Genomic DNA, 57,161 nt, shown 5'->3' with positions numbered 1-57,161 from the left:
CGCACCAGCGCATTGATGCTTTCCACCGCCGCGCCTTCGCGCTGGGAGATCTCCGCGGCATGGATGAAGGCCGCCCGCGCCAGGCCGATGTCGACGAAGGCGGCCTGCATGCCCGGCAGTACCCGTACCACCCGGCCGCGATAGATGTTGCCGACGATGCCGCGCCTCAGGGTGCGCTCGACGTGCACCTCCTGCAGTACACCGTTTTCCACGACCGCGACACGGGACTCCATGGGAGTGATGTTGATGAGGATCTCTTCGCTCATGGAGGACTCTTGGACGACGTGGAAGGGCAGCAGAACGGCCGCGGAGCCGAATGCCTCAGGGTTGCGCAGTCGGCAGTCCAACGGACCGCCAACAAGGGATGGCGAAAGCGCTCAGCAGTTCCGCGGTTTCGCACAGCGGCAGCCCTACGACAGCACTGTAGCTCCCCTGCAAGCCACGGACGAAGACCGCCCCGGCACCCTGGATCGCATAGCTGCCGGCCTTGTCCGCCGGCTCGCCGGTATCCCAGTAGCGCTCGGCCTCCCCGGGCGTCAAGGGACGGAACTCCACCTCCGCCGCCACCACGCGACTCAGGCACCGCTCGCCGTCGGCGATGGCGACCCCAGTCACCACCCGATGGCGCCGGCCGCTGAGCGCGGCGAGCATGGCCAGGGCCGCGGCCCGGTCCCGGGGTTTGCCGAGTAGTTGGTCATCGAGCACCACACAGGTATCGGCGCCCAGCACGCAACCGTCCGCGCTGCCGGCCAGCACCTGCCGGCCCATGGCCGCCTTGGCCCGCGCCAGCCGCTCGACATAGGCATCCGCCGCCTCACCGGGATGAGGGGTTTCATCCACCGTGGCGGCGACTTTCTGGAAGGCGACGCCGATCTGTTCGAGCAGTTCGGCACGCCGGGGCGAGGCGGAAGCAAGGTAGAGCTGGGGCATCGACAACAACCAGACGGCGGAGAGATGAGGGGAGCATGCCAGCCTGGCGCAGGTGAAACCAGCTCAGACAAGCCTTAGTTGACCCCGAATCTGCGGCGGAGCCCACGAAGCAGCAGGTAGATCCACGGCCAGAGCAAGGCGCTGACCAGGGAGGGGGTGAGGAAGACCAGGGTCGGCGGCCGGCTGCCGGCCAGGGCGTTGAGCCACAGCGCCAGCAACTGGGCGATGCCGTAGACCACCAGCAGCACGAAGCTCTGCTGCCAGATCGGGAAGGCGCGCAGACGCTGCGCCAGGGAGCGGACCAGGAACACCACCAGACTCAGGACCAGCGCCGTCTGCCCCAGCAGATTGCCGTAGAGGACGTCTTCGGCAATCCCCATGATCCAGGCGGTGAACAGGCCGACGCGGTGCGGCAGGGTCAGGGTCCAGAAGGTCAGCAGCATCGCTAGCCAAAGCGGGCGACCGATCTCCATGAATTCCGGCATGGGTACCACGGACAGCAGCAGCCCGACCAACAGGGTGAGCCAGATCACCCACCCGTTGTGGCCGATGCGCAGCGCCATCAACGATCACCCTCGTCGGGCAATTCCGGAGCCGGCTGCTGGCTCGCGGCGGGCAGCGGCGGCACCCGCTTCTGCGGCTGGGCGGGGGTGGCTGCCGACTGGCCGGTCGCCGGTGCGGCGCCATGGGCCGGCGGCTTGGCCGGGGTACTTGGATGGGCGGCCGTACCCGTGGCGTTCGCCGGGGGCTTGGTCGGTGTCGCCTGGCGGCCATGGGCGGTAGCGCCCGGCGTCGCGGCGGGGGCACTTGCGGCCGGTGCACTGGCCGCCGGCGGCTGTGCGGCCGCGGCGCCCGCCGCTGGCGGATTGGCTGCCGCGGCCGGACGCTGGGCGGCATGGCGGTCGGCGGCTTCCTGGGCCTCGGCGGCATCGTTGGCGCGTTGCTCGGGGGTGCGGGTATCGCTGAACACCAGCAACATGTAGCGACTGCGATTGAGCTTGGCGGTGGGGATGGCGCGGACCACGGCGAAGGGCTGCCCGGAGTCGTGGATCACCTTGGACACCGTGGCCACCGGATAGCCCGCGGGGAAGCGCTGACCCAGGCCGGAACTCACCAGCAGGTCGCCTTCCTTGATGTCCGCGGTATCGGCCACGTAGCGCAATTCCAGGCGCTCGGGATTGCCGGTACCGGCGGCGATGGCGCGCAGACCGTTGCGGTTGACCTGGACCGGAATACTATGGGTAACGTCGGTGAGCAACAGGACGCGCGCCGAATAGGGCATCACCTCCACCACCTGCCCCATCAGGCCGCTGGCGTCGAGCACCGGCTGGCCGACGAAGACGCCGTCCTTCGCGCCTTTGTCGATGATGATGCGATGGGTATAGGGATTGGGATCGACCCCGATCAGTTCGCCCACCAGCACCTTGTCGTCCACCAGAGCGGCGGAATTGAGCAGCTCGCGCAGGCGCACGTTCTGTTCGGTGAGGGCGGCGAGCTTCTGTAGGCGGCGTTGCAACAGCAGCTGTTCGGCCTTGAGTCTTTCGTTCTCCGCCATCAGCTCGCTGCGGCTGGAGAACTGATCGCTGACGGCTTCCCAGGCGCGCAGGGGAAAGCCCGCCACCTCGTAGAGGGGCGAGAGTACCAGCGCCAGCTCGCTGCGCACGGGTTTCAGATAGTCGAAACGCGCGTCGGTGACCATGACACCCACCGAAAGGGCGGCCAGGATCAACAGACGAATGCCCAGCGCCGGGCCCTTGCTGAAAATCGGCTTGATGGTGAGTTCCTCGCAGAACGCGCCCGACGACCCGGACGCCAGGGGCGACCGGATCGGGGCCTGTAGCCTGGAACTGCCTTATTCGGTGGACAGCAGGTCCATGGCGTGGCGATCCATCATTTCCAGCGCCTTGCCGCCGCCCCGGGCCACACAGGTCAGCGGGTCCTCGGCGACGATCACCGGCAGGCCGGTCTCCAGCGCCAGCAGCTTGTCCAGATCGCGCAGAAGGGCGCCACCACCGGTCAGCACCAGGCCGCGCTCGGCGATGTCGGAGGCCAGCTCCGGCGGCGACTGCTCCAGGCAGCTCTTGACCGCCTGGACGATGGTCGCCAGGGATTCCTGCATGGCTTCGAGCACCTCGTTGGAATTAAGGGTGAAGCTGCGCGGTACGCCTTCGGCCAGGTTGCGACCACGGACGTCGATCTCGCGGACCTCGCCGCCCGGGTAGGCGGTACCGATTTCCTGCTTGATGCGCTCGGCGGTGGATTCGCCGATCAGGCTGCCGTAGTTGCGACGCACGTAGGTGACGATGGCTTCGTCGAAGCGATCACCACCGACCCGTACCGACTCGGCGTAGACCACGCCGTTCAGGGAGATCAGGGCGATCTCGGTGGTACCGCCACCGATGTCGACGACCATGGAGCCATGGGCTTCCTCGACCGGCAGACCGGCACCGATGGCTGCGGCCATGGGCTCCTCGATCAGGAACACCTCGCGGGCCCCGGCGCCCAGCGCCGATTCGCGGATGGCCCGGCGCTCGACCTGGGTCGATTTGCAAGGGACACAGATCAACACCCGCGGACTGGGCTGCAGGAAGCTGTTCTCGTGCACCTTGTTGATGAAGTACTGCAGCATCTTTTCACAGACGCTGAAGTCGGCGATGACGCCGTCCTTCATCGGGCGAATGGCGGAGATATTGCCCGGTGTACGACCGAGCATGCGCTTGGCGTCGGTACCGACGGCGACCACGCTCTTCTGGTTGCTGTTGCCGTGGGTACGGATAGCAACCACCGACGGCTCGTTCAGGACGATGCCGCGCTCGCGGACATAAATGAGGGTGTTGGCGGTTCCCAGGTCGATCGACAGATCGCTGGAGAACATGCCACGCAGTTTCTTGAACATGAGGTGACCCTAGGCGGTGACGAGCAGGCACGCGACAGGACAAACGTGCGGGTAAAAAAGTGCGGCAGACTCTAACAATCGCAGGGATTTAGGGCAAGGCGCCGATGTGCTAGATTGAGAGCTTTTCCGGGCCATTAAGCCCTCGTTCAACGCGGCGCCCGACCCGCCCTGCCCGTCTCCTGCATACGCGGCCGTCACCCGGGTCACGCCGCCTTCCTGCTGGAGAAGCCGATGGCGCTCGAACGCACCGACGTCGAAAAGATCGCTCACCTGGCCCGTCTGGGCCTCGACGAAGCGGATCTCGCCGCTACCACCGCTACCCTCAACGACATCCTCGGCCTCGTCGATCGCATGCAGGCCGTGGACACCACGGGCATCGCCCCCCTCGCCCACCCGCTGGAGGCCACCCAGCGCCTACGCGCCGATCAGGCCACCGAGAGCGATCGACGCGACACCTACCAGGCCATCGCCCCCGCCGTGGAAGCCGGGCTCTACCTGGTCCCCAAGGTGATCGAGTGAGACACGACATGCATCAGCTGACCCTGACCGAGATCGCCGCTGCCCTGGCCGCGAAGGACTTTTCCGCCGAAGAACTGACCCGTGACCTGCTGGCCCGGATCGAGCGCCTCGACCCGCAGCTCAACAGCTTCATCACCGTGACCGCCGACCAGGCTCTGGCCCAGGCGCGTGCCGCCGACGCCCGCCGCGCCGCTGGCGAGAACGGCGCCCTGCTCGGTGCGCCCCTCGCCCACAAGGACCTGTTCTGCACCGAGGGCGTGCTGACCAGTTGCGGCTCGAAGATCCTCACCGGGTTCAAGGCGCCCTACGACGCCACCGTGGTGGAGAAGCTGGCCGCCGCCGGCACCGTCATCCTCGGCAAGCTGAACATGGACGAATTCGCCATGGGCTCGGCCAACGAATCCAGCCACTACGGCCCGGTCAAGAACCCCTGGGACCTCACCCGGGTACCGGGTGGCTCCTCGGGTGGCTCCGCCGCCGCCGTGGCGGCGCGTCTGCTGCCGGCTGCTACCGGTACCGATACCGGCGGCTCGATCCGCCAGCCAGCGGCCCTGACCAACCTTACCGGCATCAAGCCCACCTACGGCCGCGTCTCGCGCTGGGGCATGATCGCCTACGCCTCCAGCCTCGATCAGGGTGGCCCGCTGGCGCGCACCGCCGAAGACTGCGCCCTGTTGCTGCAGGCCATGGCCGGCTTCGACCCCAAGGACTCCACCAGCGTCGACCAGCCGGTGGACGATTATCGCGCCGCCCTGCAGCAGCCGCTGAGCGGCCTGCGCGTCGGCCTGCCCAAGGAATACTTCGGAGCCGGTCTCGACGCCCGCATCGGCGAGAAGGTACTGGCCGTGGTCGGGGAGCTGAAGAAGCTCGGCGCCACCGTCAAGGAAATCTCCCTGCCCAACCTGCAGCATGCGATCCCGGCCTATTACGTCATCGCTCCGGCCGAGGCCAGCTCTAACCTGTCGCGCTTCGACGGCGTGCGTTTCGGCTATCGCTGCGAGAATCCGGTCAACCTGGAAGACCTCTACAAGAGGTCCCGTGGCGAAGGCTTCGGCGCCGAGGTGAAGCGCCGCATCATGGTTGGTACCTATGCCCTGTCGGCCGGCTACTACGACGCCTACTACCTCAAGGCCCAGCGTATCCGCCGACTGATCAAGAACGACTTCGTCACGGCCTTCGCCGAGGTCGACGTCATTCTCGGCCCGACCACGCCGAACCTGGCCTGGAAGCTCGGCGAGAAGAGCGACGACCCGGTCTCGGCCTATCTCGAGGACCTCTACACCATCGCCGCCAACCTCGCCGGCATCCCCGGCCTGTCCATGCCGGCCGGTTTCATCGACGGTCTGCCGGTCGGCGTGCAACTGCTCGGCAACTATTTCCAGGAAGGCCGCCTGCTGAACGTCGCCCACCAGTACCAACAGGTCAGCGACTGGCATCGCCAGGCGCCGAGCGGCTTCTGAGGAAAGGATCAAGACATGCAATGGGAAACCGTGATCGGGCTTGAGATCCACGCTCAGCTCAGCACCCAATCGAAGATTTTCTCCGGTAGCGCCGTCAGCTTCGGCGCCGAGCCCAACGTCCACGCCAGCCTGATCGACCTGGGCATGCCCGGCACCCTGCCGGTGCTCAATGCCGAGGCGGTGCGCATGGCCTGCAAGTTCGGTATGGCCATCGACGCCGAAATCGCCGAGCGCAACGTTTTCGCGCGCAAGAACTACTTCTACCCGGACCTGCCCAAGGGCTACCAGACCAGCCAGATGGACCACCCCATCGTCGGCAAGGGCCACCTGGACATCACCCTGGAAGACGGTACCGTCAAGCGCATCGGCATCACCCGCGCGCACCTGGAAGAAGACGCCGGCAAGAGCCTGCACGAAGACTTCCACGGCATGAGTGGCATCGACCTGAACCGCGCTGGCACGCCGCTGCTGGAGATCGTCTCCGAGCCGGACATCCGCAGCGCCAAGGAAGCCGTGGCCTACGTCAAGGCGATCCACGCCCTGGTGCGCTACCTGGGCATCTGCGACGGCAACATGGCCGAGGGCTCGCTGCGCTGCGACTGCAACGTGTCGGTGCGCCCCAAGGGCCAGGAAGCCTTCGGCACCCGCGCCGAGATCAAGAACGTCAATTCCTTCCGCTTCATCGAGAAGGCCATCAACCACGAGGTGCAGCGCCAGATCGAGCTCATCGAGGACGGTGGCAAGGTCGTGCAGGAAACCCGCCTGTACGACCCGAACAAGGACGAGACCCGCTCCATGCGGAGCAAGGAAGAAGCCAACGACTACCGTTACTTCCCCTGCCCCGACCTCTTGCCGGTGGTGATCGAGCCGGCCTTCCTCGCCGAGGTGCGTAGCCAGTTGCCCGAGCTGCCGACGCAGAAGCGCGATCGCTTCCAGCAGGAATTCGGCCTGTCGGTCTACGACGCCAGCGTGCTGTCCGCCAGCCGCGAACTGGCCGACTACTTCGAAGAAGTCCAGCGCGTCAGCGGCGATGCCAAGCTGGCGGCCAACTGGGTGATGGGCGAGCTGTCCAGCCTGCTCAACAAGGACGGCCTGGAGATCGCCCAGTCACCGGTGAGCGCGGCCCAGCTGGGTGGCCTGATCCTGCGCATCAAGGACGACACCATCTCCGGCAAGCTCGCCAAGATGGTCTTCGAAGCTCTGGCCGCCGGCGAAGGCGAGAGCGCCGATGCCGTCATCGAAGCCAAGGGCCTCAAGCAGGTCACCGACAGCGGCGCCATCGAGGCCATGCTCGACGAGGTCCTGGCCGCCAACGCCGCCCAGGTCGAGCAGTACCGTGCCAGCGACGAAGCCAAGCGCGGCAAGATGTTCGGTTTCTTCGTCGGCCAGGCGATGAAGGCCTCCAAGGGCAAGGCCAACCCCGGCCAGGTGAACCAGCTGCTCAAGCAGAAACTGGAAGGCTGACGGCGTTCGCATAGGGTTAAGGAGCGGGGCTGACAGCCCCGCTTCGAGCCCTTAAGCTGCTGCCGGTCGTTTTGCCAGGAGGCATCGAGATGCATCGGATTCACCGCGCCGGGCTGCTGTCGCTGGTCCTGCTGTTCGCCGGTTGCGCCAGTCAGGAAAGCTTCCCGCCTACCCTGTCGTCCAGCGCTGCCCACGATTATCACGATGTCGGCCTGGCGTCCTTCTACTCCAAGTGGCATGCCGGACGCCGCACCGCCAGCGGCGAAAAATACGACCCCAATGCCCTCACCGCCGCCCATCGCACCCTGCCCTTCGGCACCCGCGTCGAGGTCATCAACCTGGCAAATGGTGAGAGCGTCATCGTCCGCATCAACGATCGCGGCCCCACGGTGCGCCGCCGCGTGATCGACCTGTCGCGCAGTGCCGCCGACCGCCTCGACATGGTGGCCGACGGGACGGCCAAGGTCAGCATCCGCAGCCTGGACTGATCAGCGCCCACCTACCTGCCCCGAACAAGGCGGAGCGTAGGCCCAGAGGGCACGGGGCGGGGCCGCGCCCAGTTGCCTGGCCACGGCTACATAGCGCGGATCGAGCAGACTCGCCGACCAGTACAGCGCCTTGGCACCCTTGGGGTCCCAGACACCGCTGAAACCAGGCAGGCCCGCCGCAGCGCGTTGGGCATCGAAGCGCACCTGCGAATGGCGGAATTCTTCGTGCTGGCGCTGCCCCTGGGCAAAGGGCAGCAGCCAGTCGAGCGCCACGGCTAGGGTTTGCCCCTCGGCGCCCGGCAGCCGCAACCAGTCCTCACCCTGCCCTTGGGCCACCGCCGCGGCCAGCACCAGGGGTTCGAGGTCATAGACGACATAGTGCAAGGCATCGCGCTCGGCGAAGTCCCGTACCTCGCCATTGGGCTGGAGGTTGGCCGACAACTGGGCGACGAAAGCTGCGCGGGCCCGAGCGAACAGTGCCGGATCATTCAGGGCACTGGCCGCCAGCGTTACCAACTTGATCCTGTGGCTCTGCCAGTTGTTGCCCCAGACGCCCCTGACATCGCCCCGGTGCGCCTCCATTCGTTGCAGATAGCCTAGTGCCAGCTGCTGGATGAAGGCTTGGGTACGCTGGGCCGTGAGCGCCGGAAGGTCCGCAGCGGTGAGGCGATAGGCAACGATGAGACTGGCGAGGTTCGTCTCGTCTATCGGGTCGAAGCTCGGTCGATAGCGCTGTACCCAGGCATCGAGGTAGGTCACCAGGCGCGCCAGGGCCTCGGCATCCTGGGTATCCCGCCAGGCCAGGGCGAGATCGAGCAGGTAGCCGAAATCCCGCACGGCCGCGGCGGACTCATCGTGAATGCCCGTATGGGGCAAGGTCCCCTCGGTATGGATGACCGCCAGCGCCTGGGGCTCCGGCGCCGGCGGATGAGCCACCGCCTGGGTCAGCGCGGCAGCCGAAGGGGGACGGGCCGCCAGACAGGTGGTACTACCCGGGTTGGCGGCAAGGGCGAGGAAGACGACGGCAGCGGTCAAGGCGAGGATCCCCTGCATGGACGTCGACCTGGGGCTGGCGCGACCGCCCTCCCCTTTCGCCATCCACGGGCCGGTCGAAGGTAGGCACCCAGCCTGGCAGGACGGCCTTAGGCGCACCTTAAGGCCAGGATGTCTCCTGATTCCCCCCGGACGACAAGCAGCCCGCGATCAGGCGGCTGATCGCGGGCTGCTGGGGCGAGACGCTGGCGGCGGCGGTCGCGACCGCCAAGACTCACTGGGGACCGAGCTTGTCCATCAGCGCGGCCAGGCGCTCGTACTCGTCCTGCTTGAGGTCGGTCAGCGGCGTCCGGACCGGGCCGGCATCGTAGCCGGCGATCTTGGCACCCGCCTTGACGATGCTGACGGCGTAGCCGGCGCAACGGTTGCGGATCTCCAGATAGGGCAGGAAGAAGTCGTCGATCAGCTTGCCGACGGCCTCGTGGTCGTCACGGGCGATGGCTTCATAGAACTGCACGGCGGTCTTGGGAATGAAGTTGAACACGGCCGAGGAATAGACCGGGACGCCCAGCGCCTTGTAGGCCGCGGCGTAGACTTCCGCGGTGGGCAGGCCGCCCAGGTAGCTGAAGCGATCGCCCAGACGACGGCGGATCGCGACCATCAGCTCGATGTCGCCCAGGCCGTCCTTGTAGCCGATCAGGTTCGGGCAGCGCTCGGCCAGTTGCTCCAAGTGATGGGGCTGCAGGCGGCAGACGTTGCGGTTGTAGACCACCACACCAATCTTGACCGACTTGCACACGGCTTCGACGTGGGCGGCCACGCCGTCCTGGCTGGCTTCGGTCAGGTAGTGCGGCAGCAACAGCAGGCCCTTGGCGCCGAGGCGCTCGGCTTCCTGGGCATAGGCGATGGCCTGACGGGTGGAGCCACCGACGCCGGCGAGGATCGGCACGCTGCCCTGGCAGGTGTCCACGGCGGTCTTGATGATGCTGCGGTATTCGCTGGCTTCCAGGGAGAAGAACTCACCGGTGCCGCCCGCGGCGAACAGGGCGGTGGCGCCATAGGGAGCCAGCCACTCCAGGCGCTTGGCGTAGGTGTCGGCCCGGAAGTCGCCATTGGCATCGAAGTCGGTCAGCGGGAAGGACAGCAGACCGGAAGAGAGGACGTGTTTGAGTTCTTGTGGGGTCATCTGGAATGCCTCGGCATGGGTTGTACGGAGGTGCGGTCAGCCCGCGACCTGTTGTAAGTCATCGTACAACCTATATGAAGGGAGCGGCAAGTCCTCCCGGAAAAAAGTCGTGCGGCCGGCCGGGCCGCCCTGCCTCAGGCCTGTTCCACCTGGCGTTCCATTTCCGCATGGGCGCGGCGCAGACGCTCGCGGCTGTTGCTCAGGTGCAGGCGCATGGCCGACCCGGCGGCTTCCGCATCACCGGCTTCGATGGCCTGGACGATGGCCTCGTGCTCGGCATCCAGACGCTGCTGGTAGCGCTGTTGGTCGTCATGGGCGAGATAGGCGGAATTCAGCCGGGTACGGGGGATGAGCACCGTGCCCAGGTAACCCATGATGTCGCTGAAGTAGCGATTGCCGGTGGACCGAGCGATCAGCAGGTGGAGCTCCAGATCGGCACTCACGGCGCTGTCGGGCTGCTCGACGCCCGCGCGCATGGCCTCCAGCAGGTCCCACATCTGCTGCAGCTGCTCCGTCGAACGCCGTTGTGCCGCCAGGCCCGCCGCCTCCACTTCCAGGCTGATGCGCAGCTCGAGCATCGCCAGGACATCCTTGAGGGTGGTGATGGTGGCCGGATCGATGGGCAGCACCGTCTCGACCCGTTCCAGGACGAAGGTGCCGATGCCATGACGCGTTTCCACGTAGCCCCCGGCCTGCAGCCGGGAGATGGCTTCGCGGACCACGGTACGACTCACGCCCTGGGCCTGCATGATGGCCGACTCCGTGGGGAGCTTGTCACCGGGCTGGAATTGTCCATCGCCAATCTGTTGGATCAGTACCGCAACCACCTCTTCTGCCAGGCTGCGGGGTCTTTTACGGGGGCGGGTTGCGGTTGGCGCGGACATGAATTTTCGTACCGATGGAAGTGACACTTTCATCATAGCACCCACCCTTTAGCGAACGCCCCTTTTAGACCGCTCAGTCCGTATCAGGACAAGTCATCCACCGCTCTGGCCCGCAGCTCTTGGTCCTCCAACAGCAGGTGCCGCTGGTGATAGGCACGCAGACTCGGGCGATGACCGACGCTGACCAGGGTCAGCCCCGGATTCTCGGCGAGCAGCCGCTGGTAGAGCGCCCGCTCGTCCGCCTCACTGAGCGCCGAACTGGCCTCGTCGAGGAACAGCCAGTCCGGGGCATAGAGCAGCGCCCGTGCCAGGGCCACCCGCTGTTGTTCGCCGGGCGACAGGGTGCGCTCCCAATGGCGGCTTTCGTCCAGATGCTCGACCAGATGCGCCAGGCGACATTGCTGCAGCACCTCGGTCAGGCGCTCGTCGGTGTAGGCCTCCACCGGCTGCGGATAGGCCAGCGCCTCGCGCAGGGTGCCGATGGGCAGATAGGGCTGTTGCGGCAGGAACAGCTGACGCCCACCGGGTACGGCGATACCCCCCTGCCCTTGCCGCCAGAGTCCGGCCAGGGCGCGCAGCAGGGTGCTCTTGCCACTGCCCGAGGCACCTTCGATCAGCAGGTGCTCGCCCCGGGCGATGCGCAGGTCGGTGGGATGCAGCAGCAGGCGGCCGGCGGCGCCCAGGGTGAGGCCTTCCAGGACTAGGTCGCCCTCGCTGGTGCGGGGCACCAGGATGTCGGTCTCCTGGCCGAATTCGGCCATGGTCTCGCGGAAGGTGAGCAGACGATCGGAGACGGCGCGCCAGCCGGCCAGGCTGACGTAGGCGTCGACGAACCAGCTGAGGCTCTCCTGGACGTTGCCGAAGGCCGAGTTGATCTGCATCAGGTCGCCGAGCTGGATCTTGCCGGAGAAGTAACGCGGCGCCGCCAGGACGAAGCCGGCGATGATGGCGATCTGGCTGTAGCCGGCGGTGAAGAAGGTCAGCCGCTTGGTGTAGTTCATCACCAGGTGGTAGTTGCCCCAGACGTAGCCGAAGCGATCCAGCAGGCGCCGGTGCTCGTTGGCCTCGCCGCGGAACAGGGCGACGCTCTCGGCCTTCTCGCGGACGCGGATCAGGCCGAAGCGCAGGTCGGCTTCGTAGCGCTGTTGCTGGTTGTACAGCCCGATCAAGCGGCGGCCGATGAGGTGGGTCAGCCAGGTGCCGATGGTGGCGTAGATCAGCGCAGCCCAGAACATGTAAGCCGGGATGGTGATGCCGAACAGGGTGATGTCGCCGGAAATGCCGAACAGGATGACGCTGAAGGACACCAGGCTGACCACGGTGCGGATGAAGCCCAGCCCCAGGCTCAGGGTGGTTTCGGCGAAGTCGCGGATGTCCTCGGTCAGGCGTTGGTCGGGGTTGTCGGCGCCACCTTCGCGTTCGAGCTGGTAGTAGTTGCGGTCGGACAGCCAGAGACCGAAGTGCTGTTCGGTCAGCCAGCGGCGCCAATTGATGGTCAGCGCCTGGGTCAGGTAGAGCCGGTACACGGCCAGCAGGATGGCGGTGGCCGCCAGGCCGCAGAAATACAGCATCAGCCGGATGAAGGCGGCGAGATCGCGATTCTGCAGGGCGTCGTAGAAGTAGCGATACCAGGTGTTCAGGGCGACGGACAGGCCGACCCCCGCCAGGGACAGGGCGATCACGACCCCGAGCAGGAGCCAGGCCTTGCCTTTCTCTTCGCTGCGCCAGTAGGGGGTGATCAGGGCCCAGACACGGGCGAGGAAGTGTCCACGGGAAGCCCCATAGACGGAGGGTACGGGTACGGCGGATTCGGACATGCTCGGACTCTCAAGGACTGCACAACGAGACGCCTGCACAGCCTATGCCGGAATGCCTGAACGAATTCTGACGGAAACAATGTAACAGTTTGTCGCCCACGCAACCGTGGGCGATGCCAAGCTGTCAGCGACGTACGGGGCGCTTCTGCAATTTGCGCTGCAGGGTACGGCGGTGCATGCCCAGGGCGCGGGCGGTGGCCGAAATGTTGCCTTCGTGCTCGGCCAGTACCCGCTGGATATGCTCCCACTGCAGACGATCCACCGACATGGGATTGTCCGGCACCAGGGTGTCGAGGTCGGCGTGCTGGGCCAGCAGGGCCGCCAGGACGTCGTCGGCATCGGCGGGCTTGCACAGGTAGTTGGTGGCGCCGCGCTTGATGGCTTCCACCGCGGTGGCGATGCTGGAGTAGCCGGTGAGGATCACCACGCGCATCTCCGGGTGCAGCTCCAGCAGCTGCGGCAGCAGCACCAGGCCCGAATCGCCTTCCATCTTCAGATCCAGCACGGCGTAGTCCGGCAGGTCCTCCTTGGCCAGTTGCAGGCCTTCCTCGGCGCTGTCGGCGATGGATACGCGCAGGCCGCGGCGGTCCATGGCACGGGCCATGACGCGGGTGAAGGTGGGATCGTCATCGACCAGCAGGATGTGGGGCTGGTCGTCGAAACCGCTGTTGAGTTCGTCAGTCATGCAAGTCTCCAGGCATTCACGCCAGGGCGTAGTGCCGCGGCAGGCGCAATTCGGTCAGGGTGCCACCTTCTTCGTGATTGTAGAGCTTCACGGTGCCGCCGGCGCGGGTCACGCTGGCCTGGCTGAGGAAGAGGCCCAGGCCGAAGCCCTTGCCCTTGGTGGTGAAGAAGGGTTTGCCCAGTTGCTCGGCAATGGCCAGGGGCACGCCGGCACCGTGATCGCGGATCGACAGGCACAGTTCACGGGCGTCCCAGTGCAGTCGGATGGCGAGGTTCTCCGGACAGGCGTCAGCGGCGTTGTTGAGTAGATTCAGCAGCGCCTGGGTAAGTTCGACCGGCGGCGTCAACCGCGGCGGCGTGCCCAGACTGACCACCTCGAAGCTGTAGGTGGCCTCCGGACGCATCAGGTGCCAGCGATCCATGGTCGCTTGCAGCCATTCCACCACGGTCTGCTCCTGCACGGTCTGGCGACGATCGGCCTCGGCAGCGCGCACCAGTTGCTGCAGGGTCTGCTTGCACTGGCCGACCTGGGCCTGCAGCAGCTTGAGGTCCTCACTCAGGGTCGGCTGGCCGGCGTACTCCTGCTGCAGTTCCTTGAGCAGCACGCTCATGGTGGACAGCGGCGTGCCCAGTTCGTGGGCGGCCCCGGCGGCCTGGGTGGCCACCGCCAGCAATTGCTGGTCGCGCATGGCCTGCTCGCGGCGCTGGGCCTGCAGGCTCTCCTGCTCGCGCAGGGCCGCCGCCATCCGCGCCACGAACAGGGTGATGACGGCGGCAGACAGGGCGAAGCTCAGCCACATGCCGTAGCTCAGCACCGCGCCGTCGTTGGCCACCAGCAGGTGCAGCGGCTCATAGGAGAGCAGCATCAGCGAGAAGACCGTCAGGGTCAGGGCGGCAAGGACCAGGGTGTAGAGCCAGGGCAGGGTCGCCGCGGCGATGGTCAGGGGCACCAGGTAATAGGAGGCGAAGGGGTTGGTCGGGCCACCGGCGAAATAGAGCAGCGCACTGTGGATGGCCAGGTCGCAACCCAGGTGCGCGGCGTATTCCTGCTCGGTGACCGGCCAGGAGCGCGTCAGCCGCAGCGCGGCGAACAGGCAGAGCACCGCCGAGACGCCAAGGGTGATGGCCAGGGCGGTCCAGGGTAGCTCGACGATGCCGGAGAGGCGGGCGATACCTACGGAGCCGGCCTGGGCGGCCAGTACCAGCACGCGGATGAGGACCAGGCGCCCGAGATTCTGGCGATTGGCGGACAACCATTGAACGGGCAAGGAGAACATGCGAGGTTCCAGGCGCAGGACACGATCGAGACGGTCGTCGCCAGCGGCGCGCGCCCGTCGGAGCAGACTCGCCATTATAGCGAGCGGTATCCGCCCTCGACCGCCGACGCGGCAAAGCGACGCACCATCGGCCGGCCCTGCGGTCCCAGAGCTTGTGCAATACCACTAGGAGAACACCATGACCTTCCCGCTTCGCCCCCTCGCCCTCGGCGCCGCCCTGTTCAGCGCTGTCCTGGCCACCGGTGTCCAGGCCGACGAGCCGCGCTACAACCAGATCAGCCTGAGGGCCGAGGTTAGCCGCGAAGTGCCGCGCGATCGCATGCAGGTCATGCTCTATACCGAAAGCCAGGGCCAGGACCCGGCGGCGCTGGCCAACGAGACGAGCAAGACCCTGAACGCGGCCCTGGAGCAGGCGCGCAAGGTGGCGGGGGTGACCGTCTCCCTGGGCAACCGCAACACCTATCCGATCTACGAGGAGCAAGGCCGGGCCATCAATGGCTGGCGCGAGCGTGGCGAGGTACGCCTGGAAAGCGCGGATTTCGCCGCCCTGTCCAAGCTGACCGGCGAACTGCTCGGCAGCCTGAAGATGGGCAACCTGCAATTCACCATCGCCGATGGCACCCGCAAGCAGCAGGAGGATGCCCTGTTCAAGGACGCCGTGGCCGCCTTCAAGGCCCGCGCCCAACTGGCGACCGAGGCGCTGGGCGGCACCGGCTACCGTATCGTCAACCTGGACCTGGGCACCAGCGGCGTGCCCCAACCGCTGCCGATGCTACGGATGTCGGCGATGAAGGCTGCCAGCGATGCCGTGACTCCGGATGTCGCACCCGGTACTACCACGGTCGAAGTCACCGCCGGAGGGACCATCGAGGTACAGATGCCCTGATCCGGTGCAGAAAAGTAACAACGCTGTCTCTGCGCGCACTTTTGGTGCGCACAGCGACAGTCCTTGGATAAGTCTTCTTACACCTTTGCGACATCTGTTTTTCGTTTGGGTCTTCTCGCGCCCATAGCTTCGCCAGACGCTGGAGATGGGCACAGGCTGTGCATGTGGGCCTATCTGTCCACAAGACATCGGCAATTCGTTTCGCAACGCCACACCCGGTTGCGCCGTCCCCGACATGAGGTCTCCATGCACAAGAACGTACTCGCTGCCCTTTTCGCCTCCGGTCTGCTGGCCGGGGCACCCCTGGCCCAGGCGGCCAATCTGGTGTTCTGCTCGGAAGGCAGCCCGGCCGGTTTCGATCCGGCGCAATACACCACCGGCACCGACTTCGATGCCTCGGCGGAAACCATTTTCAATCGGCTGACCCAATTCGAGCGCGGCGGCACCAAGGTCATTCCTGGTCTGGCCGAGAGCTGGGACATCAGCGAGGACGGCAAGGTCTATACCTTCCACCTGCGCAAGGGCGTGAAATTCCATACCACGGATTACTTCAAGCCGAGCCGCGACTTCGATGCGGACGACGTCGTCTTCACCTTCCAGCGCATGTTGGACAAGGACAATGCCTTCCGTAAGGCCTACCCCACCGAATTCCCCTACTTCACCGACATGGGTCTCGACCAGAACATCGCCAAGGTGGAAAAGGTCGACGACCATACGGTGCGCATGACCTTGAACGAGGTGGATGCGGCCTTCCTGCAGAACCTGGCCATGAGCTTCGGCTCCATCCAGTCGGCCCAGTATGCCGACCAGTTGCTCAAGGCCGGCAAGCCCGCCGAGATCAACCAGAAGCCCATCGGTACCGGTCCCTTCGTCTTCAGCCGCTACCAGAAGGACGCGGTGATCCGCTACAAGGCCAACCCGGACTACTGGGACAAGGTCGACGGTCCCAAGGTGGACAACCTGATCTTCTCCATCAACACCGACGCCTCGGTGCGGATGCAGAAGCTCAAGGCCGGCGAGTGCCAGATCACCGTTTACCCCCGCCCGGCGGATCTGGATGGCCTGAAGAAGGACCCGAATCTGAAGATGCCGTCGCAGCCCGGCTTCAACGACGGCTACATCGCCTACAACGTCGAGCATGGCGACCTGGGCAAGCTGAAGGTACGCCAGGCGCTGGACATGGCGGTGAACAAGAAGGCCATCGTCGACGCCGTTTACCAGGGCGCCGGCCAGGTGGCCGTCAATGGCATGCCGCCGACCCAGTGGTCCTATGACAAGTCCCTCAAGGACGCGCCCTACGATCCGGAGAAGGCCAAGGCCCTGCTCAAGGAAGCCGGCTTCAAGGAAGGTACCGAGTTCACCCTCTGGGCCATGCCGGTGCAGCGCCCCTACAACCCCAATGCGCGCCTGATGGCAGAAATGCTGCAGCAGGACTGGAGCAAGATCGGGGTCAAGACCAAGATCGTCAGCTACGAATGGGGCGAGTACAACAAGCGCGCCAAGGCCGGCGAGCACGACATCCTGCTGATCGGTTGGAGCGGCGACAACGGTGACCCGGACAACTGGCTGGCGACCCTGTACGGTTGCAAGTCCATCGGTGGCAACAACTACTCCCGCTGGTGCTACAAGCCCTACGACGATCTGGTCGTGGCGGCCAAGCGTGTGACCGACCAGGCCGAGCGCACCAAGCTCTATGAGCAGGCTCAGCAGATCCTCAAGCAGCAGGTACCGATCACGCCGATCGCGCACTCGACGGTCTACCAGCCGATGCGCAAGGAAGTCCAGGACTACAAGATCAGCCCCTTCGGGTTGAACGAGTTCTACGGCGTCAGCGTCAGCAAGTGAAGCCTGTTGGCCAAGGTCGGGAGCCAGGCTCCCGACCTTGGCCGTTCATTTGACTGATGGAGTGAACCCCCATGCGCCTTCCCTACGCCTACTCCCTGCTGGCGGCGAGCCTGCTCGCCTGTGCTCCGCTCGCCCAGGCGGCGAGCAATCTCGTCTACTGCTCGGAAGCCAGCCCCGCCGGTTTCGATCCGGCGCAATACACCTCGGGCACCGAATTCGACGCCTCGGCCGAGACGGTCTTTAACCGCCTGGTGCAGTTCCAGCGCGGCGGCACCACCCTGGAGCCGGGCCTGGCGACCCGCTGGGAGGTGAGTCCCGATGGCAAGACCTACACCTTTCATCTGCGCCAGGGCGTGAAGTTCCACAGCACCGATTACTTCAAGCCCACCCGCGACTTCAACGCCGACGACGTGGTCTTCACCTTCCAGCGCATGCTCGACAAGGAGCAGCCGTTCCGTAAGGCCTATCCCACGGAATTCCCCTACTTCACCGACATGGGGCTGGACCAGAACATCGCCAAGGTGGCCAAGGTCGACGACCATACCGTGGTCTTCACCCTGAACCAGGTCGACGCCGCCTTCGCCGCCGACCTGGCGATGAGCTTCGCCTCCATCCAATCGGCCGAATACGCCGCGCAGTTGCTCAAGGAGGGCAAGCCTGAGCTGCTCAATCAGCAGCCCATCGGCACCGGTCCCTTCGTCTTCAGCCGCTACCAGAAGGATGCGGTGATCCGCTACAAGGGCAACCGGGACTATTGGAAGCCCGAGGACGTCAAGCTCGACAACCTGATCTTCGCCATCACCCCCGATGCCGCCACCCGCCTGCAGAAGCTCAAGGCCAACGAGTGCCAGGTCAGTGGCTATGCACGGCCGGCGGATCTGGTGGAGATGAAGCAGGATCCGCACCTCAAGGTGCTGCAGCAGCCGGGCTTCAACGTCGGCTTCCTCGCCTACAACGTCCAGCATCCGCCGCTGGACAAGCCAGAAGTGCGGCGGGCGCTGGACATGGCCATCAACAAGCAGGCCATCGTCGATACCGTGTTCCAGGGCGCCGGCCAGGTGGCGCAGAACGTGATCCCGCCGACTCAGTGGTCCTACGACAAGCGCATCAAGGGTGCGCCCTATGATCCGGAAAAGGCCCGTGCGCTGCTCAAGCAGGCCGGGGTCAAGGACGGTACCGAGATCGCCCTCTGGGCCATGACGGTGCAGCGCGCCTCCAACCCCAACGCCCGCCAGTCGGCGCAGATGATCCAGCAGGATTGGGCCAAGGTCGGCATCAAGGCCAAGATCGTCAGCTACGAATGGGGCGAGTACATCAAGAGAGCCAAGGCCGGCGAACACGATGTGCTGACCTACGGCTGGACCGGCGATAACGGTGACCCGGACAACTGGCTCGGTGTCCTCTACGGCTGCAGCGCCATCGGCGGCAGCAACTATGCGCGCTGGTGCGACCAGGACTACGACGCCCTGATCCGCAAGGCCAAGACCAGCAACGACCGCGCCGAACGCACCCGTCTCTACGAGCAGGCGCAGAAGCTGATCCGCCAGCAGATGCCGGTGAGCCCCATGGCCCACTCGGTGGTGTCCCAGCCCATGCGCAAAGAGGTGCAGGGCTTCAAGATCAATCCCTTCGGCGTCACCGGTTTCTATGGCGTAAGCCTCGACCGCTAACCCTGTCCGGCCCGCCCGGCGGGCCTTTCACGAGGAGCCTTTCGTGTCCAAGCCACTCTTTTCCCTCTCGCTCGCCGCCCTGCTCTGCCTGACCGCCAATGCGGCCTTCGCCCGTCCCCTGGTGGTCTGCACCGAGGCCAACCCGGAAGGCTTCGATCCGGGGCGCTACACCTCGGGCTACACCTTCAATGCCTCGGCTACGCCGCTCTATAACCGCCTGGTGGAATTCAAGCAGGGCAGCGCCGAGCTGGAACCCGGCCTGGCGGAAAGCTGGGAGGTGTCCCCGGATGGCCTGCAGTACACCTTCGCGCTGCGCCAGGGGGTGAAATTCCACACCACCGAGTACTTCAAGCCCACCCGCGACCTCAATGCCGACGACGTGCTGTTCAGCTTCGAGCGCATGCTCGACAAGAACAACCCCTGGTACAACCTCTCCCCCAGCGGCTACCCCTACGCCGCGGCCATGGAGATGGGCACCCTGATCAAGTCCATCGAGAAGGTGGATGACCAGCACGTGCGCTTCACCCTCAACCAGCCCGAGGCGCCCTTCCTCGCCGACCTGGCCATGGCCTTCGGTTCGATCCTGTCCAAGGAGTACGCTGACAGCCTGCTGGCCAGCAAGAAGACCGACGACATCAACCAGAAGCCCATCGGCACCGGCCCCTTCGTCTTCCAGCGCTACGCCAAGGATTCCAATACCCGCTACAAGGTCAACCCGGACTACTTCGGCAAGAAACCGCAGCTGGATGGCCTGGTGCTGGCGGTGACTCTGGACCCCAATGTGCGCATCCAGCGGGTGCGCAACAACGAGTGCCAGATCGGCCTGACGGTCAAGCCGCAGGATGTACCGATGCTGAAACAGGACAAGAGCCTCAAGCTGGCCCAGGTGGAAAGCCAGACCACCTCCTTCCTGGCGCTCAACACCAAGCACAAGCCGCTGAACGACGTGCGGGTGCGCCAGGCCATCGCCATGGCGTTCGACCAGCAGAACTACCTGAAGACGGTGTTCGGCGAAGGCGGTGCCAAGGCGGCGATCAACCCCTACCCCTCTTCGTTGCTGGGCTACGCCAAGGACATCAAGCCCTGGCCGCATGACGTGGAGAAGGCCAAGGCCCTGCTCAAGGAAGCCGGCTACGCCGACGGCTTCACCCTCAAGTACTACATCAGCACCGGCAGCGGCCCGGGTGGCAGCCCGGCGCTGGTGGCCCAGCTGATCCAGGGCGACCTGGCCAAGATCGGTATCAAGGCCGAGATCACCCAGTTCGAATGGGGCGAATTCCAGAAACGCACCAAGGCCGGCGAGCACGACCTGCTGATGATGAGCTGGACCGGCGACAACGGTGATCCGGACAACTTCCTCACCAACAACCTGAGTTGCTCGGCGGCGGAAAACGGCGAGAACCGTGCCTTCTGGTGCGACAAGGCCTTCAACGACGCCATCGAGAAGGCCAAGCGCGTCAACGATCCGGCCCAGCGCGCTGCGCTCTACGAGCAGGCCCAGCAGATCTTCCACCAGCAGATGCCGTGGATTCCGCTGGCGCATCCGCTGTTCACCGACGTCCTGCAACCCAAGGTGCAGGGCTACGTCCAGAGTCCGCTGGGGATCTATGACTTCTCCACGGTGACCCTCGACTGACCGGCGCCTGACGCCGCACCGAACCGGGCCCGGGCGGCCCGGCCTCCGCTGCCTTCCCGCTGCGTGCCGTTTCCCGGCGCGGCGGGTTCGGCTGGCCGAAAAATGCCCAGACAACCAGAAAATACGATCGCTTTGGAGCACAACCGATGACCAACGTCCACCGTGGCGGCCTCGCCCTCTCCCTGTTGACCCTGGCCCTGGCCGCACACGCCCAGTCCCCGGCGCCGACCGATCCCAGCTACGCCAACGAGGTGCAGACCCTGCCCAACGTGCAGAAGCCGGTGAAGGGTCAGGAAGGTGCCAAGGGCTTCCTCGCCGATGACAGCCTGACCCTGACCACGCGCAACTTCTTCTCCCGCGAGACCAGCTCCGATCCCATCTTCAGCTACGGGAAGAACGGCACGCGGGTCCGTACCCACTCCCGCAACACCTGGGTCCAGGCCACGGCGCTCAAGTACAGCTCCGGCTACACCCAGGGCACCGTGGGCTTCGGTATCGACGTGGCCGGCTACCAGGCCACCAACCTGGAGCGCGGCAAGGGTGAAATTGGTGGCGGCGGCAACCGCACCCTGGCCAATGCCGACGGCGAGGGCCATGCCGAGTGGTCCAAGCTGGGCATCGCCAATGCGCGGATGCGGATCTCCAACACCGAGCTCAAGGTCGGCCGCTTCATGCTCGACACCCCGGTGATCAGCTACAACGACAACCGCCCCTTCCCCTCCAGCTTCGATGGCCTGGCCTTCACCAGCGACGAGTGGGACAACCTCTCGCTGCAAGGCGGCACCTTCACCCGGGTGAGCCCGCGGACCGGCGCCGGCGACGAGAAGTGGACCACCGAGTACGGCACCCGCGAAGTCACCGCCGATCGCCTGAGCTTCCTCGGCGGCAACTACAAGCTGCCCCAGGGCTGGGAGGTCAGCGTCTACGGCGCCAACTTCGAGGACGTCTGGAACCAGTACTTCCTGAGCCTGACCCAGGCCGGCGGCAACCTCGACACCTTTGCCTGGAAGGCGGTGGCCAACGCCTATCGCACCCTCGACGCCGGCAGCGCCAAGGCCGGCGACATCGACAACACCGCCTGGAGCCTGGCGTTCACCGGCAGCCACCAGGCCCACAGCCTGACCCTGGCCTACCAGCAGATCGATGGCAACGAGTACTTCGACTACGCCCACGAGACGGCTGCCATCTACCTGGCCAACTCCCTGGTCTCGGACTACAACGGCCCCAACGAGAAGTCGCTGCAGATCCGCTACGAGACCGACTGGAGCTACTTCGGCGTGCCCGGCCTGAGCACCGGTATCTGGTACGCCAAGGGCTGGGACATCGACGGTACCCACTACGACGCCGGCGCCGGCAAGTACGCCAACTACGCCGAGGTCCTGCAGCAGGACGGCGAGAAGCACCACGAGATCGGCCTGATTACCACCTACAAGGTGCAGCAGGGCGCCCTCAAGGACAGTCGCTTCCGCCTGCTGCTGACCGATCACCGCGCCAGCCAGAACCAGGTCGACGGCAACGTCAAGGAGCTGCGCCTGGTCTCCACCCTGCCGTTCAACCTGCTGTGATGGCCAGGTCCGGCAGATTCAGCGAAGCGCCCGGCATCTGGCCGGGATCGCGTGGCGAACACCGGCGAAGCCCGGGCCATGTCGAGAATGTCGACAGCCCGGGCGACGTGGTAATCTGCCGGGCTTGCAGCGCCGTTCCAGAGCGCTCTTCGACAGTTTCAGTAGGACCGAACGAGCCGCCTTCAGCAGGCGTCGCGCGTGCAGCGCCAGGATGGCGCCTTCAGGGATGAATGGAGACCCACAAGGTCTCATCCAAAAACGCGGCCGGGCAGGTACCCGCGCCGTCTTGATCAGCCTCAAGAGGAGATACCCCCTCCGATGCTCGCCTTCATCGCCCGTCGCTTCGGGCTGCTGATACCGACGTTCTTCGGCGTCACCCTGTTGACCTTCGCCCTGATCCGCCTCATCCCCGGCGATCCGGTGGAGGTCATGATGGGCGAACGCCGCGTCGATCCGCAGATGCACGCCGAAGCCATGCACCGCCTGGGCCTCGACAAGCCCCTGTACCAGCAGTATTTCGACTACATCGGCAACCTCGCCCAGGGCAACCTCGGCGAGTCCCTGCGCAGTCGCGTCGGGGTCTGGGACGAATTCACCACCCTGTTCCCCGCCACCTTCGAACTGACCGTGTCGGCCATGCTGTTCGCCACGGTGTTCGGCGTGCTGGCCGGCATCCTTGCCGCCCTGAGGCGCGGCACCACGGTGGACCACGGGGTGATGGGCGCAGCCCTGACCGGCTACTCCATGCCGATCTTCTGGTGGGGCCTGCTGCTGATCATGCTGTTCTCGGTCCAACTCGGCTGGACCCCGGTCTCCGGCCGTCTGGACCTGCTCTACGACATCCCGCCGCGCACCGGCTTCATGCTCATCGACACCCTGCTCTCCGACGAGCCCGGCGCCTTCGTCGATGCGCTCAAGCACCTGATCCTGCCGGCCATCGTGGTGGGCACCATTCCCCTGGCGGTGATCGCCCGCATGACCCGCTCGGCCATGCTCGAGGTGCTGCGCGAAGACTATGTCCGCACGGCCCGGGCCAAGGGCCTGTCGCCGGCCCGCGTGGTCTTCGTCCATGCCCTGCGCAATGCCCTGATCCCGGTGCTGACCGTGCTCGGCCTGCAGGTGGGCAGCCTGCTCTCCGGGGCGGTGCTGACCGAGACCATCTTCTCCTGGCCCGGCATCGGCAAGTGGCTGATCGAGGCCATCGGCGCTCGTGACTACCCGGTGGTGCAGAACGGCATCCTGCTGATCGCCACCCTGGTCATCCTGGTCAATTTCGTCGTGGACATCCTCTACGGCCTGGTCAACCCGCGCATCCGCCACCAGCGTTGATGCACCCGCACGGACAGAGCCTATGACAACGGTAAACACCCCGGCCGCTCAAGACCCGAGCGCCCTCTACCCCTCCCCTTTCAAGGAATTCTGGCACGCCTTCGCCCGCAACAAGGGCGCCCTGGGCGGGCTGGTCTTCATGGTCATCGTGGTGTTCTGCGCGCTCTTCGCGCCCTGGGTCGCGCCCCATGCGCCCAGCGAGCAGTTCCGCGACTTCATGCTCACCCCGCCGCTGTGGCTGGAAGGCGGCACCAGCCAGTTCCCCCTGGGAACCGACGAACTCGGTCGCGACATCCTCAGCCGGTTGATCCACGGCGCCCGGCTGTCGCTGCTGATCGGTCTCGCCTCGGTAGTCTTCTCGCTGATCCCCGGCATCCTGCTCGGCCTGGTCGCCGGCTTCTCGCCGAACCGCGCCGGCCCGGTGATCATGCGCCTGATGGACATCATGCTGGCGCTGCCTTCGCTGCTGCTGGCGGTGGCCATCGTCGCCATCCTCGGCCCAGGCCTGATCAACACCGTGGTGGCCATCGCCGTGGTCTCGTTGCCCTCCTATGTGCGTCTGACCCGCGCCGCGGTGATGGGCGAGTTGCATCGCGACTACGTCACCGCCTCGCGGCTGGCCGGTGCCGGCACCCTGCGGCTGATGTTCGTCAGCGTGCTGCCCAATTGCATGGCGCCGCTGATCGTCCAGGCCACCCTGAGCTTCTCCTCGGCGATCCTCGATGCCGCCGCTCTGGGCTTCCTCGGCCTCGGCGTGCAGCCGCCGACCCCCGAGTGGGGCACCATGCTGGCCTCGGCCCGCGACTACATCGAGCGCGCCTGGTGGGTGGTGACCCTGCCGGGCCTCGCCATCCTCCTCACCGTGCTGGCCATCAACCTGATGGGCGACGGCCTGCGCGATGCCCTCGATCCGCGTCTGAAGGTGCAGTCATGAGCCTCCTCGAAATCCAGAATCTCTCGGTGCGCTTCGGCGGCGCCGACGCCCCACCGGTGGTGGAAGGCCTCGATCTCACGGTGGATCAGGGCGAGATCGTCGCCATCGTCGGCGAATCCGGCTCCGGCAAGTCGGTGACCATGATGGCCGTGATGGGCCTCATCGATCACCCCGGCCGCATCACCGCCGACCGGCTGCACTTCGACGGCCAGGACCTGCTCAGCCTCAAGGGTCGCCGCCGGCGCCACCTGATCGGCAAGGAGCTGTCGATGGTCTTCCAGGACCCGATGACGGCGCTCAACCCCAGCTATACCGTGGGCTTCCAGCTGGAAGAGGTGATCCGCCAGCACCTCGGTCTCAAGGGTCGCGCCGCTCGCCAGCGCGCCCTAGAGCTGCTGGAAAAGGTCGAGATCCCGGCCGCGGCCAGTCGCCTGGGCGCTTATCCGCACCAGCTGTCCGGAGGCATGAGCCAGCGCGTGGCCATCGCCATGGCCATCGCCGCCGAGCCGCGCCTGCTGATCGCCGACGAACCCACCACTGCTCTGGACGTGACCATCCAGGCGCAGATCATGGAGCTGCTGGTCAACCTGCAGCGCGACGAGGGCATGGGGCTGATCCTCATCACCCACGACCTCGCCGTGGTGGCCGAGACCGCCCAGCGCGTGGTGGTGATGTATGCCGGCCAGGCGGTGGAGAAAGGCGTGGTGCCGACCCTGTTCGATGCCCCCGCGCATCCCTATACCGAAGCCCTGCTGGCGGCCATTCCCGAACACAGCCAGACGGATCGCCTGCACACCCTGCCGGGCATCGTCCCCGGTCGCTACGACCGTCCCGCCGGTTGCCTGCTCAGTCCGCGCTGCCCCTATGTGCAGCCGCGCTGCCAGGAGCGCCCGGCGCTGGAGCCCTACGACCGCGGTGCGGTGCGCTGCTTCTTCCCGCGCAACGTCGCTCCGGGCGAGGCCCCCGAGGTACTGCCCGAACATCAACGACCCAGCCAATTGCCGGAGGATCGCCATGGCGCCGTCTGAAGCCACCGTCCTCGCTAGCCCCGCTCACCAGGGGCAGGCGTCCGAGCCCCTCGTGCTCGAAGCCAAGAACCTGACTCAGCACTATCGGCTCTCTCGCGGCCTGTTCAAGGACAGCGCCACGGTCAAGGCGCTCAACGGCGTCTCCTTCGATCTCCAGGCCGGGCGTACCCTGGCCGTGGTGGGCGAATCCGGCTGTGGCAAGTCCACCCTGGCCCGCGCCCTGACCCTGATCGAGCAGCCCACCGCCGGCAGCCTGGTCATCGGTGGCCAGGACGTGGCCCAAGCCGACGCCGCCCGGCGCAAGGAGCTGCGCCGCGAGGTGCAGATGGTGTTCCAGAACCCCTATGCCTCGCTCAACCCGCGGCGCAAGATCGGCGACCAGTTGGCCGAGCCGCTGAAGATCAATACCGATCTCTCCCGCACCGAAAGGCGCGAGAAGGTGCAGGCGATGATGCAGCAGGTGGGCTTGCGCCCCGAGCACTATCAGCGCTATCCGCACATGTTCTCCGGCGGCCAGCGCCAGCGCATCGCCGTGGCCCGCGCCATGATGCTGCAGCCCAAGGTGCTGGTGGCGGACGAGCCGACCTCGGCGCTGGACGTGTCCATCCAGGCGCAGGTGCTCAACCTGTTCATGGACCTGCAGCAGCAGTACCGCACGGCCTATGTGTTCATCTCCCACAACCTCTCGGTGGTGCGCCACATCGCCGATGAGGTGATGGTGATGTACCTCGGCTGCATCGTCGAGAAGACTAGCCGCGACCTGCTGTTCGAACGGCCGCTGCATCCCTACACCCAGATGCTGCTGTCGGCGACCCCGAGTCTACACCCGGACCCGAGCAAGCCGCGCATCCGCATCCAGGGCGAACTGCCCAATCCGCTGGACCCGCCACCCGGTTGTGTCTTCCACCGTCGCTGCCCCTATGCGACGGAAAAGTGCAAGACGGAGGTGCCGGCCCTGCGCAACGTGGAAGCCCGCAAGGTGGCCTGTCACTATGCGGAGAACTTCCTGTAGGGATGGGCAATGCCGGGTGCAGGCGCGGCCTCCCCGCCTGCATCCTGGCAGCGCGCCTACCAGCTGGAAAACGCGCTGCGGTTTTCCACGTCATAGCACTTATCGCGGCCATGGGCCGCTCCTACAGGGTGTATGGGAGCCCGTAGGAGCGGCCCATGGCCGCGATAGAGCAGCTAGAGCCGTTAGAGCCAGCACCACCCTCGAAGCACAAAATTAGGCCCTACTGTCTGCTATCTTTCGGCTTCGCTCCGCTGCCGAACTCCCCATGCACATCCGCCCCTTCCACCCCGACGATACCGAGGCCGTGGTCAGCCTCTGGCAGATCTGCGGCCTGACTCGCCCCTGGAACGATCCCCACCGCGACATCCAGCGCAAGCTCGCCGAGCAGCCAGAGCTGTTCCTGGTGGGCGAGGTGAACAGCACCCTCATGGCCAGCGCCATGATCGGCAACGACGGCCATCGCGGCTGGCTCTATTACCTGGCGGTGGCACCGGAGCACCGTCGCCGGGGCTATGCCCGGCGCCTGGTGGAAACCGCCGAACGCCTGCTGATCGAACGGGGCTGCCCCAAGCTGCACCTGATGGTGCGCCGCGAGAATACGGCGGTGACCGAGTTCTACGCGGCCCTGGGCTATGCGGAGGTGGAGGCCATCACCCTAGGCAAGCGGCTGATCGACGACGAGCTCTGATGGCCCCACTGGGCCGCTGCGGCTGTCTTCCGGGCTTGGCCTTTTCCCCTGGGCACCTGTTACTGGGAGACGCCCTCACCCCAACCCTCTCCCGCAGGGAGAGGGGGGTATCCGAACGGCGCTCGATGCCATTGCCCCAGCGAGATCGCGATATCCCTGCAGGCTCCGCTCGTTAGGAGCGGCCGCATCGGCGGACCGCCACGACCGTGATCGGGGTCTGACGTACCGCTACGGGTATCCCGAATGCGAAGCGCGAGGACGCCCAACCTGCCTACTAGCGCGGTAACAAGTCCACCCGCGGCCCCGGATGCTTGCGGACCTCGGCGTAGGGCACCAGGGTGCCGCCAGGTTCGTCGCAGTTGCGTGCGGCGCGGTAGAAGGTCGGGCCCAGGTAAAGCCCCTTGGGCGTGAGGTACCAGGGGGCGAATTGCCAGACGTCGGCGCTGCGGTAGTCGCAGCCGTCACCGTCGGCCGGGGCCTGCATCAACTCGGGATACAGGCGAATGAACAGCCGTATCACCCAGGGCGCCAGGGTCTTCTGCCGATAGTCCGCCAAGGCCTGGGAATAGCGATCTTCCGCCGCGGGTCGAATCGGCTTGCCGTGGCCCAGCCAAAGAACATCCTCCAGCGCCAGCTCCTGGCCGCTCTTGAGATCCAGGGTCAGGGGCGCACTGCCGAAATCCGGATGGGCGGCGCCGCTACAGCTGTACTGGCTGAACAGATTGATGCTGAGCACCCGCTCGGTGAGCAACTGGGGCGTCACCGTCAGGCTGTGCTCGCCGTCGCTGCCGACGCAGCTCAGATGGGCATCCACCTCCGCCCAGAGTCGCTCACGCAGCACGGCATTGGCCGCCGCGCTGGCGTCTGTCACGGTAAACAGCCGCATGCCCGAGATGGGCTCGCGCCACCAGCGCAGCTCGCGGCCCATGAAGGTCTGGCGTTCGCCCTGTTCCAGCTTGAGTCCCTGCAGACGGCGAAACTCATAGGGATCGTCCTGGCGCAGCTGCTGCCGATAGCGATCCGTGGCGGCAGCCTGCGCCAATTGCAGGGGCGCCAGGACGACAGGCAGGGTCTTGCCGTCGCCGCTCCAGGTGCCGGTCCAGCGCCCGTCCTGGCCACGGGTCAGCGACCAGCTTGCCTTGGGGCCTTCCTGCCAGGGCGCACCTTCCTCCAACTTCAGTTGGTCACCCGACTGCGCCGGACCGCTCAGCCGCAGATCACGTCGGTAGCGGTCATAGAAATAGCGACCATAGGCCTCATCCCCCGCCGCCGTGTCGACGTCCACCACCACGGCGGCCTTGCCGAGGGTGCCTTCCAGCAGCAGCTTCTCGGCATGGGCGGTGCCGATGGACAGGATCAGCGCCAACCACAGCCCAGACAGGCGAAATCTCATAGGGTCTCCAACTTTGCCTCGATGGCCCAAGGGTAGAGCAGCGGCGTCAGGCTGTCCTCTACAGGCGTCACTCACCCGTGGGACAATGAGCCTTTTCCGCGACCCTCGGACGCCCATGGACCTCCCCGCCCTGCTCTCCCGCCTTCACGCCATCCGCGATGCCAACGCCTGGCGGCGCTATCACAACCCCAAGAACCTGGCGATGGCCGCCAGCGTCGAGATGGCCGAACTGGTGGAGATCTTCCAGTGGAAGAGCGACGTCGAGGCGCGCGAGTTGAGCGCTGCCGAGCGCGACCATGCCGGCCAGGAGATCGCCGACGTGTTGCTCTATCTGCTGCAACTGGGCAGCGAACTGGGGCTGGACGTGGAGCAGGCGGTACTGGCCAAGCTGGCCGACAACGAGAGGCGCTTCCTGCCGTGAGCGATACCTTCTTCGACGACCGTGCCACCCGCTTCGCCGCCAACATCTATGGCGGCACCAAGGGCGCCATTCGCCTCGCCGTGCTGCAGGCGGACCTCGCCGAGGTGCTGCCGCAACGCCCGCTGCGGGTGCTGGACATAGGTGCCGGCCTCGGCCACATGAGTCTCTGGCTAGCCCGGCAGGGCCATGCGGTGACCCTGGCCGAGCCTTCGGCGCCCATGCTCGCCGGCGCCCAGGAAGCCTTCGCCGCAGCCGGCCTCAGCGCCGACTGGCTGGCGCTGCCCTGGCAGGAGCTGCCCCGCTTCGCTGAACCCTTCGACCTGGTGCTCTGCCACGCCGTGCTGGAATGGCTGGAGACGCCCACCGCCATCCTGCCCACCCTGCACCGTTGCCTGGCTCCAGACGGCTGGCTGTCCCTGGCCTTCTACAACCGCGACGCCCTGATCTATCGCAACCTGCTCAAGGGACATTTCCGCAAGCTCAAGCGTGGTCACTACGCCGGAGAAGGTCGCGGCCTCACCCCGCAGCAGCCCCTCGATCCCCGTGAGGTGGAGACCTGGCTGGCGCCAGAGTGGCAGATCCAGGCCCGCAGCGGCGTGCGTGTCTTCCACGACTACATGCCAACGGACTTCCAGTCCCGCGCGGACGGAGAGGAACTGGTGGCCATGGAGCTGGCCCAGCGGCGCCACCCGGTCTTCGCCGGCCTGGGGCGCTACCTGCACTGGCTCTGCCAGGCTAAGGCAGGATAGCGCCGGGCACGGTATGCTCTGGCCAGGCATTCCGTCGAGGAAGAGGTCATGCGTCGCCCCCTGTTCTGCCTGTCGCTCGCGCTGTTCACCCTGGCCGGTTGCCAGAGCCCCAACCCCTATGTCGCCAGCAGCCTGCCGGAGGCCTCCGCGCCGGTGCTGCCGCAGCAGGATCCGGCGGCCTATCCGGCGGCCCCCATCGATTGGAGTCGCTACCGGACCTGGACCTGGGCGCCCGGTGCGGCGGTAGTCAGTGGCGGCCTGGACGGGCAGACCGTGCAGCAGGTGGTGGCCGACGGTCTCGACCAGCGAGGCCTGCGTCCGGCCGTAGGCGGCGTCCGCGCCGACCTGCAGGTACGCGCCCGCCTCACCCAGCAACAGCGCAGCGAGCAGTACACCGACTATTACGACACCAACTATGGCTATGGCGGCTACGGCCCCTATGGCTACGGCCCCGGCTATGGCGCCACGATCGGCCAGGCGCGCACCCGTACTCGCACCTACGTGGTCGACGTGCTGGAGGTGGAACTGCTGGACCCTGCCACCGGCCGCCTGCTCTGGCATTCCGCCGCCGAACAGGCCGCGGGCGGCAGCAGCGGCGAACGCGCCCGGACCCTGAGGGATACTGCCCAGCGGCTGCTGGCCAACTATCCGCCACGCTGACGGGGATAAGTCGTCCTTAAGCCAGTCCAAGCACACTGACTACCTCATCGTCGAGGCCTGCCCATGAAACGTTGCCTGCTCCTGCTTTCGGTCATGCTGCTCGCCGCCTGCGCCGAGCGGGGGCCAAACAATCTGGACTACGATGCCAGCCGCGATTTCGCCGCCTATCGCAGCTGGAGCTGGGCCGATCCGGCCATCGAGTACCGCCCCAACGATCCGCGCATCCGCAGCGATCTCACCGAGCAGCGCCTGCGCGATGCGGTCAGCGGCGGCCTCGATCAGCGCGGGCTGAGACCTGCTGCGGTCGGTACCCGGCCGGACCTGAAGATCAAGCTCTATGTGATCCTCGACCAGCGCCAGCAAAGCTACAGCTATGCCGATCCTTACTGGGGTGGCGGCTGGGGTGGCCCCTGGGGTCCTGGTTGGGGTCCTGGCCCCTGGGGTCCGGGCTACGTGCGCACCCAGACCGTCAGCTATCCGGTGATGACGGTGCAGCTCGACATGCTCGACGGTCGCGATGGCAAGCTGGTCTGGCGCGCCAGCGAAGAGCGCCTGGCGGACGACCAGAACGCCACGCCCGCCCAACGCAACGCCGCCTTCGGCCGTCTGGTCAACGAGCTGCTGACCGCCTACCCGCCCCACCGCTAAGCGCAACGACCGTCCGGGGGCCCCCCGTCACCCCCGGTCAGAAGGCGGGGGGCTCGCGGCCCGGGCATACGGATAATGGCCTCCGGCCAGTCACTCCACGGACGGATTAAGGCGGCCAACCGAACGCCTAGCCGCCGCCCCGTATCAGGTCCTGCATGTCGTCACCCGTCGCCACCCGTCGTAGCCATAACCTCCTGCTGCGGCTGTTTCCGGTCATCTGCGCCCTGCCGATCCTGCTCGGCCTGGGCTGCTACCTGCTGATCAAGACCGCCACCAGCCAGGATGCCGACGTCCAGCAACGCGCCCAGACCTATATCGCCCGGACCCTGGCCCAGGTGCAGAACGAGATCGGCCACAACATCATCAACTACGCCAAGTGGGGCGAGGCCTACAAGCACCTGCACCTGACCGTGGACCTGTTCTGGGCCAACGACGAACGCAACGTCGGCGACATTCCCTACGAACTCTACGGCTACAACGGCGTGTTCGTCCTGAACCCGGAAGATCGCACCGTCTATGCGGTGATCGACGGGGTGCCTACGCAGCGTCCTGTCGAGCAGTGGCTGCAAGGGGACCTGACCGAGCTGCTGGCGGCGACGCGCGATCACCCCGGGGAAACCGACAGCGTGGTACGCCTGTTCGGCGTCGCCGGGGTACCCGCGCTGGTCGCGGCGGCGACCATCACCCCCGGCGCCAGCTACAGCGTCGCCCCCGAGGGCGGGACGCCGTCGGTGATGCTGTTCGTCAACGTGCTCGATCCGGTCAAGCTGGACCACCTGAGCGACACCTACGGTCTGCCGGCACTACAGCCCTCGCAGCTACCCCTGCAAGGCTTCGAGTCCATGCGCCTGCTGGACTCGCCCTGGCTGCTCAACTGGCAGCCGCCTCAACCCGGTGCCCACCTCCTGCACCAGACCCTGCCGGTGTTTCTCGCCGGGGTACTGATGCTGGCCCTGGTACTGGCGCTGTTGATCCGCCACGCCCTGAGTTCGGCCCGCCAGCTCGACGAGCAGTTCGATGCCCTGGTCGCCAGCCAGGCGGAGCTGACCCGCAGCGAAAGACGCTTTCGCGACCTGGCCGAGGCGGCCTCCGATTGGCTCTGGGAGGTCGATACCGAAGGCCGGATCTCCTATCTGTCCGAGGGCTTCGCCCGGGTCACCGGCAATACCCCGCACAGCTGGCTGGGCCGTTCCCTGGCCGAGCTGTTCAGCCCCGAGACGACCACCCTGGCCGCCTGGCTCGCCGCCAGCACCCAGCGTAGCGATGAGCGCGAAGTGCTGCGCTGCCACTATCGCGACCGCCTGGGCCAGCCCCGCATCTGCGAGATCACCGCCCGGCCGCTGCCCCAGGGCACCGGCTACCGCGGTACCGCCAGTGACATCACGGCCGCGGTCACCGCCCAGGCGGAAATCGAACACCTGTCCCTGCACGACAGCCTGACCGGTCTCTCCAACCGCCTGCATCTGCAGCAATTCCTCGCCGGTCAGCTCATGGGAACAGCGGCGCCCCTCACCCTGCTCAGCCTGGACCTGGATCGCTTCAAGCCGATCAACGACAGCCTCGGTCACGCCGCCGGCGACCGCGTGCTGCAGAAGGTCGCCCAGCGTCTGCAGACCAACCTGCGCCCCGGTGGACTGGTCGCCCGCATCGGTGGCGACGAATTCATCGTGGTCTTGCTGGGCGCCCTGGACACGGAGGTGATCGAGCAGATCTGCGCGCGCCTGGTGGCGGCCCTGAACCAGCCCATCGTCCTGGACGAGCAGACCGTGAGCGTCGGCACCAGCATCGGCATCGTCCAGGCGCCCGGCCAGGCCACCCAGGCCGAGGAACTGCTGCGGCTGGCCGACATTGCGCTCTACCAGGCCAAGGCTGCAGGACGTAACGGCTGGTGTTTCTATGCCGCGGCCATGGACGCCCAGCTCAGCCAGCGCCGCCAACTGGAACAGGAACTGCGCCTGGCCGTGGAGCAGGCCAGCGACCAGCTGTGCCTGCACTTCCTGCCGTACCGGGCCAGTCGCGACGGCGAACTGCTGGGCTGCGAGGCCCAGGTGTTCTGGACGCACCCGACCCGCGGCCTGCTGCCCCCCGACGCCTTCCTGCCGCTGGCCGAGGACAGCGGCCTCAGCCTCCCCCTGGGTAGCTGGCTGCTGGACCAGGCCTGTCGCGCGGCGACGACCTGGCCCGCCGGACTCAAGGTCGGGGTGCGACTGTCGCCCCGCCAGTTCAATGGCCTCGCGCCACTGGCGGACGGCGTCGCCCAGGCCCTGAGGGACAGTGGCCTGGCGCCCGCACGGCTGGAGCTCCAGGTCAGCGAAGCGGCATTGCGGGAGGATACCGAGGCGCGGCTGAAGCAGCTGGCCGCGCTCAAGGCGCTGGGCGTGCGCCTGAGCCTGGCGGATTTCGCCGGGGGCTACGCCGCACTCGCCCAGGTCCGCCGCCTGCCGATGGACAGCGTGCGCCTCGACCTGGGCCGACTGCCGCCCGGTGCGAACGGCTCGGCCGATCCGGCCGTCGTCCGCTCGCTGGCCATCCTCGGGCAGTCACTGGACGTAGGAGTAGTCATCGAGGGGCTGACCGCGACCCAATGGGACTGGCTGCCCGACCTGCCCTGCGACGAGGTCCGGGGCGACATCGCCCTGGCCGCCAGCGAGCTGGCGCCCCTGTTGGCCCGCATGCCGCCATCCACTTAGCTACGCCTCAGAGTCGTTCCAACCAGCCGAAGTCGCCGCCCCGCGCCGGGACCGGATAACAGCCGTAGGGGGCATAGCCGTGGGTGCAGACCGGATCGGCGAGCTGCACCGGCTCCAGCGGCGCGCGCGTCAGCCAGCCATCCAGCACGGCGAGCGCGAGCAACAGGACGATGAAGAGCAAGGAACCTAGTGTTCTTGTGGTGCGCATGGTGACCTCCTGCCGGGCATGGCGACAGTCCGACGGACAATGCCCTGCCTTTGCAGTATCGACCCATCCAGGCTGCTCCGCCGCCCCGGCCGGACACCCATTGCGCAAAGCTGCGCTACCGCTGGTGCAACAGTTCCCCGCAGACGGCACGCTTCCCGGACAAGGCTTCGCCGTTGTCCAGGCTACGGCACCCGCTCAACGCCGCGCCCTACCGCCCCCTCTCCCTCCGGGAGAGGGTTGGGGTGAGGGCCGATCCAGCTCAGGCGATCTCCACCTGGTCCCCATTCAGCCGCACCGCCCAGGTGGGCAGCGCCTGCTCGGGGTATTCCAGGCAGCCGCCGTCGCTCAGGCGAAAGTGCTGCTTGTACAGCGGCGAGGCGATCACCAGCTCGCCGCCCAGCTGGCCGACGATGCCGCGGCCGATCACGTTGGCGCCCGACTTGGGATCGCGGTTGCCCACGGCGAAGACCTTTTGCTCGGTGTCGGGCAGGTAGAACAGCGCCACCTGCTCGCCCTGGTGCAGGGCCACCACCCCGGAGCGGGGCACCAGGTCGGCCAGGCTGCATAGGGGTTGCCAGGCCGGTTGCAGGGTGCGTGCGGTGTTGGTCTGGGTCATGGTCAGGTCTCCTCGGTGACGGCGATCAGCTGAAGTTCATGGTCGTGCGCCGGCCGGCGCTGGCCGCGCTCCTTGACGAAGTGGATGTCCGGGTCGCCGCCGCGCTCGTTGACGAAGGTGCGGAAGCGCTTGAGCTTGTCGGGATCGTTGAGGGCATTGGCCCATTCGCACTCGTAGCGATCCACCACCAGTTGCATCTGGGCTTCCAGCTCGGCGGCCAGGCCCAGGCTGTCGTCGATGATCACCTGCTTGAGGTAGTCCAGCCCGCCCTCCAGGGACTCGCGCCACACCGAGGTGCGCTGCAGGCGGTCGGCGGTGCGGATGTAGAACATCAGCAGGCGGTCGATGTAGCGAATGAGGGTTTCGTCATCCAGGTCGGTGGCGAACAGCTCGGCGTGGCGCGGGCGCATGCCGCCGTTGCCGCAGACATAGAGGTTCCAGCCGTTCTCGGTGGCGATCACGCCGATGTCCTTGCTCTGCGCCTCGGCGCATTCGCGGGTGCAGCCGCTGACGGCGAACTTGAGCTTGTGCGGCGAGCGCAGACCCTTGTAGCGGTGCTCGATATCCAGCGCCATCTTGACGCTGTCCTGCACCCCGTAGCGGCACCAGGTGCTGCCCACGCAGCTCTTCACCGTGCGGGTCGACTTGCCGTAGGCGTGGCCGGTCTCGAAGCCGGCGGCGATCAGCTCGCCCCAGATGTCCGGCAATTCGTGCAGTTGGGCGCCGAACAGGTCGATGCGCTGGCCGCCGGTGATCTTGGTGTAGAGATCGTATTTCTTCGCCACCTGGCCGATGGCGATCAGGCCTTCCGGGCTGATCTCGCCGCCCGGGATGCGCGGCACCACCGAATAGGTGCCGTTCTTCTGCATGTTGGCCATGAAGGTGTCGTTGGTGTCCTGCAGCGGCACCAGGTGCGGATCAAGGATGGAGCCGTTCCAGCAGGACGCCAGGATGGAGCCCACCGCCGGCTTGCAGATGTCGCAGCCGTGGTGACCGCGGCCATGGCGCGCCAGCAGTTCCTCGAAGCTTTCGATACCCTCCACGCGCACCAGGTGATAGAGCTCCTGACGGGTATGGGCGAAGTGCTCGCAGAGGCTCTTGTCGACCGCCACGCCACGGGCGATCAGCTCGTGCTCGAACACCTGCTTCACCAGCGCCGCGCAACCGCCGCAACCAGTGCCGGCCTTGGTGCAGCTCTTGATGCCGGCGAGATCGGTGCAGCCGGCGTCGATGGCGGCGCAGACCGCGCCCTTGGTGACGTTGTGGCAGGAACAGAGGGTGGCGGTGTCCGGCAGGGCATCGGCGCCCAGGGTCGGAGCGCCCTCGCCCACCGGCATGATCAGGCTGGCCGGGTCCTGAGGCAGCGGGATGCCGTTCTGGGCGTATTGCAGCAGGGTGTCGTAGTAGCTGTTGTCCCCCACCAGCACGGCGCCGAGGACGTGCTTGCCATCGGCGGACACCACCAGACGGCGATAGCTGGCACTGGCCTCGTCGATGTAGCGATAGCTGCGCGCGCCCGGGGTAGCGCCGTGGGCATCGCCGATGGAGCCCACGTCCACGCCCAGCAGCTTGAGCTTGGTGGACATGTCGGCCCCGGTGAAGGGGGTGCTCTGGCCATGGCAGAGTTCGGCGGCCACCAGGCGCGCCATCTGGTAGCCGGGGGCGACCAGGCCGAAGATGCTGCCGTTCCAGGCCGCGCACTCGCCGATGGCATGGATGGCGGGATCGCTGGTCAGGCAGAGATTGTCCACCGCCACCCCGCCACGGGGGCCGAGCTCCAGGCCGCAGCCACGGGCCAGGGCGTCCTGGGGGCGGATACCGGCGGAGAACAGCACCAGGTCGGTCTCGAGGAAGTCTTCACCGGCGAAGTTCATGCGATAGCGATACTCGCTGCCGGCGGTGATGTTCTGTGTGGCCTTGGACAGGTGCACGCCCACGCCCAGGTCCTCGATACGCTGCTTGAGCGCGGCGCCGCCGAGATCGTCCAGCTGCACCGGCATCAGGCGCGGGGCGAACTCCACCACATGGGCTTCCAGGCCCAGGGATTTCAGGGCATTGGCCGCTTCCAGACCGAGCAGGCCGCCGCCGACCACCACGCCGCGGCGGGCCTTGGCAGCCGCCATGCGGATGGTGTCCAGGTCGTCCAGGGTACGGTAGACCAGCCGCGAATCGCCCTCGGCGCCCTCGATGGGCGGCACGAAGGGATAGGAGCCGGTGGCCAGCACCAGGCGGTCGTAACCGAAGGCGCCCTCAGCGGTCAGCACCTCGCGCTGTTCGCGATCGATGGCGGTCACCGCGCAGCCCAGGTGCAGCATCAGGCCGGGTACGGCATAGAGACCGGCTTCGCTCATGGCCAGGGATTCGGCGTTGCGCCCGGCGAAGTATTCGGAGAGGTGCACCCGGTCATAGGCGCGCTGGCGCTCTTCGCCGAAGACGTGGATCTCGTAGTGATCCAGGGCACCGGCCGCCAGCAGTTGCTCGACGAGGTGATGACCGACCATGCCGTTGCCGACGACGATCAGGCGTTCTTTGCGGGTCACGATGCTGTTCATGGAGGCTATCCCCCGGCCGAGGCCAATCAGGTTGATTCGCGGCAATAAAAAAGGCGCCTGAAACCTTGCGGTCTCAGGCGCCTTTGCCTGTTCTCTGTAAGGAGGAGCGCTTGGCTCGTCTCCGTGCCCGTTGCCTGCAGTGGCAGTCGATCGCCGTTGATCGACCGGGCGACCCGAGGTGGCGGGTCTGCCAAGGCATCTGCATCGGCTGTGCCAGTTTTGCTCAGGCGTCTGGAAATCCAGGGCTGGCGCGGTCTGCAACCCGCAATAGCCGCCTTCGAGCCGCAGGAGGTGCACGACCAGATGGAACCAGAACGGTGCAACGACGCCTGCTGCTGCCCCGTCGCAGCGCACCCCTGACCCGGGCGCTCCCTCCGCTTCAGACCCCCTTCAGCACGCGCCAGAGCAGTCCTGGCGCGCCTTGGCCTCGCGCTCAGGGCAAGCTGGCGCGGGCCTTGCTACTTCCCCGGCACGGAGCGGTCAACGCAGATCGCTCCCGCTCACGACAAAGGCGCCGTGTTCGCCTCCCTCCGGGGAGTGCGACCGGCGCCTTTTTGCTTTCTGGTCTTTCGGGGAATCTGCCATGGCCACCAACCACCTCAAGAGCGTCTGCCCCTACTGCGGCGTCGGCTGCGGGATCGTCATGCAGGTGGAAGACGGCCGAGTGACCAAGGTAAGCGGTGATCGCGACCATCCCGCCAATCGCGGCCGGCTCTGCACCAAGGGCAGCACCAGCCACCAGGCGCTGGTGGACAGCGGCCGCATGGAGCACGCCTATATCAGGGGCGACCGTTCCCACGAACCGGTGCAGACCGGCATGGACCAGGCCATCACTGCCACCGCCGAGCGGCTGCGCGCCATCCTCGAACGCGACGGGCCCGACGCCATCGCCTTCTATGTGTCGGGCCAGATGTCGCTGGAAGCCCAGTACCTGGCGAGCAAGCTGGCGCGGGGCTTCATCGGCACCAACCAGCTGGAATCCAACTCCCGCCTGTGCATGGCCAGCGCCGGCACCGGCTACAAGCTGTCCCTGGGTTCCGACGGCCCGCCCGGCTCCTACGACGACCTCGACCGCGCCGACCTCTTCCTGGTCAGCGGCGCCAACATGGCCGACTGCCACCCCATCCTCTTCCTGCGCCTGCTGGATCGGGTCAAGCGCGGCGCCAAGCTGATCGTGATAGATCCGCGGCGTACCGCCACCGCCGAGAAGGCCGATCTCTTCCTGCAACTACGCCCGGGTACCGACCTGCTGCTGCTCAACGGCCTGCTGCATCTGCTGCACGCCGAGGGCTACCTCGACGAAGCCTTCATCGCCGCCCACACCGAAGGCTGGGACGCCATGCCCGCCTTGCTCGCCGACTATCCCCCGGCGCGGGTCGCCGCGGAGACCGGTCTGGCCGAAGCCGACATCCGCACCGCCGCGCGCTGGATCGGCGAAGCTGGTGAATGGACCAGCCTCTGGACCATGGGCCTGAACCAGAGCACCCACGGCACCTGGAGCACCAATGCCCTGTGCAACCTGCACCTGGCCACCGGCAAGATCTGCCGCCCCGGCAGCGGGCCCTTCTCCCTCACCGGCCAGCCCAACGCCATGGGCGGGCGCGAGATGGGCTACATGGGCCCCGGCCTGCCCGGCCAGCGCAGCGTGCTGTCCGCTGCCGACCGCAGCTTCGTCGAGCAGGCCTGGGGCGTACCGGCGGGCACCCTGCACACCCGCCTGGGCCAGGGCACCGTCGCCCTGTTCGACGACCTGGCCGCAGGCAAGGTGAAAGCCTGCTGGATCATCTGCACCAATCCGGTGGCCAGCGTGGCCAACCGCGCCAACGTCATCAGGGGTCTCCAGGCCGCCGAACTGGTGATCACCCAGGACGCCTTCCTCGATACCGAAACCAACAAATACGCCGACATCCTGCTGCCCGGCGCCCTCTGGGCCGAGGCCGATGGGGTACTGATCAATTCCGAACGCAACCTGACCCTGGCGCCCCAGGCCGTCACCCCACCCGGCGAGGCCCGGGCCGACTGGCGGATCATTGCCGACGTGGCCTGCGCGATGGGCTATGGCGAGCATTTCACCTACACCTCAGCCGCCGAGGTGTTCGAGGAGATCAAGCAGTTCCACAACCCCCAGACCGGCTACGACATCCGCGGTGCCAGTCATGCCCGCCTGCGCGAGACGCCGCTGCAATGGCCCTGCCCGAGCCCGGACAGCAGCCCGCGTCAGCCGATCCGCTATCGCAACGATGGCCGCAGCCAGACCCTGCGCCTGGACGAGTCCGGCGAGCCGACCGCACTCAACTTCGCCACCGCCAGCGGCAAGGCGCACTTCTTCGCCCGTCCGCATCTGGACCCGGCGGAATTGCCCGATGACGACTACCCCTTCGTACTCAACACCGGTCGCCTGCAGCACCAGTGGCACACCCTGACCAAGACCGGCAAGATCGCCGCCCTCAATCGCCTCAACCCGGCGCCCTTCGTCGAGGTGCATCCCCAGGACGCCCAGGCGCTGGCCCTCAAGGACGGCGACCGCCTGGAAATCACCTCCCGCCGCGGTCGTGCCGTGTTGCCGGTGGCGATCAGCGACCGGGTGCAGCCCGGTAACTGCTTCGCGCCCTTCCACTGGGCCGACGTGCACGGTGCGGACCTGGCCATCAACGCCGTCACCAGCGATGCCATCGACCCGCTCTCCCAGCAGCCCGAACTCAAGGTCTGCGCCGTGCGCCTGACCCGCGTCGCCACCATTCCCCATCGCCAGTTGCCGACCGACGAGCCCGCCGTGGAGCCCCGCCGGCTACCCGCCCTCGAGCGCCTGGCTGAGCTCACCGGCGTCGCCAGCGCGGTGCGCCCTCAGCTCAGCGCCGCCGAACGCACCTACCTGGCCGGCTTCATGGACGGCCTGCGCGATAGCGGCGCCCAGGGCGTACCCTGCCTGCCCGCCCAGGCCCCCCTGGCCGCCGATACCCGCCTCTGGCTCGATGGCCTGCTCGCCGGGTTGTTCAGCCGCCTGCCCGAAGGCCAGGCCGCCGGCCTGGCTCAGACGTCCACCACCGCGGCCGACCTGGTGGTGCTCTGGGCCTCCCAGACCGGCAACGCCGAAGCCCTGGCCGAGCGCTGCGTCGCCCGCCTCTGCCAAGCCGGTCTCAGCGTGGAGCTGCACGACATGGCCGCCTATGCCGTGGAACGCCTGGCCGGTGCTCGCCGCATCCTGCTGGTCAGCAGCACCTTCGGCGATGGCGAAGCACCGGACAATGGCCAGGTCTTCTGGCAGGGCCTCAGCCGCCTGGACACCTCCCTCGCCGAGCTGGACTACGCCGTGCTGGCCCTGGGCGACTCCACCTACGAGCAGTTCTGCGGCCATGGCCAGCGCCTCGATGCCCGCCTGGCCGAACTCGGCGCTCGCCGCCTGTGCGCCCGGTTCGACTGCGATGCCGACGGCCTGGAGGGTGCCGACGCCTGGTTGGCCACGCTGCAGCAGCAACTGGCGCCGAGCGCGCCGCCCGTCTTTTCCGCCAGCCCGGCGACCACGACGAGTCGTCCTGCCGCCGTACCGGCACGCCTGGTCATCAACCAGCGACTCAACGGCGCAGGGTCCAACAAGGACGTGCGGCTGTTCGGCTTCGCGGCTGAGCAATCCCTCGTCTACCAGGCCGGCGACGCCCTCAGCGTGCGGGCGCGCAACTGCCCCGAACTGGTGGAGGAAATCCTGACCCTGGCCGGACTGGACGGAGAGCAAGCCGTTAGCGTGCCCAAGGTCGGTGAGCTGTCCCTGCGCCAGGCCCTGGCCGAGCACTACGAGATCGCCCGCCCCAGTCCCGAGACGCTGGCCCTGGTGGCCGCACGCAGCGGGCGCACCGACTGCCAGGCCCTGCTCGCCGCCCGCGACGAACTCAAGGCCTGGCTCTGGGGCCGGCAACTGGCCGACGTCCTGGCCACCTTCCCCGCCCGCCTCGGCGCCGAGGAACTGCTCGGCAGCCTCAAGCGCCTGCAGCCGCGGCTCTACTCCATCGCCTCCAGCCCCCTGGCTCATGCCGGCCAGGTACACCTCACCGTCTCGACGGTGCGCTACGGTAAGCGCAAGGGCGTGGCCTCCACCTTCCTCGCCGACCGCCTGCAGGACGCCACCACCGAGGTGCTTATCCAGCCCTCGCGCCATTTCCGCCTGCCGGAACAGAGCGACGTGCCGCTGATCATGATCGGCCCCGGCACCGGCATCGCGCCCTTCCGCGGCTTTCTCCACGAGCGTCGCGCCCGGGGCGACAACGGCCGCAACTGGCTGTTCTTCGGCGAACAGCACGCCGCCCACGACTTCTACTACCGCGACGAACTGGAGGCCTTCCAGCGCGACGGCATCCTGAGCGAACTCAGCCTGGCCTTCTCCCGCGACCAGGCCGAGAAAATCTATGTGCAGGATCGGCTGCGCGAACGCGGCGCCGAGGTCTGGCGCTGGCTGCAGGACGGCGCCCGCGTCTATGTCTGCGGCGACGCCAGCCGCATGGCCAAGGACGTCGACCAGGCCCTGCGCCAGGTGGTGGCGACCCACGGCCAGCTCGGCGAGGAAGCCGCCGCCGAATACCTGCGTGGGATGAGCGAGCAGAAGCGCTATCTGAAGGATGTGTATTGAGTGGGGCTTGCCGCCCTGAGCCAGCCGCTCACTCGATGAAGGTCAGCCCCTGCTGCACCGGCAGAACGGGCGCCACCGCACGCAGATGCTCGCGCAACCCGGCGAGGGCATCATGGGCTTCGCTGCGCCGCGGCCACACCAGGTAGTAGCTCAGGCCCGAGCGCACCACGGCGCGATTGGCGAACACCAGTTGCCCGCTGGCGATCTGCTCCTGAACCAGCGATAGATCACCGATCGCCACGCCATAGCCCTGGACCGCGGCCGAAATGCCCGCATCCAGGGTTTCGAAGCGCTTGCCGGCATGCCAGTTCACCTCGGCCAGCCGGCCGATCCGGTCCAGCCAGAGGCGCCAGTCGCGGCAGTCATGGGACGCATGCAGCAGGCCGTCGCCGCTGAAGATCGGGTCCCCGCCGTCGCAGGCGCTGCGATAGCGCGGCGCGCAGACCGGCACCAGCCACTCATCGAACAGCCGGACGCAGTCGCAATCGCCGGGGAATTCGCCATCGGCCAGCAGCACCGCGCAGTCATAGGGCTCGGAACGGAAATCGACGAAATCGATGTCCATCCACACGCTGGTCAGCTGCACGCGGTTCTCCCCCGTCGCCACCCGATGCGCCTCGATGGCGCCCATCAGCCAGCGCATCGTCAGGGTGGAGGGTGCCTTCAGCCGCAGGCAGCCGCGACCGCTACGCACCAGATCGCAGACGCCCTGCATGTCGGCAAAGGCCGAACTCAGGTCCTTGGCCAGGATCAGCCCGGTCGGCGTCAGCTTGAGGTTGGGCCCCTTGCGCTCGAACAGCAGGCAGCCCAGGTCCTGCTCCAGCGTCTTGATATGGCGACTGATCGCGCTCTGGGTGATGTTCAATTCCTTCGCCGCACGGGTGAAGGAGAGTTGCCGCGACGCACTTTCGAAAGCACGCAACGCATAGAGCGGCGGAAGGCGGGACATCCCTGGTTCTCGATGATGAGTCTGAATCATCCTTGCTCCGAGTTTTATCCGTTTTTTCCCCAGCGTCCAGCACCGGATGATGGCCGTCCTTGACGCCTCGGCGCGTCATGACTGCCAAAAGCTCATCGAGACACAGCATGTATTTGGGATCAGTCTCCTTCGACGCTCTGCTGGACCAGGCCATCCGTCATGGCGAGCTCTCGGCCGCTGCCATCGCCGACCTGCTGCATTTCCGCATCTTCGGTAATCCCCAGGGCTTCCTGCTGCTGCCCGACCAGGACATCGGCGACGTCCCGCCCACGCCCGCCGATCGCACCACCCTCGCCAAACCGGACTACCGCAGCGAGCTCCTGCTGCTGCAGGCCACAGCCCTGCTGGGTGATCCCGTCGGCTATCCCCAGGAAAGCGACGGCAGCCTGATCAACAACTTCTTTCCCCAGGCCGCCAGGGCCCGGCAACCTTCTTCGGACAGCTTCGACACCGAACTCGAACTGCATACCGAGAATGCCTTCCACGAGGTCCCGCCGGACTTCCTCGCGCTGCTCTGCCTGAGAGGCGCGCCCCAGGACGATGCCGTCACCTACATCGCCTCGGTGGACCGGATGCTCCAGGTGATTGATGCCGACACCACCGCCCTGCTGTTCGAGGAATCTTTCAACTTCCTCTCCGACTACTGCGTGAATGAGAAAAACTGTCGGATCGACCTGGGTCGCTACCAGCCGATCCTCTACGGCCAGCGCAGCAGGCCCTACCTGAGATTCGATCCGCATTTCATGCTCGCCCGCTCGGCCCGGATGCAGCGGCTGATCGAGGAAATCAAGGAAATCACCTGGAGCGTCGCCCAGCCGGTACGTCTCGCCGCCGGGGACTTGCTGATCATCGACAATCGCCGCGCGGTCCACGCTCGCAGCGCCTTCCAGGCGCAGTTCGATGGCCAGGATCGCTGGATTCAGCGCACCTTCGCCGTCTGCCATCAGCGCCAATTGATCGGCGAGACGGGCGAACCCTCGCGGATCATCGGTCTGAGGCCCCCAGGCCCATGAGCGAATACCTCGGATTCGCCATCACCGTCTTTCTGCTGATCTCCTCGCCAGGCCCCATCGTCGCCCTGGTCGTCGCCGACGGTCGCCACGGCTTCCCCTGGTGGACGATCCTCGGCGGTCTGCTCTCCGCCCAGGTCCTGCTGGTACTGGCCTTGACCCTGATCCACCTGGCCATCGGCATCAGCCCCACCCTGTTGCTGGCCGGCCAGATTCTCGGCGGTCTCTATCTGCTCTGGTTGGGCGTGCGGCTGTTCCAGGCGCCGGCCGACGAGTCGCCGAGCACCCGGCGCGGCAGCTTCGGCCGCGCCCTGCTCGTGGGCCTCTCCAACCCCAAGGACATCCTCTTCCTGGTGGCCTTCCTGCCCGCATTCATCTCCCTGCAGGTGCCCCTCGAACAACAGGCCCTGCCGCTACTGGCCATCTGGGCCGCCATCGACCTGGCGGTACTGGTCACCTACGGCCATCTGGCCGGTCATATGCACCGGCTGACTCGCCTGAGCCGGCTCACCCAGCGCCTGCCCAGCACCGCCCTCTGCCTGATCGGCCTGGCCTCCGTCGGCCTGGGCCTGCGTGCCCTGTCCCTCAGCTGAGGACTCATACAGCGGTGCCTGGCGGCCGCTACGCGCCCGGCTCCAGATGATCTCGTCGCTCAACTCGGTCTGGATGAATTCGATGGGCAGGCCACCATGGTCGATCATGGCGGTCCAAAAGCCCTCGATGGGTTCATAGGGCCCGAGGATGACCGTCTGGCCAACCAGCGCCGCCGCCAGGTCGCTGACCTGGTAGGCCACATGGGGCTGGGTCTTGATCAGCGGATGCAGCGGCGAGTCGGGCGTGAACCTGTGCCACTGGATGGGCACCGGACCACTGAGGTCATCGCTGGTATACATCCCGATCCCGGCTGCGTAGCGCGCGCCCGGCATGATCTCGGTGGTGGGGATACCCAGGTGGTGAAGACGGTATGAAACCCCGGGCCGGCGCATATGGCTATCCTTTTCGACATAGCGGGAAATCGCGGAAGAGAGGGTTTTTCAACCACGAACGCCAGATACCTGACTCTGTTGGAAAAACAGGCTGATGACAGCAGTCGCTACCGATAAAACGTGGCACCAACGTCAGATAGACACTGGCTGACCTTTCTTCGTGCTCGGTACCCTCTACTTGTACCCTGTAGAAATTAGAGATAATTTTCCTTGCAGATTTCTGCATATCGCGATCCACGAGGATTCCAGACGTATATTTAAAGATATCGCTTCAGCCTACTCGAGATAATCTCGGCATGCCTACGTTCCTTCACCACGACCTCGAACTGCTCAATCCTTCCTTCGATTCGCCCTTGGTCGATGTACTGGCCGAGCTGGAATACTTGCGGCGACTGAATCTGGCAGGAAGCACGCCACCCCAGGTCTTTTTCCAGCTCAAGTCGATCTTCCATATCCTGGAGAGCCTGGGCTCGGCGCGGATCGAAGGCAATCACACTACGCTGGCCGACTATGTCGACAGCAAGGTAGCGGGGAGACAGAAGGCCAGCGACCAGTTGCGGGAGGTCGCCAATATCGAAGCAGCCATGGATTACGTCGAAGAAGTCACCTTGCCAGGGACACCGCTGACGGAGCATTTCATCCGCGAGCTACATGCCCTCACGGTAGTGGACTTAGAGCGCGAGGGCGACAGAACGCTCGGGACCTACAGAACCCAGCCGGTTCTGATCGGGCAGTCCGATCATCGCCCACCGGATGCCTTAATCGTCCCGGAATACATGGGCGAGCTGGTCGATTTCATCAATCGCGCCGATCCACCGAAGTACGATCTGATGAAGGTCGCCCTGGCCCATCATCGCTTTGGCTGGATTCACCCCTTTGGCAATGGTAACGGGCGAGTCGTCCGTCTGCTCACCTATGCACTGCTGATCAAGTACGGCTTCAACGTGGGTACGGCCAATCGGTTGCTGAACCCTACCGCGGTCTTCTGCAATGATCGTGAACGTTACTACGCGATGCTGTCCGCTGCCGACAGAGGTACCTTGGAAGGTCGCGAGGCCTGGTGTACCTATGTGCTGCAAGGCATCCGGGAAGAAATCGAAAAGGTCGACCGACTGACCGACTACCGCTACCTGCAGGAGCGCATTCTCAATCCGGCCGTGGCGCTCGCCCGCGAGCGAGGCTGGATCACCCCTGTGGAAGAAGCGGTTTTGAAACTGGCGATCAAACACGGCCAAGTCAAATCCGCAGACTTGACCCCTGCCCTGCCAAAGGGTCTCACCGCCGCCCAACGGACCTATCAGATCAAGAAACTAGTGAGCAATGGCATGTTGTTGCCCATCAGCGCGAACGCCAGGCAATACACCCTGGGCTTCAGAAACAACTATCTGGTACGCGGCGTGATGGCCGCCCTGACCGATGAAGGCTTTGTCCCAGCGCCGGTACTGCGACCCTAGGGCTTACCCGAAAGAAATGGCGGAAGGCAGTGGGAGTCGAACCCACCCGGGAACGGCTGCCGTCCCCAACCGGGTTTGAAGCCCGGCCACGCCACCGGGCGTGATTGCCTTCCTCTGTCTCGCTAGTCCTCGGCGGCGCGAGCCCAGGCGCTGTCCGGGCGAACCCGGCGCTCGTCGCCGAAGCGACGGGTAAAACCGATGCGATCCAGGCATTCGAGGATCTGGATGCTGCGCTTGCGACCGATGCCCAGGGCATCGCGAAAGGCCGCGGCGCGAATGATCCCTGCTTCGCGCTCCAGGCGCAATGCCTCGCCGGCCGCGGCTTCCAGGCTCGCCTGGGGATAGAAGAGATCCTTGACCACCTGGGTCAGTTCCCCCAACCGTGCCAGCTTGCGCAGCAGCAGCCGCACCTCGGCCTCGGGCTGGCCGAGAGCCTTGGCGAGATCCCGGGTCCAGGGCGGATCGAAGCGTTCGGCCATGAGCAGCGGCCAGAGCCGGGCCTTGAGCCCCTCCTCCGCCGCGGTGAGGCGCACCCGGTGGTCGGGCAGGTGCAACCAGGGACCGCTGCTCTGCAGGCGCCCCTCGGCCAGGGCTGTCTCCAGCAGCGCCAGGTAGACGGGCCGCTCCAGATCGGGCGCGGCGATGCGGCGCAGACGATCCCGATCCGGGCCGAGCTCGTCGGGTTGTTCCTGGTGGAAGGTGGCCAGCGCCTCGCCCAGGCGTTCGAGGGCGGCCCGCCAGAGGGACGCGGCGAACAGCCGGGGACCGACCCGGGTGTCGATCCTCAGGGTATCCGCCGGCAACTGCCAGTCGCCTTCGGGGCGATTGAATTGTCGGGCCAGCAGCCGCGGATCGAGACCGCCCCCGGCCTGCGCCAGGAGTTCCGGCAGCGCCTCTTCCAGACCGCCCTGACGCAGCGCCTGGAGCTGCGCCAGACGCTGGGGCGTGCGGCGATGGCGCGCCGGGGCGAAGGGATCGAGCAGCCGGGCACCGCCCAGGGTCCGCTGGGCGGACTGGTCGCGCAGCACCAGACGATCGCCATGCACGCCGTGCAGCGGCGCATTGAGCACCAGCTGCGCCAGGGCCGTGGCACCAGGGGCGAGGTTGTCGCCTTCCAGCAGGGCGACCCGTCCGGTGAGGTCCTGGGCGCCGAGGTGGACGTGCACCGGCGTCCAGTGCGCCAGGTTGCGCGGCTCCCCCGGCAGCAGCTGCAGCTCCACATCGATGCGGGTGGTGGGGGCGTGCAGCGCCTCGGCCACCAACCAGTCACCCCGGGCGAGGCTGTCGGTGCTCAGCCGCTCACCCGCCAGATTGAGGGAAACACGCTGCCCGGCATGGGCCTGTTCGGCCGCCCGGTTCTGCGCGTGCAGACCGCGCACCCGCAGCCGCTGGCCGCGCGGGGTGAGGATGAGTTCATCGCCCACCGCCACCTGGCCGGCGAAGGCAGTGCCGGTGACCACCACCCCGGCCCCGGCGACGCTGAACACCCGATCCACCGCCAGGCGAAAGCCGCCGCGGGCATTGCGTATGCGCGCCTCCCCCAGGCCTGCGAGCAGGGCCGCGCGCAGGGCCGGAATGCCCTCGCCGCTGGGGCTGGCGACCGGATAGAGCGGCGCACCGGCGAAGGGACCGGCGGCGAGTAGCGCCGTCACGTCCTCGCGCACCTCGGCCAGTCGCCCGGCACTCACCCGGTCGGCCTTGGTCAGGGCCACCAGTGCCCGCGGGATGCCGAGCAGTTCGAGGATCGCCAGGTGCTCGCGGGTCTGGGGCATGACGCCGTCGTCGGCCGCCACCACCAGCAGGGCCAGGTCCAGGCCGCTGGCGCCGGCCAGCATGTTGTGCACGAAGCGCTCATGGCCGGGCACGTCGATGAAGCCGGTCAGTTGGCCATCGCCCAGGTCGGCATAGACGTAGCCCAGGTCGATGGTGATGCCGCGCGCCTGCTCCTCGCGACGGCGGTCGCCGGCGACCCCAGTAAGGGCCTGGATCAGCGCGGTCTTGCCGTGGTCGATGTGGCCGGCGGTACCGATGATCATGGGCGGGAGACCGGGCGGGAAAACGGGAACGTCATGGCGGCTCCGAGCGGCAGGCAGAACCCCAGGGTAGCGGCGCCCGACGATGGCGCCTAGCCGTTGCGCTCGCGCAGAAAGGCCACGAAGGCCCGCAGCGGCGCCGGCGGCTGGCGGCGATCCGCATAGTAGAGCCGTGGACCCGGAAAGGGCGTGGACCATTCCGCCAGGACCTCCACCAGCCGTCCATCGGCCAGGGGTTCGCGCAGATAGTCGGCGAAGGAACAGATCAGGCCGACCCCCTCCAGGGCGGCCTGCAGCTCCAGATCCAGCGCCGAGGCCAGCAAGCGACTGCCCGGCTGGACGTTGATCACTTCGCTGCCGCGCTCGAAGCTCCATTGCGCCACCAGACCGCTGGCGAAGCGATGGCCGATGCAGGAGTGCCGAACCAGGTCGGCGGGATGCGTCGGTACGCCATGGCGCGCCAGGTAGTCGGGGGTTCCGGCCACGGCGAACCTCTGGGTGGCAGGGCCCAGCCGCACGCTGACCATGTCGCCTTCCAGGTGCTCGTCGTAGCGCACCCCGGCGTCGAAACCCGCGGCGAGCACGTCGATCAGCCGGTCGTCGGCCACCACTTCCAGGCGGATGCCAGGATGGCGGGCGAGGAAGGGGCCGATCAGCGGCGGCAGCAGTACCCTAGCGACGATGGTGGGCACGTTGAGCCTCAGGTCGCCCACCGGGCTTTCGCCCTCGGCATTGATGGCATCCAGCGCGCCGCGCACCTCGCGTAAGGCCGGGGTCAGGCGCTCCAGCAGTCGTTGGCCGGCAGCTGTGGGCGTCACGCTACGGGTGGTGCGATGCAGCAGCCGCACGTCCAGCTCCCGCTCCAGCCGCCGCACGGCATCGCTCAGCGAAGACGCGGCCACGCCACGCACATAAGCCGCGCCGCGAAAGCTGCGGGCCTCGGCCACGGCGGCGAAGGCCGCCAGGTCATCCAGATTCAAGGCGTGTCCATTGTACGACTAGGCGAACAGGGCGTTGTGTCAGAACCGGATTATCGCACAACACTGCCGCGGCTAGAGTGAAGGCTCAACTCCACACGAGGATTCCGTCATGCAACAGCGTCGTCTGGGCCGCCAGGGCCCGCAGGTATCCACGCTCGGTCTGGGCTGCATGGGCATGTCCGACCTCTATGGTCCCGCCGATCGCGGCGAGGCCATCGCCACCGTCCATGCCGCCTTGGAGCGGGGCGTTACCCTGTTCGACACCGGGGACTTCTATGGCATGGGCGCCAACGAGCTGCTGCTGGGCGAGGCCTTGCGCGGTCGCCGCGACCAGGCGCTGATCAGCGTCAAGTTCGGCGCCCTGCGCGGGCCGGGCGGCGACTGGCTGGGCTATGACACCCGCCCCGCGGCGATCAAGAATTTCGTCGCCTACAGCCTCAAGCGCCTCGGCGTGGACCACATCGACATCTATCGCCCGGCTCGACTGGATCGCCAGGTGCCCATCGAGGACACCATGGGCGCCCTCGCCGAGCTGGTGCAGGCCGGCTACGTGCGCCACATCGGCCTGTCGGAGGTGGGCGCAGAGACCCTGAAGCGGGCGGCCGCGGTGCATCCGGTGTGCGACCTGCAGATCGAATACTCGCTGGTCTCCCGCGGCATCGAGGCCGAGATCCTGCCGACCTGTCGCGACCTGGGCATCGGCATTACCGCCTATGGGGTGCTGTCTCGCGGTCTGCTCAGCGGTCACTGGCGCCAGCCCGCCGGCGGCCGCGACTTCCGCGGGCACAGCCCGCGCTTCCAGCCGGGTAACGTCGAGCACAATCTGGCGCTGGTGGCGGAGCTGCGCCGCTTCGCCGAAGCCCGGGGCACCACGCCCACCCGGCTGGCGATAGCCTGGGTCGCCGCCCAGGGCGAGGATATCGTGCCCCTGGTCGGCGCCCGGCGGCGCGATCAGCTCGCCGAATCTCTCGGTGCGCAGGAGGTACCCCTCAGCGCCGCCGACCGCGCCGAACTGGAACGGCTGCTGCCACCTGGCGCGGTGGCCGGCGATCGCTATGGGGAGCACCAGTTGCGCGATCTCGACAGCGAACGCTGATCCACAGCCTTCATCAGCCCGCCTCGTGCGGGCTTTTGCGCTTCTAGTCCGCCGCGCGCTCGGCCGGACGTTCCTGCATCAGCACCCAGGGCGCCACCACCACCGCCCACAGCGCCACTTCCGGCGCCTCCAGTCGGCGCAGCGCCCGGGCCTCGTCGACCTTGGCCAGTTGCCCGGCTTGCAGCCAGGCCCCGACGCGGGCGGCATCGTCCTGGGTCACGGCGATGGCCGCCTCGATCAGGTCCAGCTCCGGCGCCACCTCCAACAGCACGCCCCGTGCAAAATGCGGTTGCAATTCTTCCCAGCCGATAGCGGCGGTCTGCCCGAGCAGGGTGGCGTAGAGCGTGGCGTGATCGGTCATGGTGCGGGTCTCGCGAAAAGGGCGGATTCTACCGGCCCCCTCCCCGCTTGCCGAGCGCCCGGACACGCGGCATCCGTAGCCGACGAGTTGTCATGGCCAGCTTTCCAAGAGGAACGGACGGTGATTAAACTGCGCAGCGCGTCATAACGAACAAAATCGGCACACTTTCGCGTCCAACTGCCTCATTAAAAAAGCATTCCGAGTGGAGCACTCATGAAAAAGGCAACCCTGCGTTTCTCCCGCCTGGTCGCGGCCCTGGCCCTCGCCGGCATGGCCACCCACACCCTGGCGGCCGACACCCTGAAGATCGGCCTGGCCGGCCCCAAGACCGGTCCGGTCGCCCAGTACGGTGACATGGAGTTCATCGGTGCCCAGATGGCCATCGAGCAGATCAACAAGGCCGGTGGTGTCAAGGGCAAGCAGCTCGAAGGCGTGGTCTACGACGACGCCTGCGATCCCAAGCAGGCCGTGGCGGTTGCCAACAAGATCGTCAACGATGGCATCAAGTTCGTCGTCGGTCACCTCTGCTCCAGCTCCACTCAGCCCGCCTCCGACATCTATGAGGACGAAGGCATCCTGATGGTGACTCCGGCGGCCACCAGCCCCGACATCACCAACCGTGGCTACAAGCTGATCTTCCGCACCATCGGCCTGGACAACATGCAGGGCCCGACCGCCGGCAAGTTCATCGTCGAGCACGTCAAGCCGAAGATCGTCGCCGTCATCCACGACAAGCAGCAGTACGGCGAAGGCATCGCCACCGCGGTCAAGCAGACCCTGGACAAGGCGGGCGTCAAGGTCGCCGTGTTCGAAGGCATCAACTCCGGCGACAAGGACTTCTCCTCGCTGATCGCCAAGCTCAAGCAAGCCAACGTGGACTTCGTCTACTACGGCGGCTACCACCCCGAGCTGGGCCTGATCCTGCGTCAGGCCGCCGAGAAGGGCCTGACCGCCAAGTTCATGGGTCCAGAAGGCGTGGGCAACAGCTCCATTTCCGCCATCGCCGGCAAGGCCTCCGAAGGCCTGCTGGTCACCCTGCCGCGCTCCTTCGACCAGGATCCCAAGAACCAGGCCCTGGTGCAGGCGTTCAAGGACAAGAAGCAGGATCCGAGCGGTCCCTTCGTGTTCCCCTCCTACGCCGCCGTGCAGGTCATCGCCGAAGGCATCGAGAAGGCCGGCGACGAGAAGCCCGAGGACGTGGCCAAGGCGTTGCGCGCCAACACCTTCAACACCCCCACCGGTGAGCTGGCGTTCGACGAGAAAGGCGACCTGAAGAACTTCGAATTCGTCGTCTACGAATGGCACGCCGACGGCACCAAGACCGAAGCCAAGTAAGCCCTACCTGTGACACCGAAGCCCACCGCCAACGGCGGTGGGCTTCGTTTATCCGCCTCCATCCGAGGCCTGGGACCCGCACCAGAAGTGCTCATGCGTCCCCTGGAGACACCCATGCCCGAGTTCTACCACTACCTGCAACAGCTGGTGAACGGCCTCACGGTCGGCAGCACCTACGCTCTGATCGCCATCGGCTACACCATGGTCTATGGCATCATCGGCATGATCAACTTCGCCCACGGCGAGGTGTACATGATCGGCTCCTACGTGGCCTTCATCGCCATCGCCGGCCTGGCCATGCTGGGCATCCACAGCCTGCCCATCGTCATGCTCGCCGCCTTCGCCGCCAGCATCGTCATCGCCAGCGCCTATGGCTACAGCATCGAACGCATCGCCTATCGCCCCCTGCGCGGCGGTAACCGGCTGATCCCGCTGATCTCGGCGATCGGCATGTCGATCTTCCTGCAGAACTGGGTGCTGCTGGCCCAGGATTCCAAGGACAAGTCGATCCCCAACCTCTTGCCCGGCAACTTCATCATCGGCACCGACGCCATGAACGGCGTGGTGATCTCCTATGTGCAGGTGCTGATCTTCATCGTCACCCTGCTCACCATGCTCGGCCTGACCTGGTTCATCTCCCGCTCCCGCCTGGGCCGCGCCTGCCGCGCCTGCGCCGAGGACATCAAGATGGCCAACCTGCTGGGCATCAACACCAACGGCATCATCGCCCTGACCTTCGTCATCGGCGCCACCCTGGCCGCCGTGGCCGCGGTGCTGCTGGGCATCCAGTACGGCGTGATCAACCCGAGCCTGGGCTTCCTGGCCGGCATCAAGGCCTTCACCGCGGCGGTACTCGGCGGCATCGGCAGCATTCCCGGTGCCATGCTCGGCGGCCTGGTGCTGGGCGTGGCCGAGGCCTTCGGCGCCGACGTCTTCGGCGACCAGTACAAGGACGTGGTGGCCTTCAGCCTGCTGGTGCTGGTGCTGCTGTTCCGCCCCACCGGCATCCTCGGTCGCCCGGAGGTGGAAAAGGTATGACTGCCCGTCTGCGCACCGCCTTCTTCAGCGCCTTGCTGGTGCTGGCCGTCGCCTATCCCATCCTCGGCCTCAAGCTGGAGACGGTGGGCGTCAACCTCGAAGTGCACGGCGCCACGCCGCGCACGCTCTGGACCGTCGCCCTGGCCGCGGCGCTGATGTTCGTCTGGCAACTGGTGCGTGACCAGGTCACCGCCGGCTGGCGTCGCAGCGGTGGCATCCAGCTGCCGCACACCGGTCTGGGCACCAAGCTCACCGAACCCAAGACCCAGCGCTGGGTGATCCTCGCCCTGGTCCTCGTCGCCCTGGTCTGGCCCTTCTTCGGCTCGCGCGGCGCGGTGGACATCGCCACCCTGATCCTCATCTACGTGATGCTCGGCCTCGGCCTGAACATCGTGGTGGGCCTGGCCGGCCTGCTGGATCTGGGCTACGTCGGCTTCTACGCCGTCGGTGCCTACACCTACGCCATGCTCTCCCACTACTACGGCTTCGGTTTCTGGGTGTGCCTGCCCATCGCCGGTGGCATGGCGGCGCTGTTCGGCTTCCTGCTCGGCTTCCCGGTACTGCGGCTGCGTGGTGACTACCTGGCCATCGTCACCCTGGGCTTCGGCGAGATCATCCGCATCCTGCTGCGCAACCTCACCGAATGGACCGGCGGTCCCAACGGCATCAGCGGGATCGAGAAACCGACCCTGTTCGGCCTGACCTTCGAACGGCGCGCGCCGGAAGGCATGACGCCCTTCCACGAGTATTTCGGCATCCCCTACAACTCCGAATACAAGGTGATCTTCCTCTACCTGATCGCCCTGCTGCTGGTGCTGCTGACCCTGTTCGTCATCAACCGCCTGCTGCGCATGCCCATCGGCCGCGCCTGGGAAGCCCTGCGCGAAGACGAGATCGCCTGCCGCGCCCTGGGCCTCAACCCGACGCTGATCAAGCTCTCGGCCTTCACCCTGGGCGCCTGCTTCGCCGGTTTCGCCGGCAGCTTCTTCGCCGCTCGCCAGGGCCTGGTGTCGCCGGAGTCCTTCACCTTCATCGAATCGGCCATCATCCTGGCCATCGTGGTGCTGGGCGGTATGGGTTCCCAGCTCGGCGTGATCCTCGCGGCCATCGTGATGATCCTGCTGCCGGAGCTGATGCGCGAATTCAGCGAGTACCGCATGTTGATGTTCGGCCTGCTGATGGTCGTGATGATGATCTGGCGTCCGCAAGGCCTGCTCCCGATGCAACGCCCGCACCTGGAGTTGCGCAAATGAGCCAAGCCCTTCTCGACGTCACCGGCCTGTCCATGAGGTTCGGCGGCCTGCTGGCCGTCAACGGCGTCAATATCCGCGTGGAACAGGGCCAGGTAGTCTCCCTGATCGGCCCCAACGGCGCCGGCAAGACCACCGTGTTCAACTGCCTGACCGGCTTCTACCGCCCCACCGGCGGTGAGATCCTGCTGAATGGCGAGGCCATCCAGGGCCTGCCGGGGCACAAGATCGCCCGCAAGGGCGTGGTGCGGACCTTCCAGAACGTCCGCCTGTTCAAGGAAATGACCGCGGTGGAGAACCTGCTGGTCGCCCAGCACCGGCACCTCAACACCGGCTTCCTGGCGGGCCTGTTCAAGACCCCGGCCTTCCGCAAGAGCGAAGCCGAGGCCATGGACTATGCGCGCTTCTGGCTGGAGCAGGTCAACCTGACCGAGTTCGCCAACCGCAACGCCGGCAACCTCGCCTATGGCCAGCAGCGCCGCCTGGAAATCGCCCGCTGCATGATGACCCGTCCGCAGATCCTCATGCTCGACGAGCCGGCCGCCGGCCTCAACCCGCGCGAGACCGAGGACCTCAAGGCGCTCATCGCCCTGCTGCGCGCCGAGCACGGCGTCACCGTGCTGCTGATCGAGCACGACATGCACCTGGTGATGAGCATTTCCGACCACATCGTGGTGATCAACCAGGGTACCCCCCTGGCCGACGGGACGCCGGAGCAGATCCGCAACAATCCCGACGTGATCAAGGCCTACCTGGGCGAATCCTGATGGAGACCTCCATGCTGCAGTTCGACAACGTCTCCACCTTCTACGGCAAGATCCAGGCCCTGCACGGCGTCAGCGTGCAGGTGAACCGGGGCGAGATCGTCACCCTGATCGGCGCCAACGGCGCCGGCAAGTCCACCCTGCTGATGACCCTCTGCGGCACCCCGCGCGCGCACAGCGGCAGCATCCGCTACGAAGGGGAGGAACTGGTCGGCCAGGAAACCGCGCAGATCATGCGCAAGGGCATCGCCGTGGTGCCGGAAGGCCGACGGGTATTCGCCCGCCTGACCGTGGAAGAGAACCTGGCCATGGGCGGCTTCTTCACCGACAAGGACGCCTACGACCGCCAGCTGGACAAGGTCCTCGGCCTCTTCCCGCGACTCAAGGAACGCTATGCCCAGCGCGCCGGCACCATGTCCGGCGGCGAGCAGCAGATGCTCGCCATCGGCCGCGCCATGATGAGCGAGCCGCGCCTGCTGCTGCTCGACGAGCCCTCGCTGGGCCTGGCGCCCATCATCATCCAGCAGATCTTCGAGATCATCGAACAGCTGCGCCAGGATGGGGTGACGGTGTTCCTGGTCGAGCAGAACGCCAACCAGGCGCTCAAGCTGGCCGACCGCGGCTACGTGCTGGAGAACGGCCGCATCGTCATGCAGGACAGCGGCGCCGAGCTGCTGGCCAACCCGGACGTGCGCAAGGCCTATCTGGGCGGTTGAGCTGTTTGTTTGATCGCGGCCATGGCGGTCCGCCGATGCGGCCGCCTTCGTTAGGGCTCTCATCGCGGCCATGGGCCGCTCCTACAGGGGGTGGCGCTTTTGTAGGAGCGGCCCATGGCCGCGATAGTCCAAGTCAGAACGTTTGCTACAGCGGACCACCATGGCCGCGATCAGCTCCCCCTACCCCAACGCCTCCAACCGCTGCCGACTGCGCTCGAACCAATCGCTCAGCGCCTCCGCCACCACTCGCGTGCGCCTGGGCAATCCGCTCTGGTAGGGATGCACCAGGAACAGCGGCTGGCTGGGCGTGCGCCACTCCTTGAGTAGCCAGACCAGCGCCCCGCGGGCCAATTCCTCGTGGACCATGAAGGACGGCAGCCGGGCGATGCCCTGACCCGCCAGGGCCGCCTGCTTGAGCAGGCTGTAGTGGTTGCAGGCCAGGCTGGGCGCCACCTGGACACGGCTCAGTCGATGTTCCCGGTGATAGAGCCAGACATCGCCCTCGACATAGTGGTTGTTCACCAGGCAACGGTGTTCGAGCAGCACCTCGGGCCTGTCCGGTAAGGGGCGCCCCTGCAGGTACTCGGGCGCGGCACAGGTCACCTCCTGCATGGCGAACAGCGGCCGGGCCACCAGGCGCTCGTCCGGCTCCACCCGCGCGCGGATGGCCAGGTCGAAGCCCTCCGCCACCAGATCGCGATAACCGTTGTCCAGCACCAGGTCCAGTTGGATGGCGGGATGGGCGGCGCGGCAGGCCAGCAGCACCTCGAAGAAGGTATAGCCAAGCGATACCGGCACCGTCAGCCGGACCTGCCCAGCCGCCTCTTCGCGCAGCCGGGCCACGCTCTGCAGCGCCCGTTCACGTTGCCGTACCAGGGCCTGGGCCTCGGGCAACAGCGCCCGGCCAGCCGTGGTGGGATCGAGCCGGCGGGTGGTGCGGTGCAACAGGCTGGTTTCCAGGCGCGACTCCAGCGCCCGGATACGCTTGGACAGCTGGCCCTTGCTGCAACCAAGTCGCTCGGCGGCACGGGTGAAGCTACCGCTTTCACAGAGGATGGCGAAGGCGGCGAGATCGGCGAAGTCGTCCTGCATCGTTTCCTCCTGGAAACACTGGATTGCCAATTAGGCAATTTATCAGGTCAATGCCGCCGCCTAGGCTAGCGACTCCTATCCTTTCGCGGAGTCATCCTCATGAAAATCGTCCTCGTCGGCGCCAGCGGTACCCTGGGCAGCGCCATTGCCGCACGTCTTGGCCGTCGGCACGACCTCATCCGGGTCGGTCGCCAGTCCGGAGACCTGCAGGTGGACATCACCCAACCGGAGGCCATCCGCGCCCTCTTCGCCCAGATCGGGCGCTTCGACGCCCTGGTCAGCGCCGTGGGTTCAGTGACCTTCGCCCCCTTCGTCGAGATG

Annotated in this window: 50 protein-coding genes and 1 tRNA gene (2 of these 51 cut by a window edge); 30 read left to right on the top strand and 21 right to left on the bottom strand. The window is 66.6% G+C overall.

Annotated elements, in window-relative coordinates; genetic code table 11:
• The 5 genes from rng to mreB all read right to left on the bottom strand — a co-directional run.
• Positions 1-266, bottom strand: the 5' portion of a protein-coding gene (gene rng / locus QZ471_RS10815) for a ribonuclease G (RefSeq protein WP_295463522.1). Its footprint begins 1,189 nt before the window's first position; 266 of the gene's 1,455 nt are visible here — the first part of the coding sequence; its start codon is at positions 264-266; its stop codon lies beyond the left edge, outside the window.
• A gap of 55 nt (positions 267-321) precedes the next feature.
• Positions 322-930: a nucleoside triphosphate pyrophosphatase gene (locus QZ471_RS10810; protein ID WP_295463520.1), complete on the bottom strand. Its 609-nt coding sequence runs from the start codon at positions 928-930 to the stop codon at positions 322-324.
• 74 nt (positions 931-1,004) lie between these two features.
• A complete protein-coding gene (mreD, locus tag QZ471_RS10805; protein ID WP_295463518.1) occupies positions 1,005-1,493 on the bottom strand; it encodes a rod shape-determining protein MreD in 489 nt (162 codons plus the stop codon).
• Positions 1,493-2,695, bottom strand: a complete 1,203-nt coding sequence (mreC, locus tag QZ471_RS10800; protein ID WP_295464687.1) for a rod shape-determining protein MreC — start codon at positions 2,693-2,695, stop codon at positions 1,493-1,495. Before mreC ends, mreD begins: the two co-directional genes overlap by 1 nt.
• 87 nt (positions 2,696-2,782) lie before the next feature.
• A complete protein-coding gene (gene mreB / locus QZ471_RS10795) occupies positions 2,783-3,826 on the bottom strand; it encodes a rod shape-determining protein MreB (RefSeq protein ID WP_059226470.1) in 1,044 nt (347 codons plus the stop codon).
• Positions 3,827-4,057: 231 nt separating this feature from the next.
• Here mreB and gatC point away from each other — a divergent pair, with 231 nt between their 5' ends.
• The 4 genes from gatC (at position 4,058) to QZ471_RS10775 (ending at position 7,757) form a co-directional block, all read left to right on the top strand.
• Positions 4,058-4,345, top strand: coding sequence for an Asp-tRNA(Asn)/Glu-tRNA(Gln) amidotransferase subunit GatC (gene gatC / locus QZ471_RS10790; RefSeq protein WP_295463514.1), 288 nt, complete (start codon positions 4,058-4,060; stop codon positions 4,343-4,345).
• An 8-nt stretch (positions 4,346-4,353) separates the two neighbouring features.
• Positions 4,354-5,805, top strand: a complete 1,452-nt coding sequence (gatA, locus tag QZ471_RS10785; protein WP_295463512.1) for an Asp-tRNA(Asn)/Glu-tRNA(Gln) amidotransferase subunit GatA — start codon at positions 4,354-4,356, stop codon at positions 5,803-5,805.
• A gap of 15 nt (positions 5,806-5,820) precedes the next feature.
• On the top strand, positions 5,821-7,269 hold the full coding sequence (gene gatB, locus QZ471_RS10780; protein ID WP_295463511.1) for an Asp-tRNA(Asn)/Glu-tRNA(Gln) amidotransferase subunit GatB: 1,449 nt from the start codon (positions 5,821-5,823) through the stop codon (positions 7,267-7,269).
• Between the two features lie 89 nt (positions 7,270-7,358).
• Entirely contained in the window at positions 7,359-7,757 is a 399-nt protein-coding gene (locus QZ471_RS10775; RefSeq protein ID WP_295463509.1) for a septal ring lytic transglycosylase RlpA family protein, read from the top strand.
• Here the strand turns inward: QZ471_RS10775 and QZ471_RS10770 are convergent, their stop codons facing one another.
• The 6 genes from QZ471_RS10770 to QZ471_RS10745 all read right to left on the bottom strand — a co-directional run bounded on the left by QZ471_RS10770 (position 7,758) and on the right by QZ471_RS10745 (position 14,598).
• Positions 7,758-8,792 (bottom strand): alginate lyase family protein, encoded by a 1,035-nt coding sequence (locus tag QZ471_RS10770; RefSeq protein WP_295463508.1) that lies wholly within the window; start codon positions 8,790-8,792, stop codon positions 7,758-7,760.
• A gap of 232 nt (positions 8,793-9,024) precedes the next feature.
• Positions 9,025-9,936, bottom strand: coding sequence for a 5-dehydro-4-deoxyglucarate dehydratase (gene kdgD, locus QZ471_RS10765; RefSeq protein WP_295463506.1), 912 nt, complete (start codon positions 9,934-9,936; stop codon positions 9,025-9,027).
• Positions 9,937-10,070: 134 nt separating this feature from the next.
• Positions 10,071-10,820, bottom strand: coding sequence for a FadR/GntR family transcriptional regulator (locus tag QZ471_RS10760; RefSeq protein ID WP_295463504.1), 750 nt, complete (start codon positions 10,818-10,820; stop codon positions 10,071-10,073).
• A gap of 83 nt (positions 10,821-10,903) precedes the next feature.
• Positions 10,904-12,637, bottom strand: coding sequence for an ABC transporter ATP-binding protein/permease (locus QZ471_RS10755; RefSeq protein ID WP_295463502.1), 1,734 nt, complete (start codon positions 12,635-12,637; stop codon positions 10,904-10,906).
• A 124-nt stretch (positions 12,638-12,761) separates the two neighbouring features.
• On the bottom strand, positions 12,762-13,322 hold the full coding sequence (locus QZ471_RS10750; RefSeq protein WP_059226461.1) for a response regulator transcription factor: 561 nt from the start codon (positions 13,320-13,322) through the stop codon (positions 12,762-12,764).
• A gap of 16 nt (positions 13,323-13,338) precedes the next feature.
• Positions 13,339-14,598 (bottom strand): ATP-binding protein, encoded by a 1,260-nt coding sequence (locus QZ471_RS10745; protein ID WP_295463499.1) that lies wholly within the window; start codon positions 14,596-14,598, stop codon positions 13,339-13,341.
• A 178-nt stretch (positions 14,599-14,776) separates the two neighbouring features.
• On the opposite strand from QZ471_RS10745, the gene QZ471_RS10740 reads away from it, so the two are divergent.
• The 10 genes from QZ471_RS10740 (at position 14,777) to QZ471_RS10695 (ending at position 27,191) form a co-directional block, all read left to right on the top strand.
• Positions 14,777-15,484 carry an SIMPL domain-containing protein gene (locus QZ471_RS10740; RefSeq protein ID WP_295463497.1) on the top strand — a complete coding sequence of 236 codons (708 nt, stop codon included), beginning with the start codon at positions 14,777-14,779 and terminating at the stop codon, positions 15,482-15,484.
• A gap of 246 nt (positions 15,485-15,730) precedes the next feature.
• Positions 15,731-17,329, top strand: a complete 1,599-nt coding sequence (locus QZ471_RS10735) for an ABC transporter substrate-binding protein (protein ID WP_295463495.1) — start codon at positions 15,731-15,733, stop codon at positions 17,327-17,329.
• Between the two features lie 71 nt (positions 17,330-17,400).
• Entirely contained in the window at positions 17,401-18,999 is a 1,599-nt protein-coding gene (locus tag QZ471_RS10730; RefSeq protein ID WP_295463493.1) for an ABC transporter substrate-binding protein, read from the top strand.
• A gap of 43 nt (positions 19,000-19,042) precedes the next feature.
• Positions 19,043-20,635 carry an ABC transporter substrate-binding protein gene (locus QZ471_RS10725; protein WP_295463491.1) on the top strand — a complete coding sequence of 531 codons (1,593 nt, stop codon included), beginning with the start codon at positions 19,043-19,045 and terminating at the stop codon, positions 20,633-20,635.
• Positions 20,636-20,781: 146 nt separating this feature from the next.
• Complete coding sequence (locus QZ471_RS10720; protein WP_295463489.1) at positions 20,782-22,200, top strand: OprD family outer membrane porin; 1,419 nt, start codon at positions 20,782-20,784, stop codon at positions 22,198-22,200.
• A 318-nt stretch (positions 22,201-22,518) separates the two neighbouring features.
• Positions 22,519-23,529 carry an ABC transporter permease subunit gene (locus QZ471_RS10715; RefSeq protein WP_295463487.1) on the top strand — a complete coding sequence of 337 codons (1,011 nt, stop codon included), beginning with the start codon at positions 22,519-22,521 and terminating at the stop codon, positions 23,527-23,529.
• Positions 23,530-23,551: 22 nt separating this feature from the next.
• The gene (locus tag QZ471_RS10710) at positions 23,552-24,463 is read left to right on the top strand and encodes an ABC transporter permease subunit (protein ID WP_295463485.1); all 912 of its coding nucleotides are present in this window, start codon (positions 23,552-23,554) and stop codon (positions 24,461-24,463) included.
• On the top strand, positions 24,460-25,491 hold the full coding sequence (locus QZ471_RS10705) for an ABC transporter ATP-binding protein (RefSeq protein WP_295463483.1): 1,032 nt from the start codon (positions 24,460-24,462) through the stop codon (positions 25,489-25,491). Before QZ471_RS10710 ends, QZ471_RS10705 begins: the two co-directional genes overlap by 4 nt.
• A complete protein-coding gene (locus QZ471_RS10700; RefSeq protein ID WP_295463481.1) occupies positions 25,478-26,503 on the top strand; it encodes a peptide ABC transporter ATP-binding protein in 1,026 nt (341 codons plus the stop codon). Before QZ471_RS10705 ends, QZ471_RS10700 begins: the two co-directional genes overlap by 14 nt.
• Positions 26,504-26,768: 265 nt before the next feature.
• Positions 26,769-27,191, top strand: a complete 423-nt coding sequence (locus tag QZ471_RS10695; protein ID WP_295463479.1) for a GNAT family acetyltransferase — start codon at positions 26,769-26,771, stop codon at positions 27,189-27,191.
• A gap of 274 nt (positions 27,192-27,465) precedes the next feature.
• Here the strand turns inward: QZ471_RS10695 and QZ471_RS10690 are convergent, their stop codons facing one another.
• Positions 27,466-28,584 carry a hypothetical protein gene (locus tag QZ471_RS10690; RefSeq protein ID WP_295463477.1) on the bottom strand — a complete coding sequence of 373 codons (1,119 nt, stop codon included), beginning with the start codon at positions 28,582-28,584 and terminating at the stop codon, positions 27,466-27,468.
• 115 nt (positions 28,585-28,699) lie between these two features.
• On the opposite strand from QZ471_RS10690, the gene QZ471_RS10685 reads away from it, so the two are divergent.
• The 5 genes from QZ471_RS10685 (at position 28,700) to QZ471_RS10665 (ending at position 33,752) form a co-directional block, all read left to right on the top strand.
• Positions 28,700-29,005 (top strand): nucleotide pyrophosphohydrolase, encoded by a 306-nt coding sequence (locus QZ471_RS10685; protein ID WP_295463475.1) that lies wholly within the window; start codon positions 28,700-28,702, stop codon positions 29,003-29,005.
• Complete coding sequence (locus tag QZ471_RS10680; RefSeq protein ID WP_295463473.1) at positions 29,002-29,754, top strand: methyltransferase domain-containing protein; 753 nt, start codon at positions 29,002-29,004, stop codon at positions 29,752-29,754. Before QZ471_RS10685 ends, QZ471_RS10680 begins: the two co-directional genes overlap by 4 nt.
• 48 nt (positions 29,755-29,802) lie before the next feature.
• The gene (locus tag QZ471_RS10675) at positions 29,803-30,414 is read left to right on the top strand and encodes a DUF4136 domain-containing protein (RefSeq protein WP_295463471.1); all 612 of its coding nucleotides are present in this window, start codon (positions 29,803-29,805) and stop codon (positions 30,412-30,414) included.
• 63 nt (positions 30,415-30,477) lie between these two features.
• Positions 30,478-31,062, top strand: a complete 585-nt coding sequence (locus QZ471_RS10670) for a DUF4136 domain-containing protein (protein ID WP_295463469.1) — start codon at positions 30,478-30,480, stop codon at positions 31,060-31,062.
• A 155-nt stretch (positions 31,063-31,217) separates the two neighbouring features.
• On the top strand, positions 31,218-33,752 hold the full coding sequence (locus tag QZ471_RS10665; protein WP_295463467.1) for a diguanylate cyclase: 2,535 nt from the start codon (positions 31,218-31,220) through the stop codon (positions 33,750-33,752).
• Between the two features lie 7 nt (positions 33,753-33,759).
• On the opposite strand, the gene QZ471_RS10660 is transcribed toward QZ471_RS10665, so the two are convergent.
• The 3 genes from QZ471_RS10660 to nirB form a co-directional block, all read right to left on the bottom strand.
• Positions 33,760-33,960: a hypothetical protein gene (locus QZ471_RS10660; protein WP_295463465.1), complete on the bottom strand. Its 201-nt coding sequence runs from the start codon at positions 33,958-33,960 to the stop codon at positions 33,760-33,762.
• Positions 33,961-34,219: 259 nt separating this feature from the next.
• The gene (gene nirD / locus QZ471_RS10655) at positions 34,220-34,576 is read right to left on the bottom strand and encodes a nitrite reductase small subunit NirD (RefSeq protein WP_295463463.1); all 357 of its coding nucleotides are present in this window, start codon (positions 34,574-34,576) and stop codon (positions 34,220-34,222) included.
• Positions 34,577-34,578: 2 nt separating this feature from the next.
• A complete protein-coding gene (gene nirB / locus QZ471_RS10650) occupies positions 34,579-37,128 on the bottom strand; it encodes a nitrite reductase large subunit NirB (RefSeq protein WP_295463461.1) in 2,550 nt (849 codons plus the stop codon).
• Positions 37,129-37,711: 583 nt separating this feature from the next.
• Here nirB and QZ471_RS10645 point away from each other — a divergent pair.
• Complete coding sequence (locus tag QZ471_RS10645; protein ID WP_295463459.1) at positions 37,712-41,746, top strand: bifunctional nitrate reductase/sulfite reductase flavoprotein subunit alpha; 4,035 nt, start codon at positions 37,712-37,714, stop codon at positions 41,744-41,746.
• Positions 41,747-41,774: 28 nt separating this feature from the next.
• On the opposite strand, the gene QZ471_RS10640 is transcribed toward QZ471_RS10645, so the two are convergent.
• The gene (locus tag QZ471_RS10640; protein ID WP_295463457.1) at positions 41,775-42,695 is read right to left on the bottom strand and encodes a LysR substrate-binding domain-containing protein; all 921 of its coding nucleotides are present in this window, start codon (positions 42,693-42,695) and stop codon (positions 41,775-41,777) included.
• 137 nt (positions 42,696-42,832) lie between these two features.
• Between QZ471_RS10640 and QZ471_RS10635 the strand changes: the two genes are divergently transcribed.
• The 3 genes from QZ471_RS10635 (at position 42,833) to QZ471_RS10625 (ending at position 46,175) form a co-directional block, all read left to right on the top strand.
• On the top strand, positions 42,833-43,738 hold the full coding sequence (locus tag QZ471_RS10635) for a TauD/TfdA family dioxygenase (protein ID WP_295463455.1): 906 nt from the start codon (positions 42,833-42,835) through the stop codon (positions 43,736-43,738).
• On the top strand, positions 43,735-44,328 hold the full coding sequence (locus QZ471_RS10630) for a LysE family transporter (RefSeq protein WP_295463453.1): 594 nt from the start codon (positions 43,735-43,737) through the stop codon (positions 44,326-44,328). The genes QZ471_RS10635 and QZ471_RS10630 overlap by 4 nt, the downstream gene beginning before the upstream one ends.
• A gap of 689 nt (positions 44,329-45,017) precedes the next feature.
• Positions 45,018-46,175, top strand: a complete 1,158-nt coding sequence (locus QZ471_RS10625; protein WP_295463451.1) for a Fic family protein — start codon at positions 45,018-45,020, stop codon at positions 46,173-46,175.
• A gap of 17 nt (positions 46,176-46,192) precedes the next feature.
• Here QZ471_RS10625 and QZ471_RS10620 read toward each other — a convergent pair.
• From QZ471_RS10620 to QZ471_RS10610, 3 genes are all read right to left on the bottom strand, one after another.
• Positions 46,193-46,288: transfer RNA gene (locus tag QZ471_RS10620), tRNA-Sec, on the bottom strand.
• 9 nt (positions 46,289-46,297) lie between these two features.
• Positions 46,298-48,211 (bottom strand): selenocysteine-specific translation elongation factor, encoded by a 1,914-nt coding sequence (selB, locus tag QZ471_RS10615; protein WP_295463449.1) that lies wholly within the window; start codon positions 48,209-48,211, stop codon positions 46,298-46,300.
• Between the two features lie 89 nt (positions 48,212-48,300).
• On the bottom strand, positions 48,301-49,188 hold the full coding sequence (locus tag QZ471_RS10610) for a LysR family transcriptional regulator (protein ID WP_295463447.1): 888 nt from the start codon (positions 49,186-49,188) through the stop codon (positions 48,301-48,303).
• 109 nt (positions 49,189-49,297) lie between these two features.
• Between QZ471_RS10610 and QZ471_RS10605 the strand changes: the two genes are divergently transcribed.
• A complete protein-coding gene (locus tag QZ471_RS10605; RefSeq protein WP_295463445.1) occupies positions 49,298-50,284 on the top strand; it encodes an aldo/keto reductase in 987 nt (328 codons plus the stop codon).
• A gap of 43 nt (positions 50,285-50,327) precedes the next feature.
• Here the strand turns inward: QZ471_RS10605 and QZ471_RS10600 are convergent, their stop codons facing one another.
• Complete coding sequence (locus QZ471_RS10600) at positions 50,328-50,645, bottom strand: DUF2288 domain-containing protein (RefSeq protein WP_295463443.1); 318 nt, start codon at positions 50,643-50,645, stop codon at positions 50,328-50,330.
• Positions 50,646-50,858: 213 nt separating this feature from the next.
• Between QZ471_RS10600 and QZ471_RS10595 the strand changes: the two genes are divergently transcribed.
• The 5 genes from QZ471_RS10595 (at position 50,859) to QZ471_RS10575 (ending at position 55,748) form a co-directional block, all read left to right on the top strand.
• Positions 50,859-51,980, top strand: a complete 1,122-nt coding sequence (locus QZ471_RS10595) for a branched-chain amino acid ABC transporter substrate-binding protein (protein ID WP_295463441.1) — start codon at positions 50,859-50,861, stop codon at positions 51,978-51,980.
• A gap of 114 nt (positions 51,981-52,094) precedes the next feature.
• Positions 52,095-53,018 (top strand): high-affinity branched-chain amino acid ABC transporter permease LivH, encoded by a 924-nt coding sequence (livH, locus tag QZ471_RS10590; RefSeq protein ID WP_059226430.1) that lies wholly within the window; start codon positions 52,095-52,097, stop codon positions 53,016-53,018.
• Positions 53,015-54,271, top strand: a complete 1,257-nt coding sequence (locus QZ471_RS10585) for a high-affinity branched-chain amino acid ABC transporter permease LivM (RefSeq protein WP_295463438.1) — start codon at positions 53,015-53,017, stop codon at positions 54,269-54,271. Before livH ends, QZ471_RS10585 begins: the two co-directional genes overlap by 4 nt.
• The gene (gene livG, locus QZ471_RS10580; RefSeq protein WP_295463436.1) at positions 54,268-55,035 is read left to right on the top strand and encodes a high-affinity branched-chain amino acid ABC transporter ATP-binding protein LivG; all 768 of its coding nucleotides are present in this window, start codon (positions 54,268-54,270) and stop codon (positions 55,033-55,035) included. Before QZ471_RS10585 ends, livG begins: the two co-directional genes overlap by 4 nt.
• 11 nt (positions 55,036-55,046) lie before the next feature.
• The gene (locus tag QZ471_RS10575; RefSeq protein WP_295463434.1) at positions 55,047-55,748 is read left to right on the top strand and encodes an ATP-binding cassette domain-containing protein; all 702 of its coding nucleotides are present in this window, start codon (positions 55,047-55,049) and stop codon (positions 55,746-55,748) included.
• Positions 55,749-55,928: 180 nt separating this feature from the next.
• Here the strand turns inward: QZ471_RS10575 and QZ471_RS10570 are convergent, their stop codons facing one another.
• The gene (locus tag QZ471_RS10570) at positions 55,929-56,840 is read right to left on the bottom strand and encodes a LysR family transcriptional regulator (RefSeq protein ID WP_295463432.1); all 912 of its coding nucleotides are present in this window, start codon (positions 56,838-56,840) and stop codon (positions 55,929-55,931) included.
• Between the two features lie 99 nt (positions 56,841-56,939).
• Here QZ471_RS10570 and QZ471_RS10565 point away from each other — a divergent pair, with 99 nt between their 5' ends.
• Positions 56,940-57,161: the beginning of a short chain dehydrogenase gene (locus tag QZ471_RS10565; RefSeq protein WP_295463430.1), read on the top strand. 378 nt of this gene lie beyond the right edge of the window; the window shows 222 of its 600 coding nt (coding positions 1-222); its start codon is at positions 56,940-56,942; its stop codon lies beyond the right edge, outside the window.

Origin of the sequence: uncultured Pseudomonas sp., assembly GCF_913774235.1 — a bacterium.
In the GTDB taxonomy this organism is placed as follows: Bacteria; Pseudomonadota; Gammaproteobacteria; order Pseudomonadales; family Pseudomonadaceae; genus Chryseomonas.
This window is presented reverse-complemented; position numbering and strand designations above follow the sequence as displayed.

Coding starts and splice junctions, on each gene's coding strand:
- QZ471_RS10810 (WP_295463520.1), bottom strand. CDS start 930: ATGCCCCAGCTCTACCTTGCTTCCGCCTCGCCCCGGCGTGCCGAACTG.
- mreD (WP_295463518.1), bottom strand. CDS start 1,493: ATGGCGCTGCGCATCGGCCACAACGGGTGGGTGATCTGGCTCACCCTG.
- mreB (WP_059226470.1), bottom strand. CDS start 3,826: ATGTTCAAGAAACTGCGTGGCATGTTCTCCAGCGATCTGTCGATCGAC.
- gatC (WP_295463514.1), top strand. CDS start 4,058: ATGGCGCTCGAACGCACCGACGTCGAAAAGATCGCTCACCTGGCCCGT.
- gatA (WP_295463512.1), top strand. CDS start 4,354: ATGCATCAGCTGACCCTGACCGAGATCGCCGCTGCCCTGGCCGCGAAG.
- gatB (WP_295463511.1), top strand. CDS start 5,821: ATGCAATGGGAAACCGTGATCGGGCTTGAGATCCACGCTCAGCTCAGC.
- QZ471_RS10775 (WP_295463509.1), top strand. CDS start 7,359: ATGCATCGGATTCACCGCGCCGGGCTGCTGTCGCTGGTCCTGCTGTTC.
- kdgD (WP_295463506.1), bottom strand. CDS start 9,936: ATGACCCCACAAGAACTCAAACACGTCCTCTCTTCCGGTCTGCTGTCC.
- QZ471_RS10760 (WP_295463504.1), bottom strand. CDS start 10,820: ATGTCCGCGCCAACCGCAACCCGCCCCCGTAAAAGACCCCGCAGCCTG.
- QZ471_RS10755 (WP_295463502.1), bottom strand. CDS start 12,637: ATGTCCGAATCCGCCGTACCCGTACCCTCCGTCTATGGGGCTTCCCGT.
- QZ471_RS10750 (WP_059226461.1), bottom strand. CDS start 13,322: ATGACTGACGAACTCAACAGCGGTTTCGACGACCAGCCCCACATCCTG.
- QZ471_RS10745 (WP_295463499.1), bottom strand. CDS start 14,598: ATGTTCTCCTTGCCCGTTCAATGGTTGTCCGCCAATCGCCAGAATCTC.
- QZ471_RS10740 (WP_295463497.1), top strand. CDS start 14,777: ATGACCTTCCCGCTTCGCCCCCTCGCCCTCGGCGCCGCCCTGTTCAGC.
- QZ471_RS10735 (WP_295463495.1), top strand. CDS start 15,731: ATGCACAAGAACGTACTCGCTGCCCTTTTCGCCTCCGGTCTGCTGGCC.
- QZ471_RS10730 (WP_295463493.1), top strand. CDS start 17,401: ATGCGCCTTCCCTACGCCTACTCCCTGCTGGCGGCGAGCCTGCTCGCC.
- QZ471_RS10720 (WP_295463489.1), top strand. CDS start 20,782: ATGACCAACGTCCACCGTGGCGGCCTCGCCCTCTCCCTGTTGACCCTG.
- QZ471_RS10715 (WP_295463487.1), top strand. CDS start 22,519: ATGCTCGCCTTCATCGCCCGTCGCTTCGGGCTGCTGATACCGACGTTC.
- QZ471_RS10710 (WP_295463485.1), top strand. CDS start 23,552: ATGACAACGGTAAACACCCCGGCCGCTCAAGACCCGAGCGCCCTCTAC.
- QZ471_RS10705 (WP_295463483.1), top strand. CDS start 24,460: ATGAGCCTCCTCGAAATCCAGAATCTCTCGGTGCGCTTCGGCGGCGCC.
- QZ471_RS10700 (WP_295463481.1), top strand. CDS start 25,478: ATGGCGCCGTCTGAAGCCACCGTCCTCGCTAGCCCCGCTCACCAGGGG.
- QZ471_RS10695 (WP_295463479.1), top strand. CDS start 26,769: ATGCACATCCGCCCCTTCCACCCCGACGATACCGAGGCCGTGGTCAGC.
- QZ471_RS10690 (WP_295463477.1), bottom strand. CDS start 28,584: ATGAGATTTCGCCTGTCTGGGCTGTGGTTGGCGCTGATCCTGTCCATC.
- QZ471_RS10685 (WP_295463475.1), top strand. CDS start 28,700: ATGGACCTCCCCGCCCTGCTCTCCCGCCTTCACGCCATCCGCGATGCC.
- QZ471_RS10675 (WP_295463471.1), top strand. CDS start 29,803: ATGCGTCGCCCCCTGTTCTGCCTGTCGCTCGCGCTGTTCACCCTGGCC.
- QZ471_RS10670 (WP_295463469.1), top strand. CDS start 30,478: ATGAAACGTTGCCTGCTCCTGCTTTCGGTCATGCTGCTCGCCGCCTGC.
- QZ471_RS10665 (WP_295463467.1), top strand. CDS start 31,218: ATGTCGTCACCCGTCGCCACCCGTCGTAGCCATAACCTCCTGCTGCGG.
- QZ471_RS10660 (WP_295463465.1), bottom strand. CDS start 33,960: ATGCGCACCACAAGAACACTAGGTTCCTTGCTCTTCATCGTCCTGTTG.
- nirD (WP_295463463.1), bottom strand. CDS start 34,576: ATGACCCAGACCAACACCGCACGCACCCTGCAACCGGCCTGGCAACCC.
- nirB (WP_295463461.1), bottom strand. CDS start 37,128: ATGAACAGCATCGTGACCCGCAAAGAACGCCTGATCGTCGTCGGCAAC.
- QZ471_RS10645 (WP_295463459.1), top strand. CDS start 37,712: ATGGCCACCAACCACCTCAAGAGCGTCTGCCCCTACTGCGGCGTCGGC.
- QZ471_RS10640 (WP_295463457.1), bottom strand. CDS start 42,695: ATGTCCCGCCTTCCGCCGCTCTATGCGTTGCGTGCTTTCGAAAGTGCG.
- QZ471_RS10635 (WP_295463455.1), top strand. CDS start 42,833: ATGTATTTGGGATCAGTCTCCTTCGACGCTCTGCTGGACCAGGCCATC.
- QZ471_RS10630 (WP_295463453.1), top strand. CDS start 43,735: ATGAGCGAATACCTCGGATTCGCCATCACCGTCTTTCTGCTGATCTCC.
- QZ471_RS10625 (WP_295463451.1), top strand. CDS start 45,018: ATGCCTACGTTCCTTCACCACGACCTCGAACTGCTCAATCCTTCCTTC.
- selB (WP_295463449.1), bottom strand. CDS start 48,211: ATGATCATCGGTACCGCCGGCCACATCGACCACGGCAAGACCGCGCTG.
- QZ471_RS10605 (WP_295463445.1), top strand. CDS start 49,298: ATGCAACAGCGTCGTCTGGGCCGCCAGGGCCCGCAGGTATCCACGCTC.
- QZ471_RS10600 (WP_295463443.1), bottom strand. CDS start 50,645: ATGACCGATCACGCCACGCTCTACGCCACCCTGCTCGGGCAGACCGCC.
- QZ471_RS10595 (WP_295463441.1), top strand. CDS start 50,859: ATGAAAAAGGCAACCCTGCGTTTCTCCCGCCTGGTCGCGGCCCTGGCC.
- livH (WP_059226430.1), top strand. CDS start 52,095: ATGCCCGAGTTCTACCACTACCTGCAACAGCTGGTGAACGGCCTCACG.
- QZ471_RS10585 (WP_295463438.1), top strand. CDS start 53,015: ATGACTGCCCGTCTGCGCACCGCCTTCTTCAGCGCCTTGCTGGTGCTG.
- livG (WP_295463436.1), top strand. CDS start 54,268: ATGAGCCAAGCCCTTCTCGACGTCACCGGCCTGTCCATGAGGTTCGGC.
- QZ471_RS10575 (WP_295463434.1), top strand. CDS start 55,047: ATGCTGCAGTTCGACAACGTCTCCACCTTCTACGGCAAGATCCAGGCC.
- QZ471_RS10570 (WP_295463432.1), bottom strand. CDS start 56,840: ATGCAGGACGACTTCGCCGATCTCGCCGCCTTCGCCATCCTCTGTGAA.